Source organism: Enterococcus sp. HMSC072F02, assembly GCF_001837725.1.
Lineage (GTDB): Bacteria > Bacillota > Bacilli > Lactobacillales > Enterococcaceae > Enterococcus_B > Enterococcus_B lactis.
Window position 1 is genome coordinate 131,712 of sequence record NZ_KV833976.1, and the last position, 51,399, is coordinate 183,110.

56 protein-coding genes, 1 tRNA gene, 1 riboswitch and 1 other annotated feature are annotated in these 51,399 nt (G+C 39.1%); of the genes, 9 read left to right on the forward strand and 48 right to left on the reverse strand.

Going from position 1 to position 51,399, the window contains the following annotated elements:
- Positions 1 to 119: 119 nt before the first annotated feature.
- The 21 genes from HMPREF2731_RS12910 to HMPREF2731_RS13010 form a co-directional block, all read right to left on the reverse strand.
- Entirely contained in the window at positions 120 to 356 is a 237-nt protein-coding gene (locus HMPREF2731_RS12910; protein WP_002316425.1) for a DUF2969 domain-containing protein, read from the reverse strand.
- Between the two features lie 110 nt (positions 357 to 466).
- Complete coding sequence (locus tag HMPREF2731_RS12915) at positions 467 to 1,351, reverse strand: ROK family protein (protein WP_002308583.1); 885 nt, start codon at positions 1,349 to 1,351, stop codon at positions 467 to 469.
- A gap of 81 nt (positions 1,352 to 1,432) precedes the next feature.
- Positions 1,433 to 1,903 carry a GNAT family N-acetyltransferase gene (locus HMPREF2731_RS12920; RefSeq protein WP_070873132.1) on the reverse strand — a complete coding sequence of 157 codons (471 nt, stop codon included), beginning with the start codon at positions 1,901 to 1,903 and terminating at the stop codon, positions 1,433 to 1,435.
- 179 nt (positions 1,904 to 2,082) lie between these two features.
- Positions 2,083 to 2,379, reverse strand: a complete 297-nt coding sequence (gene yidD / locus HMPREF2731_RS12925) for a membrane protein insertion efficiency factor YidD (protein ID WP_002308581.1) — start codon at positions 2,377 to 2,379, stop codon at positions 2,083 to 2,085.
- A gap of 131 nt (positions 2,380 to 2,510) precedes the next feature.
- Entirely contained in the window at positions 2,511 to 2,687 is a 177-nt protein-coding gene (locus HMPREF2731_RS12930) for a DNA-directed RNA polymerase subunit beta (RefSeq protein ID WP_002292789.1), read from the reverse strand.
- A gap of 12 nt (positions 2,688 to 2,699) precedes the next feature.
- Entirely contained in the window at positions 2,700 to 4,001 is a 1,302-nt protein-coding gene (murA, locus tag HMPREF2731_RS12935; RefSeq protein WP_070704330.1) for a UDP-N-acetylglucosamine 1-carboxyvinyltransferase, read from the reverse strand.
- 99 nt (positions 4,002 to 4,100) lie between these two features.
- Positions 4,101 to 4,331 (reverse strand): DUF1146 family protein, encoded by a 231-nt coding sequence (locus HMPREF2731_RS14680; protein WP_002300479.1) that lies wholly within the window; start codon positions 4,329 to 4,331, stop codon positions 4,101 to 4,103.
- Between the two features lie 336 nt (positions 4,332 to 4,667).
- Complete coding sequence (locus HMPREF2731_RS12945) at positions 4,668 to 5,090, reverse strand: F0F1 ATP synthase subunit epsilon (protein WP_002289005.1); 423 nt, start codon at positions 5,088 to 5,090, stop codon at positions 4,668 to 4,670.
- Between the two features lie 13 nt (positions 5,091 to 5,103).
- Entirely contained in the window at positions 5,104 to 6,510 is a 1,407-nt protein-coding gene (gene atpD, locus HMPREF2731_RS12950; protein WP_002289006.1) for a F0F1 ATP synthase subunit beta, read from the reverse strand.
- Between the two features lie 22 nt (positions 6,511 to 6,532).
- A complete protein-coding gene (locus tag HMPREF2731_RS12955; protein WP_002292792.1) occupies positions 6,533 to 7,435 on the reverse strand; it encodes a F0F1 ATP synthase subunit gamma in 903 nt (300 codons plus the stop codon).
- A gap of 13 nt (positions 7,436 to 7,448) precedes the next feature.
- A complete protein-coding gene (gene atpA / locus HMPREF2731_RS12960) occupies positions 7,449 to 9,005 on the reverse strand; it encodes a F0F1 ATP synthase subunit alpha (protein WP_002292793.1) in 1,557 nt (518 codons plus the stop codon).
- A 22-nt stretch (positions 9,006 to 9,027) separates the two neighbouring features.
- Complete coding sequence (locus tag HMPREF2731_RS12965) at positions 9,028 to 9,570, reverse strand: F0F1 ATP synthase subunit delta (RefSeq protein ID WP_002292794.1); 543 nt, start codon at positions 9,568 to 9,570, stop codon at positions 9,028 to 9,030.
- Positions 9,557 to 10,081, reverse strand: coding sequence for a F0F1 ATP synthase subunit B (gene atpF / locus HMPREF2731_RS12970; RefSeq protein ID WP_002292796.1), 525 nt, complete (start codon positions 10,079 to 10,081; stop codon positions 9,557 to 9,559). Before atpF ends, HMPREF2731_RS12965 begins: the two co-directional genes overlap by 14 nt.
- A 90-nt stretch (positions 10,082 to 10,171) precedes the next feature.
- Positions 10,172 to 10,387, reverse strand: a complete 216-nt coding sequence (gene atpE / locus HMPREF2731_RS12975; RefSeq protein WP_002292797.1) for an ATP synthase F0 subunit C — start codon at positions 10,385 to 10,387, stop codon at positions 10,172 to 10,174.
- Positions 10,388 to 10,439: 52 nt separating this feature from the next.
- Positions 10,440 to 11,159, reverse strand: coding sequence for a F0F1 ATP synthase subunit A (gene atpB, locus HMPREF2731_RS12980; RefSeq protein ID WP_002300474.1), 720 nt, complete (start codon positions 11,157 to 11,159; stop codon positions 10,440 to 10,442).
- Between the two features lie 301 nt (positions 11,160 to 11,460).
- Positions 11,461 to 11,925 carry an SsrA-binding protein SmpB gene (gene smpB, locus HMPREF2731_RS14940; protein ID WP_002292799.1) on the reverse strand — a complete coding sequence of 155 codons (465 nt, stop codon included), beginning with the start codon at positions 11,923 to 11,925 and terminating at the stop codon, positions 11,461 to 11,463.
- A gap of 21 nt (positions 11,926 to 11,946) precedes the next feature.
- On the reverse strand, positions 11,947 to 14,304 hold the full coding sequence (gene rnr, locus HMPREF2731_RS12990; protein WP_002342838.1) for a ribonuclease R: 2,358 nt from the start codon (positions 14,302 to 14,304) through the stop codon (positions 11,947 to 11,949).
- Positions 14,305 to 14,306: 2 nt separating this feature from the next.
- Positions 14,307 to 15,062: an alpha/beta hydrolase gene (locus HMPREF2731_RS12995; protein ID WP_176747863.1), complete on the reverse strand. Its 756-nt coding sequence runs from the start codon at positions 15,060 to 15,062 to the stop codon at positions 14,307 to 14,309.
- A gap of 102 nt (positions 15,063 to 15,164) precedes the next feature.
- Positions 15,165 to 15,401, reverse strand: a complete 237-nt coding sequence (secG, locus tag HMPREF2731_RS13000; protein ID WP_002292802.1) for a preprotein translocase subunit SecG — start codon at positions 15,399 to 15,401, stop codon at positions 15,165 to 15,167.
- Positions 15,402 to 15,518: 117 nt separating this feature from the next.
- Positions 15,519 to 15,797, reverse strand: a complete 279-nt coding sequence (locus HMPREF2731_RS13005) for a GNAT family N-acetyltransferase (RefSeq protein ID WP_002300467.1) — start codon at positions 15,795 to 15,797, stop codon at positions 15,519 to 15,521.
- 112 nt (positions 15,798 to 15,909) lie between these two features.
- Entirely contained in the window at positions 15,910 to 16,878 is a 969-nt protein-coding gene (locus HMPREF2731_RS13010) for an alpha/beta hydrolase (RefSeq protein WP_002292805.1), read from the reverse strand.
- A gap of 214 nt (positions 16,879 to 17,092) precedes the next feature.
- Positions 17,093 to 17,137, forward strand: a riboswitch (PreQ1 riboswitch).
- A gap of 23 nt (positions 17,138 to 17,160) precedes the next feature.
- On the opposite strand from HMPREF2731_RS13010, the gene HMPREF2731_RS13015 reads away from it, so the two are divergent.
- A complete protein-coding gene (locus HMPREF2731_RS13015) occupies positions 17,161 to 18,135 on the forward strand; it encodes a nucleoside hydrolase (protein WP_070704333.1) in 975 nt (324 codons plus the stop codon).
- Between the two features lie 4 nt (positions 18,136 to 18,139).
- Positions 18,140 to 18,715, forward strand: coding sequence for an ECF transporter S component (locus tag HMPREF2731_RS13020; RefSeq protein WP_070873136.1), 576 nt, complete (start codon positions 18,140 to 18,142; stop codon positions 18,713 to 18,715).
- A gap of 64 nt (positions 18,716 to 18,779) precedes the next feature.
- Here the strand turns inward: HMPREF2731_RS13020 and HMPREF2731_RS13025 are convergent, their stop codons facing one another.
- The 9 genes from HMPREF2731_RS13025 to rpoN all read right to left on the reverse strand — a co-directional run bounded on the left by HMPREF2731_RS13025 (position 18,780) and on the right by rpoN (position 28,429).
- On the reverse strand, positions 18,780 to 19,919 hold the full coding sequence (locus tag HMPREF2731_RS13025; RefSeq protein ID WP_002313485.1) for an ArgE/DapE family deacylase: 1,140 nt from the start codon (positions 19,917 to 19,919) through the stop codon (positions 18,780 to 18,782).
- A 218-nt stretch (positions 19,920 to 20,137) separates the two neighbouring features.
- Positions 20,138 to 20,500 carry a hypothetical protein gene (locus HMPREF2731_RS13030; RefSeq protein ID WP_002346068.1) on the reverse strand — a complete coding sequence of 121 codons (363 nt, stop codon included), beginning with the start codon at positions 20,498 to 20,500 and terminating at the stop codon, positions 20,138 to 20,140.
- A gap of 2 nt (positions 20,501 to 20,502) precedes the next feature.
- Positions 20,503 to 20,664 (reverse strand): hypothetical protein, encoded by a 162-nt coding sequence (locus HMPREF2731_RS15150; RefSeq protein ID WP_002292811.1) that lies wholly within the window; start codon positions 20,662 to 20,664, stop codon positions 20,503 to 20,505.
- A 577-nt stretch (positions 20,665 to 21,241) separates the two neighbouring features.
- Positions 21,242 to 22,540: a phosphopyruvate hydratase gene (eno, locus tag HMPREF2731_RS13035; protein WP_002292812.1), complete on the reverse strand. Its 1,299-nt coding sequence runs from the start codon at positions 22,538 to 22,540 to the stop codon at positions 21,242 to 21,244.
- Between the two features lie 115 nt (positions 22,541 to 22,655).
- Positions 22,656 to 23,411, reverse strand: a complete 756-nt coding sequence (tpiA, locus tag HMPREF2731_RS13040; protein WP_002292815.1) for a triose-phosphate isomerase — start codon at positions 23,409 to 23,411, stop codon at positions 22,656 to 22,658.
- A gap of 103 nt (positions 23,412 to 23,514) precedes the next feature.
- A complete protein-coding gene (gene pgk / locus HMPREF2731_RS13045) occupies positions 23,515 to 24,705 on the reverse strand; it encodes a phosphoglycerate kinase (protein ID WP_002292817.1) in 1,191 nt (396 codons plus the stop codon).
- 109 nt (positions 24,706 to 24,814) lie between these two features.
- The gene (gap, locus tag HMPREF2731_RS13050; protein ID WP_002292818.1) at positions 24,815 to 25,816 is read right to left on the reverse strand and encodes a type I glyceraldehyde-3-phosphate dehydrogenase; all 1,002 of its coding nucleotides are present in this window, start codon (positions 25,814 to 25,816) and stop codon (positions 24,815 to 24,817) included.
- Between the two features lie 40 nt (positions 25,817 to 25,856).
- Positions 25,857 to 26,948, reverse strand: coding sequence for a sugar-binding transcriptional regulator (locus HMPREF2731_RS13055; protein WP_002316430.1), 1,092 nt, complete (start codon positions 26,946 to 26,948; stop codon positions 25,857 to 25,859).
- Between the two features lie 149 nt (positions 26,949 to 27,097).
- Positions 27,098 to 28,429 carry an RNA polymerase factor sigma-54 gene (rpoN, locus tag HMPREF2731_RS13060; protein ID WP_002346069.1) on the reverse strand — a complete coding sequence of 444 codons (1,332 nt, stop codon included), beginning with the start codon at positions 28,427 to 28,429 and terminating at the stop codon, positions 27,098 to 27,100.
- A 59-nt stretch (positions 28,430 to 28,488) separates the two neighbouring features.
- Here rpoN and HMPREF2731_RS13065 point away from each other — a divergent pair.
- Positions 28,489 to 28,560, forward strand: a tRNA-Arg gene (locus HMPREF2731_RS13065).
- Between the two features lie 115 nt (positions 28,561 to 28,675).
- On the opposite strand, the gene HMPREF2731_RS13070 is transcribed toward HMPREF2731_RS13065, so the two are convergent.
- The 5 genes from HMPREF2731_RS13070 to HMPREF2731_RS13090 all read right to left on the reverse strand — a co-directional run bounded on the left by HMPREF2731_RS13070 (position 28,676) and on the right by HMPREF2731_RS13090 (position 32,478).
- Positions 28,676 to 29,566 carry a polysaccharide deacetylase family protein gene (locus HMPREF2731_RS13070; protein ID WP_070873138.1) on the reverse strand — a complete coding sequence of 297 codons (891 nt, stop codon included), beginning with the start codon at positions 29,564 to 29,566 and terminating at the stop codon, positions 28,676 to 28,678.
- A gap of 90 nt (positions 29,567 to 29,656) precedes the next feature.
- Positions 29,657 to 30,556, reverse strand: coding sequence for an RsiV family protein (locus HMPREF2731_RS13075; RefSeq protein ID WP_002292823.1), 900 nt, complete (start codon positions 30,554 to 30,556; stop codon positions 29,657 to 29,659).
- A gap of 16 nt (positions 30,557 to 30,572) precedes the next feature.
- Positions 30,573 to 31,079 carry an RNA polymerase sigma factor gene (locus HMPREF2731_RS13080; protein ID WP_002292824.1) on the reverse strand — a complete coding sequence of 169 codons (507 nt, stop codon included), beginning with the start codon at positions 31,077 to 31,079 and terminating at the stop codon, positions 30,573 to 30,575.
- Between the two features lie 265 nt (positions 31,080 to 31,344).
- The gene (gene rpoE, locus HMPREF2731_RS13085; protein WP_002292825.1) at positions 31,345 to 31,965 is read right to left on the reverse strand and encodes a DNA-directed RNA polymerase subunit delta; all 621 of its coding nucleotides are present in this window, start codon (positions 31,963 to 31,965) and stop codon (positions 31,345 to 31,347) included.
- 75 nt (positions 31,966 to 32,040) lie between these two features.
- Positions 32,041 to 32,478 carry a YwiB family protein gene (locus HMPREF2731_RS13090; protein WP_002292826.1) on the reverse strand — a complete coding sequence of 146 codons (438 nt, stop codon included), beginning with the start codon at positions 32,476 to 32,478 and terminating at the stop codon, positions 32,041 to 32,043.
- Positions 32,479 to 32,640: 162 nt separating this feature from the next.
- On the opposite strand from HMPREF2731_RS13090, the gene HMPREF2731_RS13095 reads away from it, so the two are divergent.
- The 3 genes from HMPREF2731_RS13095 to yidA are packed head-to-tail and all read left to right on the forward strand — an operon-like array spanning position 32,641 to position 35,650.
- Positions 32,641 to 33,471 (forward strand): lipoate--protein ligase family protein, encoded by an 831-nt coding sequence (locus HMPREF2731_RS13095; protein ID WP_002342855.1) that lies wholly within the window; start codon positions 32,641 to 32,643, stop codon positions 33,469 to 33,471.
- A complete protein-coding gene (locus HMPREF2731_RS13100; RefSeq protein ID WP_002308544.1) occupies positions 33,455 to 34,822 on the forward strand; it encodes an HD domain-containing protein in 1,368 nt (455 codons plus the stop codon). The genes HMPREF2731_RS13095 and HMPREF2731_RS13100 overlap by 17 nt, the downstream gene beginning before the upstream one ends.
- 18 nt (positions 34,823 to 34,840) lie before the next feature.
- Entirely contained in the window at positions 34,841 to 35,650 is an 810-nt protein-coding gene (gene yidA, locus HMPREF2731_RS13105; RefSeq protein WP_002292832.1) for a sugar-phosphatase, read from the forward strand.
- A 48-nt stretch (positions 35,651 to 35,698) separates the two neighbouring features.
- Here yidA and HMPREF2731_RS13110 read toward each other — a convergent pair whose 3' ends face one another.
- A complete protein-coding gene (locus HMPREF2731_RS13110; RefSeq protein WP_002314659.1) occupies positions 35,699 to 36,142 on the reverse strand; it encodes an NUDIX hydrolase in 444 nt (147 codons plus the stop codon).
- A gap of 133 nt (positions 36,143 to 36,275) precedes the next feature.
- On the opposite strand from HMPREF2731_RS13110, the gene HMPREF2731_RS13115 reads away from it, so the two are divergent.
- Positions 36,276 to 36,647 carry a lactoylglutathione lyase gene (locus HMPREF2731_RS13115; RefSeq protein ID WP_002308538.1) on the forward strand — a complete coding sequence of 124 codons (372 nt, stop codon included), beginning with the start codon at positions 36,276 to 36,278 and terminating at the stop codon, positions 36,645 to 36,647.
- A 166-nt stretch (positions 36,648 to 36,813) separates the two neighbouring features.
- Here the strand turns inward: HMPREF2731_RS13115 and HMPREF2731_RS13120 are convergent, their stop codons facing one another.
- Positions 36,814 to 37,596, reverse strand: a complete 783-nt coding sequence (locus HMPREF2731_RS13120) for a PhzF family phenazine biosynthesis protein (protein ID WP_002292837.1) — start codon at positions 37,594 to 37,596, stop codon at positions 36,814 to 36,816.
- Positions 37,593 to 38,564 carry an ornithine cyclodeaminase family protein gene (locus tag HMPREF2731_RS13125; RefSeq protein WP_002314658.1) on the reverse strand — a complete coding sequence of 324 codons (972 nt, stop codon included), beginning with the start codon at positions 38,562 to 38,564 and terminating at the stop codon, positions 37,593 to 37,595. The genes HMPREF2731_RS13120 and HMPREF2731_RS13125 overlap by 4 nt, the downstream gene beginning before the upstream one ends.
- A gap of 91 nt (positions 38,565 to 38,655) precedes the next feature.
- On the opposite strand from HMPREF2731_RS13125, the gene HMPREF2731_RS13130 reads away from it, so the two are divergent.
- A complete protein-coding gene (locus HMPREF2731_RS13130; protein ID WP_002334871.1) occupies positions 38,656 to 40,050 on the forward strand; it encodes an aminotransferase-like domain-containing protein in 1,395 nt (464 codons plus the stop codon).
- A gap of 198 nt (positions 40,051 to 40,248) precedes the next feature.
- On the opposite strand, the gene HMPREF2731_RS13140 is transcribed toward HMPREF2731_RS13130, so the two are convergent.
- From HMPREF2731_RS13140 to HMPREF2731_RS13185, 10 genes are read right to left on the reverse strand one after another with little or no spacing between them, the layout of a single operon-like run.
- Positions 40,249 to 41,604, reverse strand: a complete 1,356-nt coding sequence (locus HMPREF2731_RS13140) for a TrkH family potassium uptake protein (protein ID WP_002334872.1) — start codon at positions 41,602 to 41,604, stop codon at positions 40,249 to 40,251.
- A 29-nt stretch (positions 41,605 to 41,633) separates the two neighbouring features.
- Positions 41,634 to 42,269: a V-type ATP synthase subunit D gene (locus tag HMPREF2731_RS13145; protein WP_002292841.1), complete on the reverse strand. Its 636-nt coding sequence runs from the start codon at positions 42,267 to 42,269 to the stop codon at positions 41,634 to 41,636.
- Between the two features lie 6 nt (positions 42,270 to 42,275).
- Positions 42,276 to 43,652, reverse strand: a complete 1,377-nt coding sequence (locus HMPREF2731_RS13150; RefSeq protein ID WP_002313473.1) for a V-type ATP synthase subunit B — start codon at positions 43,650 to 43,652, stop codon at positions 42,276 to 42,278.
- Complete coding sequence (locus HMPREF2731_RS13155; RefSeq protein ID WP_002292843.1) at positions 43,645 to 45,426, reverse strand: V-type ATP synthase subunit A; 1,782 nt, start codon at positions 45,424 to 45,426, stop codon at positions 43,645 to 43,647. Before HMPREF2731_RS13155 ends, HMPREF2731_RS13150 begins: the two co-directional genes overlap by 8 nt.
- A gap of 21 nt (positions 45,427 to 45,447) precedes the next feature.
- Complete coding sequence (locus HMPREF2731_RS13160; protein ID WP_070704765.1) at positions 45,448 to 45,759, reverse strand: V-type ATP synthase subunit F; 312 nt, start codon at positions 45,757 to 45,759, stop codon at positions 45,448 to 45,450.
- Entirely contained in the window at positions 45,749 to 46,735 is a 987-nt protein-coding gene (locus HMPREF2731_RS13165; protein ID WP_070704768.1) for a V-type ATPase subunit, read from the reverse strand. Before HMPREF2731_RS13165 ends, HMPREF2731_RS13160 begins: the two co-directional genes overlap by 11 nt.
- 14 nt (positions 46,736 to 46,749) lie before the next feature.
- Positions 46,750 to 47,334 (reverse strand): V-type ATP synthase subunit E, encoded by a 585-nt coding sequence (locus HMPREF2731_RS13170; RefSeq protein ID WP_002308528.1) that lies wholly within the window; start codon positions 47,332 to 47,334, stop codon positions 46,750 to 46,752.
- Positions 47,335 to 47,354: 20 nt separating this feature from the next.
- Positions 47,355 to 47,825, reverse strand: a complete 471-nt coding sequence (locus HMPREF2731_RS13175; RefSeq protein WP_002292848.1) for a V-type ATP synthase subunit K — start codon at positions 47,823 to 47,825, stop codon at positions 47,355 to 47,357.
- 18 nt (positions 47,826 to 47,843) lie between these two features.
- On the reverse strand, positions 47,844 to 49,847 hold the full coding sequence (locus HMPREF2731_RS13180) for a V-type ATP synthase subunit I (protein WP_070873139.1): 2,004 nt from the start codon (positions 49,845 to 49,847) through the stop codon (positions 47,844 to 47,846).
- Entirely contained in the window at positions 49,834 to 50,166 is a 333-nt protein-coding gene (locus HMPREF2731_RS13185) for a hypothetical protein (RefSeq protein ID WP_002320976.1), read from the reverse strand. The genes HMPREF2731_RS13180 and HMPREF2731_RS13185 overlap by 14 nt, the downstream gene beginning before the upstream one ends.
- 99 nt (positions 50,167 to 50,265) lie before the next feature.
- Positions 50,266 to 50,313: a sequence feature (sodium ion sensor (DUF1646 type); this cis-regulatory element may regulate processes involved in with the transportation of sodium ions), on the reverse strand.
- 189 nt (positions 50,314 to 50,502) lie between these two features.
- On the opposite strand from HMPREF2731_RS13185, the gene HMPREF2731_RS13190 reads away from it, so the two are divergent.
- Positions 50,503 to 51,222 carry a gamma-glutamyl-gamma-aminobutyrate hydrolase family protein gene (locus HMPREF2731_RS13190; RefSeq protein ID WP_070873141.1) on the forward strand — a complete coding sequence of 240 codons (720 nt, stop codon included), beginning with the start codon at positions 50,503 to 50,505 and terminating at the stop codon, positions 51,220 to 51,222.
- Positions 51,223 to 51,399: the final 177 nt, after the last annotated feature.

Genomic DNA, 51,399 nt, shown 5'->3' on the forward strand with positions numbered 1-51,399 from the left:
TCCGTCGCGTTTAGCCACTTCGCTACTCCTCCGAAAGGTTTGTATCAACCTGACTTAGTTATAATACCTAATTTTCCAGATTTTTGCAACCCTTTATTGAAAGTTTTTTTGATATTTTTTTATTCGTGCAGATTCCAGTGACGAATCACTGTTTCTATCGCGTTTTCAAGACTTTTTTCTTTTCCAAAATCTTCTTCACCAAAGAAAATTTCATATTCTTTTGGTCCATAGGCTAAAATTTCACCAATCATTTTTTTTCCTATAAATAACTGAGTGACTTCATAATTCTTACCTTTGATATCTTTTTTTACTTCTTCGATACGTACTTCAATATCTTTATTTTTTTTTGACATCATTTTCACCTCTCAGACATTTTATCATATTGCAGCCAATAAAACATTCCTTAGGCAAAAATCTCTTGTCCATTTCATCTTCTTTTATGCAAGAAGTGACTTCTCTAAAGCTTTTAATTCTCCCCTTGACCTATAGCGATATAGTTGGCCGCTGCGCCTACAAGGTTAGCATCGTTTCTGTATTCACACAATAGGATCTGTGGCTCGAAATCATGCAGGTCGAATTGATCTGTCAACTTCTTCATTCTACTTTGGATCTCATCGATGAGCCCATCCTTTGCAGAAACGCCACCGCCTAATACGATAACTTCCGGATCGAATGAAAATTGGATACTGAATAAACCTTTTGCAAGGTACGTATAAAAGCTCTCAACTTCTTCTTTTGCTATTTCATCCCCAGTTTCTGCTAATTCAAAGACGTCTTTTCCGGTATAAGTATTCTTATCGACTCCTTTGCGTTCACAATACCGCCAAGCCATCTGTACGGCTGTACCAAGTTTACTAAATGTCTGATCGCCCTCTAAGAACATCAAACCGAACTCTCCACCATAAAGATGTGCACCTTTATTGATTTGGCCTTTCGTGAACATCGCCCCACCAATCCCAGTTCCTACCACGACAAAAGCAACATCTTGATAATCACGAGCAGCTCCTTCATAAAACTCAGCCATTCCGGCACAGTTGGCGTCATTTTCAATCGTTACCGGAAGTTGAAACAAAGTTTCCAAATCTCTAAAAATATTAAAGCCATGAATATAAGGGATCGCACTGATTCCCTCAATTACCTGTTTCTCATTATTCACTACTCCAGGTGAGCTGATCCCAATTCCTTCAATCTCAAAAGAAAGACACATGTCTTTATAGACTTGTAATAATTGCGCTTTCATCTCTTCCCAAGATTCGGGCGTTGCAAATTGGCCCTTGCCTTTGACATCTTTACTATCCCAACAACCATATTTGACAGCCGACCCGCCAAAATCAAAAACTAATATCCCCATAAACATATTCTCCTTTTTGCTTGCTAAAGCTATTGTAATGTATATGTTTAGTATTTGAAAGCATTTTCTCGGATCACAAGTCTATTCGTTAAAGCTGGTTTTGTGTAAGTGAATTGCTAAAATCACTTGATCTCGCAAATGTTCTCCGTTCTCAAAAATCGGTTTAGAATAATGATGGATAAAATAGTCTTTGACTCGACCAACCTCCACATAGCCCATTTTTTGATAGAGATGTAACGCAGCACTGCTAGTACTGCCGGTTCGTATGATGATCTGAGTTTGACTGGAAGCGAGCTGTGAAAGCTCCTGAAAAGCTGTCTCAAGGAGTTTCCCACCAATCCCTTTTCCTTGATGCGAAGGTTCTACAGCTACGTTAACGATTTCGAATTCTTTTTCCCTTACTATATAGATCAGTATACCTATTGTTTTTTCTTTTTCTTTCCATATCCAGCCGTTCCCCTTTGAAACATATACCTGAACTTTTTCTTTATCAGGATCTGCATCTAATAACAAGGACCATGGTAAATCTATCTTATTGAGTTCTTCGATCATTTTTGACCTCCATATATGTAGTCATGAAGTCGTTGCTTTGATAGTCACTCTCTCTTTTCTTTATTGCCCAGTACTCCCCGTATTTTTCACAATCTTTTTTGACGGTGTTCAAAATCCAGCGCTTCGACAATAACTCACAATTTTGCAAAATATGGGAAGCTATTTTCCAAATTATTTCTTTATTGTTCAGTGCTACCCGTATTTTTCACAACCTTTTCATAATCTGGTTCTTTTTTATCTTTCTTATTTCTCGTTAATTGAAAGGTCAAAGGTACATAGTCAATACCGCCTTTGACAAAGGGATGACAGCGTAAGATCCGAGCCGTTCCCATTACCGTCCCTTTTAGCGCACCATGAGTTTGAATTGCTTTTATCATATAATTAGAACAGGTTGGATAATAGCGGCAACTAGGAGGAAATGCAGGCGAAATAAAGCGCTGATATCCTCTAACTAAATAAATCAATATCTTCTTCATCAACTAGATTCCTTCTTTTCTTTTACTAAAAAAAGGGATCGCGACTAAAGTCAACGTTCCCTTCTGTTTTCTTTTATCCTATGCTGCTTCATAGCTCATTTCCTATCGACTAGAACCACCGTAATTAATTATCAATGAAAAAAGTCTCGAATATGAATCCACAAGCTTGGTTGAAATACTTTAAATGGATTGCCACCACCGATGACGCCATATCCAATCATCGTTCCGGCTACAAAAAGAAGGATAAGTAATAAGATCACCACTAAAATCTTTATCAGAGTTAATAAGATATATCGTTGGTTACTCATTCAGCCACTTCCTTATGCAATCGTTTGTGCTGTTTTTTCAGCAGGAGTTTGATCCATGTCTACACGTTCAACATCTGCACCTAATTTTTGTAGTTTGATATGGAAGTTATAATAGCCACGATCTAGATAATTCAAGTTACGGACACGTGTGATTCCATTTGCTTTCAAGCCAGCTAAAACTAATGCTGCTGCTGCACGCAAGTCTGTTGCATACACTTCCGCACCTTGCAATTCATGGTTTCCATCCATGATTGCTACATTTCCATCGATTTTGACGTGGGCGTTCATACGGCGCATTTCTTCTAAATGTTGGAACCGATTTTCAAAAACTGTTTCAGTTACTACGCTTGTACCTTCTGCCACTAATTGGATGGCTGTCATTTGAGCTTGCATATCTGTAGGGAAACCAGGATGAGGCATCGTTTTTACATCTGTAGGTAAGATATGTTTTGGTCCGATGACACGGATTCCGCCTTCTTCTTCAATGATTTCTGCACCCATTTCGATCAATTTAGAAATCAATGGGCGGTTATGTTCAGAGATAGCATCAGCAATCAGTACATTGCCTTCTGTCATTGCAGCAGCGACCATAAAGGTACCAGCTTCGATACGATCTTGTACGATTGAATGGTTGACTGCATGTAAATGATCAACGCCTTCGATACGCATTGTTTCAGTACCCGCTCCATAGACATGAGCACCCATTTTATTTAAAATATTTGCTAAATCAACGATTTCTGGTTCGCGAGCTACGTTTTCAATGATGGTTGTTCCTTTTGCTTTTACGGCAGCCATCATGATATTTTGAGTAGCACCTACACTAGGAAAATCTAAATAAATCGTGTTACCGATCAATTCATCTGCAATTGCTTCAATATAGCCGTTTTTTTGAATAATTTTTGCTCCTAAAGCTTGAAATCCTTTTAAATGTAAATCGATTGGGCGTTTACCAATCGCACATCCACCAGGCATAGCCACTTTTGCATGTCCATTTCTAGCAAGTAGCGGTCCCATCACAACGATTGAAGCACGCATTTGACTAACATATTCATAAGGCGCTTCGATCTCTAATTGTCTTGAAGCGTCGATTGTTACTTGATTCTTTTGTTCATCAAAATCTACATCTACATTTAAGTAACGAATCACTTGATTCATAGTGAAGACATCAGAAAGAATCGGAACGTTGTCTAATGTCGTAATACCTTCTTCTGCTAACAAACTGGCAGCTAAAATAGGCAATACAGCATTTTTAGCTCCTTCAATTCTTACTGTTCCATTTAATTGATTGCCACCTCTTACGATGATCTCTTCCATGTTGTTGTTCCCTCCAAAAAATTCCAATGAGCATACACTTACTCAAAATCTTTTCTATTATAACACCCTTGCTTTTAAAATAGTACCTTTTTTTAAAATTTACAGGCTAACGAAAAGATTTCGGCATAAAGCGATAACTTCTAAGAAAAAATTACTTGCAGTGTACCCTAAAAAAATTGAAAAAAGTACGATTGCCATTCTAATTTGCGTATTATGCATTGGTCTAAAAAAAGTCTCAATGCGTAACGAACGTAAAGACCAGAAGGCTAAGTAGATAAACGCCAAATGACTCACGATTCGAAGTATCGCATCAATTCCGTATACTTGCATAATGACGTCCTTTCTAACAGTTGTTTTTATAATAACTAATAAAATGATAATACCATAAAATGTATAAAAGGAAAAACAAGTATACTTAAAAATAGAGGAATACCCTTACGTTTTTAGGAAATAAGGGAAAAAATATGCAAAAAAAGAGACTGAGACAAAAGTCTTGTCTCAGTCCTTTATTCTAAATAAACGGTGTTCTCCTGCCAACTCCTCGGTCACAAGTCACAATATTCATCAAACATGAGAACCTGTTTTTTTTAATTTGTTCCTTGTGACCTCGGAGCTGAATGGCAGGCTCACGACCTCTGATACACGGATAAACATCCGCTTCTCATTTTATGAGTGCTTAGATACTTTAATACGATTGATTGCTCGATGCAACGCAACAGTTGCCCGCTTCAATTCGTTCGTATCTTGTTTTGCTTTTGCTTCTTCGATCTGGCGTTCTGCACGTTGTTTTGCACGTTCCGCACGAGATACATCGATATCCCGTTCACGTTCCGCACTATCAGCAACGATTGAAACAACATTATCACGCACTTCCATGATTCCGCCATTCACAGCAATCCAATCGACATGGGTATCTGAATCTGTCCGTTTTACACGAACTTCATCAATCGTCAAAGGAACGATGATCGGTGCATGTTTAGGCAAAATCCCAAGCTCACCAGCTGTCGTACGTGCGACGACGATAGCTGCATGGTGATCATAGACCAAACCGGCAGGAGTTACCACATTTACTGTTAAATATTGATCCATGGGGCACCCCTTTCTAGTAGCCTAGTGTTTTCGCTTTTTCTACGACGTCTTCGATTCGGCCAACACTTCGGAAAGCTTCTTCAGGAAGATCATCGTATTTGCCTTCCAAGATTTCGCGGAATCCTTTCACTGTTTCTTCTACAGGAACATAAGAACCTGGAAGACCAGTAAATTGTTCAGCCACGTTAAAGTTTTGTGACAAGAAGAATTGGACTCTGCGGGCACGAGAAACTAACACTTTTTCCTGATCGGATAATTCATCCATACCTAAGATAGCAATAATATCTTGTAATTCGCGATATCGTTGCAATACGTGTTGGACTTCTGTTGCTACTTTATAGTGTTCTTCTCCCACGATTTCAGGTGCTAAAGCACTTGAAGAAGAAGCCAATGGATCTACCGCTGGATAAATCCCTTGTTCTGTTAATTTACGTTCCAAGTTGGTTGTCGCATCCAAATGGGCGAATGCTGTTGCCGGCGCCGGGTCAGTGTAGTCATCGGCTGGCACATAGATGGCTTGGATCGATGTAATCGAACCTTTTTTCGTAGATGTGATACGTTCTTGCAATTGACCCATTTCTGTTGCCAATGTTGGTTGATAACCAACCGCAGAAGGCATCCGTCCTAACAAGGCTGATACTTCAGATCCAGCTTGAGTGAAACGGAAAATATTGTCGATGAACAACAGTACATCTTGGCCTTCTACATCACGGAAATATTCTGCAATCGTCAAACCAGTTAACGCAACACGCATACGTGCACCTGGTGGTTCGTTCATTTGACCGAACACCATGGCTGTCTTTTCGATAACTCCTGAATCTTTCATTTCATAATACAAGTCATTACCTTCACGAGTACGTTCACCAACACCGGTAAATACAGAAATACCACCGTGTTCTTGGGCGATATTATGGATTAGTTCTTGGATCAGTACGGTTTTACCAACACCGGCACCACCAAATAGTCCAACTTTCCCACCTTTTAAATATGGGGCAAGCAAGTCGATAACTTTGATCCCTGTTTCCAAAATTTCTGTACTTGTACTTAATTCGTCAAAGGCTGGTGCTTTTTTATGAATTTCGCTTCTTTCCGCATCTTCTGGGAAAGGTGTTTCTAAATCGATCGTATCTCCTAGTACGTTGAATACGCGACCTAATGTTTCTTTACCTACAGGAACAGAGATTGCTTTGCCTGTATCAATGACTTCCATTCCTCTTTGTAAACCATCTGTTGATTCCATTGCAATGGTTCGGATCACTCCGTCCCCTAATTCTAATGCTGCTTCAAGAACAACTTTTGATTTATTTTCGTCATTTTTATAAACAACTAATGCGTTGTTGATATCTGGTAAGGATTGGTCTAAAGAAAATTCCACGTCGACAACGGGACCGATTACTTGAACAATCTTGCCTGAACTCATCTTTTTTCCTCCAATCTCAATACTATTCTAGTGCCGAAGCTCCGGCAACAATTTCGGTAATTTCTTGGGTAATAGCCCCTTGTCTTGCACGGTTGTAAGAAACCGTCAGCTCATCAATGATATTAGCAGCATTATCAGTTGCTGTTTTCATTGCTGTCATACCAGCAGCATGTTCTGCTGTTTTGGCGTCAACGATCGCACCGTAGATCAAACTTTCAGCATACTGAGGCAATAACTGAGACAAGATTTCTTCTTTTGAAGGTTCAAAAATATATTCTTGTTCGAAAGTCGTTGCTTCTTCTGGATCTAAGTCTGAGATTGGCAGCATTTTTTCTACACGAAACTGACTAGTTAGCGAATTGATATGATGGTTATAACATACGTATAATTCATCGAATACTTCGTTTTGGTACATAGTTGTTGCCATATTTACGATTTTGCGGACTTCATCAAAGCTTGGCTGATCAGATAAATTGCGCAGCTCATATGCTAGGTTGATACCGCGTGCTTTAAAGAAGTCTGCACCAGTTCCGCCAATTGCGATCATCACGTAATCATCGGGTGATTGGTGGTCTTCTTCTAAAATAGACATCGTTTGTTTCAATATCGAACTGTTATATCCACCGACCAGACCGCCATCTGCAGTGATGACGATATAACCGGTTTTCTTCACAGGACGGCTGAGCAACATGCTGTTGTAATTGATATCCCCTCTAGGATTTTCTGAGGCAATATCATTTAACTGAGTAGCAGTCAAATGCGTAACGATTTCTCTTACTTTTGTTGCATAAACCTGAAACTTCTGTGAAGAAGCTTCAGATTTTGTCAACTTAGAAGCAGACACCATCTGCATTGCCCGCGTGATTTGGCTCGTTTTTTTTGTTGAAGCGATACGTGTCTTGATTTCATTTAATGAAGCACCCATTCATCTCACCTCACTATGCATTTTGAATGGATTTCAATTTATCTTCTGTAGAGGAATTATTTCCTTTTGTAGCTAAGAACATGTCTTTATATTCCTGAATCGCACTGTTCAACGTTTCTTCTTCTGGAAGATCTTTTGTTGTACGGATTGTTTCAAAAATATCTGAATGATTGGTATCCAGATATTCGAATAATTCATGTTCGAAGTCTAAAATACTGTCTACAGGGATACTGTCCAAGAATCCATGTGTCAAGGCATACAAAATCACTACTTGTTTTTCAACAGCTAGCGGTGCATGCAGTTTTTGTTTCAAGATTTCTACTGTACGGCGTCCACGATTTAGTTTTGCTTGTGTTGCCGCATCCAAATCAGAACCGAATTGTGTAAATGCTTCTAATTCACGATAACTTGCTAAGTCTAGACGTAAAGTCCCAGCAACTTTTTTCATTGCTTTGATTTGCGCAGAACCCCCTACACGAGAGACAGATAGTCCGGCATCAACCGCTGGACGAGTACCTGCGTAGAACAAGTCGCTTTCTAAGAAGATTTGTCCGTCAGTGATTGAAATAACGTTTGTTGGGATATAAGCAGAGATATCTCCAGCTTGCGTTTCAACAAATGGCAAAGCAGTCATTGAACCGCCGCCTAGATCATCACTTAATTTTGCTGCACGTTCTAATAAACGTGAGTGCAAGTAGAAAACATCCCCAGGATAAGCTTCACGACCTGGTGGACGGCGAAGTAGCAAGGAAAGTTCACGATAAGCAACAGCTTGTTTTGAAAGATCATCAAAAATGATCAATACATGTTTACCATTGTACATGAATTCTTCACCCATTGCAGTACCAGCATATGGTGCGATATAAAGCAATGGTGCTGGTTGAGACGCACCGGCATTCACAACGATTGTGTAATCCATTGCGCCATATTTTTTCAATGTTTCAACTTGTGTACGAACTGTAGAATCTTTTTGTCCGATTGCTACATAGATACAGATCATATCTTGGCCTTTTTGGTTGATGATCGTATCGATCGCAATAGAAGTTTTCCCTGTTTTACGGTCACCGATGACTAATTCACGTTGTCCGCGTCCGATTGGCACAAGGGCGTCGATCGCTTTTAGCCCTGTTTGCATTGGTTCGTTAACAGATTTACGTTGCATAACGCCTGGTGCCATCGCTTCTACTGGACGAGCTTTGTCAGTAACGATTTCACCTAGTCCGTCGATTGGTTGACCTAGCGGATTGACTACCCGACCAATCAAGGCCTCTCCAACTGGAACTTCCATGATCTTACCTGTTCGTTTTACTTTATCTCCTTCACGAATGGACTCGAAATCGCCAAGGATAATGATACCTACATCATTTGACTCTAAGTTTTGCGCCATTCCGTATGAGCCGTTTGAAAATTCAAGCAACTCACCACTCATCGCGTTTTCTAAACCATGTGCACGAGCGATCCCGTCACCTACATAAGTTACGGTACCGATTTCTTCGACTGAAAGCACGTTTTGATAATTTTCAATTTGTTCTTTAATCAAGGCACTAATTTCTTCTGCTTTGATGGCCATTCGATTCACCTACCTCTTTGTACTATCTATTTAATTGATTACGCATTTTTTCTAATTGCGTGCGAATGCTTCCGTCGATTACTCGATGGTTGGCTTCAACAATCGCGCCACCAATAATAGAAGAATCAACGATTTGTTTTAATTCAACTGATTGATAGTCCATTGTTTTTGCAACATTCTTTTCTAATTGTATTCGTTGTTCGTCTGAAAGTGGGACTGCTGTTGTGACACTTCCCAATAGTAACCCTTGATGTTCATCATATCGACGTTCATATTCTTCGATCATGAACAAAAGGTCATCCATTCGGTTATACTCATAAACAACTTCTAAAAAGTTTTTAACGATCCCATCATAACCGCTGACAAGCTTGTCCATGATTTCTCGTTTTTCATGAGGTTCTAGACGAACATCACTTAACATATTTCCTAATCCAGGTACTTGTTCATAGATTTGACGTAAACTTACGAGATCTTGATAGATTTCTTCTGCTTGATTTGAATCGATCGCCAGTTCAAATAAAGCTTTCCCGTAACGTCTTCCTACTGTATATTTATCTAGTTTCATTTGAAGAACCTAGACCTTCAATGTATTGATTGATTAATGATTCATGCATTTCTGGAGATAATTCTTTGTTCAAGATTTTTTCCGCGATTTGAAGAGAGAGTTCTGCAACGTCGTCTTTTACAGAGTTTAGCGCTGAATCACGTTCTACAGTGATATCAGCTTGGGCTTTGCTTTTTAGACGAGCTGCTTCTTCTTGAGCATCCTTCAAAATATTTTGGCGGCTTAATTCTCCACTTTCTTTCGCATTTTTGATGATATCAGCTGCATCAGAACGAGAGGCTAACAATTGTTGTTCGCGTTCTTGTTCCATTTTCGCTGAGTTGATGCGAGATTGTTCTGCAGAATCTAAATCATTGGCGATCTTGTCTTCACGTTTTTTCAAAATATCGCTGATTGGTCCCCAAGCAAAGTGCTTCAAGAGAGCCAGTAGTATCAAAAATGAGCCGCTGACAACGATGATATTACCTAACATCGCATTGCCAACTTCTGCAATTGCCAATTGATTCAGCATAGGCGAGCCTTCCTTTCTTTGGAGTATTTCTAGTTTCCATGTAAAAAAGCAGTAACAAACGATGTTGTTTCTGCCTTAATACTGATTCAATTAAACAGCAAAAACTAGAATCAAGGCGATAACTACCCCTAAGATAGGAACAGCTTCAACTAGAGCTACCCCGATAAACATTGTTGTACGGAATTGACCAGACATTTCAGGTTGGCGAGCCATTGATTCGATTGTTTTAGAGATAACTTGACCGTTACCATAACCGGCTCCGATTGCTGCTCCCATGATTGCGATTGCTGCTGCGATATAATTCATAATTGTTTTCCTCCTAAAATAGATAAATAGTAGTTTGTTTTTTAACCGAGTATTATTCTTCTACTTCAATCTTATGGCTCATATAAACCATTGACAAAGTAACAAAGACAAATGCTTGGATGCTCCCAATAAACAAGGAGAACGCGATCCAGACCATCTCTAATGGAATTGCTAATGGTAATGAGAACCAGCCTAAGCTTGTCATCATTTTTGCAATCAAGGTTAGCAAAACTTCCCCCGCATATATATTCCCATAAAGACGTAAAGCAAGTGTTAATAAGTTTGTAAATTCTTCAATCAGTTTCATCGGAAACATAAAACTATAGGGTTTCAAGAACGAATTTACGAAATATCCTTTGAAGCCTAACTTTTTCACCCCGAATAAGTGAGTAAGTAAGATCATTATAAATGCCAGAGTTAAAGTAACAAACGGGTCTGCTGTCGGGCTTTTCCAAAGTGTTGTTTCGTTAGGTAAGACGATTTTTGTTACTAAACCGATGTTGTTTGCAACAAAAACAAATAAAAACAATGTAAATGCCAACAAATGGAAATTGCTCAATTCTTTTCTAGGCAGATTATCTGTTACGATTCCTCGACTAAAATCAATGACCCATTCTATCGCATTTTGTTTGCCTGTTGGTTTCAACTTAAGATTTCTTGTAAAAAAGTAAGCTAAGAAGAAAACAATCAAACAGGTCAGTAACACCATTATACAAACTGTACCATCAAACCAAATTGGTCCAATGTGGAACGTTAGCGAGCGTTCATCCAATCCATTTCACCTCTTTTCCCCGAAATTCACATAAAATCAATTAATGTGCGTATCTGGTTTTTTCCAATCGGTTTCTAACCACACGGTATCATACCACCATGAAACAGAAAATTCAAAACATTTTCATGAAAATTAGACACTTTTTTATTTCAGTCAAAAACGAAGCGAATTTTTCCCCATGCACGGTGCTCCTGATCTAAGAAAAAACCTGTGATAATCATGTTTTATCAGATTAAATGCTAACAAATTTTATCATTAAGTAAAAGCAAAAGCACCGAATATGCGAAAAAGGATAATGAAATTATCTAGAGAAATTTTTTAATGTTCGATCAATTTGTCGATCGATATCTTTTCGTTTCAAATCTTCCCGTTTATCATACGATTTTTTCCCTTTTGCCAGACCAATCAATACCTTGGCATAGCCGTTACGAATATAGACTTTTAAAGGAACAACAGTGATTCCCGTGTTTTTCAATTCGTTTTCAAGACGAACGATTTGTTTCTTGTGCAATAATAATTTTCTCGTGCGCAACGGATCATGATTAAAAATATTTCCTTGTTCATAAGGACTGATATGAACATTATGCAAGAAAGCTTCCCCGTTGCGGACGCGAATAAATCCATCTTTCAGATTGATCCGGCTGTTTCGTATCGACTTGATCTCCGTTCCTTGCAAGACCATCCCTGCTTCCATCGTGTCGATGATCGAATAATCATGGCGAGCTTTCTTATTTTGTGCAATTAGTTTTCCCTCGCCTTTTGGCATAGCTGTTTCCTCCAACTCATTTTATTTTTTCTTTTTCTTCTTTTTGACACCTTTGTAAAATGGCTTTTTCCCTTTTTTCTTACCGAACGTTTGCTTACTATCACTATATCGTTTGTTCTTCTTGCCATTTTTTTCTGAGCGTTTGCCTGCTTGTTTTCCTTCTCGTTTTCCAGATTTTCCATTGCGTGATTTTGGACGTTCCAACGCAGTGACCTCTTCTGCGGAAACGAGTTCAAAATCCACTGCTCGTTCATCTGGATCAGCTTTGACTACTTTTACGCGCACTTTTTGTCCGATTTTAAAAGTCAGACCGGTTCTTTCACCAACAAGTGCTAAATGATTTTCAATAAAATGGAAGTAGTCTTGTTTCAATTCATTGATATGGATCAATCCTTCTACTGTATTCGGCAGTTCGATAAACAGTCCGAATTTCACAACAGAGCTGATGATCCCGTCGAATTCTTCTCCCACTTTGTCCATCATGAATTCTGCTTTCTTCATCGCATCTACTTCACGTTCTGTTTCTACTGCGCGACGCTCCATCTTAGAACTATGATCTGCGATTTCAGGAAGTTCCTCAGCCCATAAACTTTGAATGCTTTCACTTTTATCTTGGCTATAGGAACGGATCAGCCGATGGACGATCAGATCGGGATATCGTCGAATAGGAGATGTAAAATGTGTGTAGTAATCTGCTGCTAAGCCATAATGTCCAAAATTATCTTCTGAATAGCGTGCTTGTTGCATACTTCTTAGCAACATAGTATTGATAACTGCTGCTTCTGGTTTATCTTCTACTCCTTCGATCACATGCTGTAAATCTTTTGGTGTAATCGTTCCTTTCGTTCCTCGTACCAGAATGCCCAAAGCTGAAGCAAAATCAAAGAAGCGCTGCATTTTTTCTTCTTTTGGCTGTTCATGGATTCGATAAATAAACGGAAGATTTAATTTATTATAATGTTCAGCTACTGTTTCGTTGGCGGCAAGCATAAAGGATTCGATCAAGCGTTCACCTATCCCTCTGCTTCTTAGCTGGATGTCATTTGGATGTCCTTCAGCATCAACAAGGATCTTCGCTTCACGATCCTCAAAAGAAATCGCTCCACGTTTGATTCGCATCGTTTCAAGGATTCGATGCAATTCACCCATTTCTTGGAACATAGGCACGAGCTGAGCATAGCGTTGCATCGTTTCTTCATCTTGATCTTCTAAGATTTGATTGACAGCTGTGTAGGTCATCCGTTCTGTTGTTTGGATCACACTTGGAAAAATCTCATGTGAGACAACTTGTCCATTTGGATCGATCTCCATTTCACAACTCATGGTGAGTCGTGGAACATGGGGATTCAATGAACAGATACCATTGGATAAACGTTGTGGGATCATCGGAATCACTCGATCGGTCAAATAGACACTTGTTCCTCTTTCGTATGCTTCTCTGTCCAGTTGACTGCCTTGCGTCACATAGTAAGATACATCTGCAATGTGTACTCCAAGAAAATAATTACCATTTTCTAATTTTTTTACCGTTACTGCATCATCTAGATCTTTTGCATCTTCTCCATCAATTGTAACAATGAGCTGATTTCTTAAATCTCTGCGTCCAACAATATCCGTTTCGCTGATCTGGTCTGGAACTTCATCTGCCTCAGACAACACATCATCAGGAAATTTTGTAGGAATACCGTTAGCCACGACAATCGAGAGGATATCCATGCCAGGGTCATTCTTATGACCAATCACTTGCTTGATTATCCCTTCTAAACTAGTCGCATACCCTTTTTCAGGGTAATGGGTCAGTTCGATCAGTACAATACTTCCGTCAACTGGACGAACTCCCTCTGCCGCTGCATACACTTTGAATTGGTTAAGCTTTCTATCTTTCGGGATGACCACACCATAAAGATCCGTTTCCTGTATCTCTTCGTCTGAATAAGCAACAAATTCTCCGGCTAACTGAGTAGTCGCTCGGTCTCGAATCTCCACTACTTTTCCCTCTGCTCCGCGATCCATATCTGTATTTGCTCGCTTCATGATATCAATTGCTACGGTATCCCCATCCATTGCAAAGCCAGTCGCTTCTTTTGGGATATAGATATCATCTTCTTCGGGATCAATCGTTACAAATCCAAATCCTCGTTCATTTGCCCGAAATGTCCCTTCGACCAAGATTGGTTTTAAAGGAAGTTTCACTTTTCCTTTTTTATTGAAAACGATACTCTGTTCTCTTTCCATTTGAGCAATCGTTTGTACTAGTAATTTAAAATCATCGCTTTTTTGAAAGCCTAGACCTTCAGCGATTTCTTCCATAGAAAAACTATGTTTGCGACTGCTTTCCATGAAAAAGAGAATTTTCTCTTTTATTGTTTCTTTTGTCATATTTATTCCTCATTCCAAGGTAATTTTTCTAAAAATTCCAACACGTCTTTTTCTAATTCGCGTCTTGCTGTGCCAACTGAAATCACATGACCGCTTTCAGGATACCATTGAAGTGTCACCCGTTGGCGGCTCAATTTGCGTGCCGTTTCAAATACACCATTTGGGTCAATCATTTCATCTTTCCCAGCTTGAGCTAAAAATATCGGCTGTTGGATATCTGATAGTCTACTTTCTGCGATTGCTGCTTGGTCTTGTATATCCATTAATTGATGTTCAGCTAACGAGCGATAAGACACTGCTTTTTCATTGATTTCTTTTTCAGATTTGCCTGCTATCTTCAGCACTTGACGTACATATTTTTCAAAATTTTCAGGCACGTTTGTTTTTACAGGAGACAGGGGCGAACAGAAAAAACCGCCGCCAATTACTGATTCTTCTTCTAGTGCCCGTACAGCAAAGATGCCACCCATCGATAGTCCCAATACGGCAATATCAGAAAACTGTTCAGACTGTAAAAAATGGATGGCTTTTTTAGTATCTGCCCACCAGATTTCTGCTTTTTCTTGCAAGATATCATATGGCTCCATCGTTCCATGTCCTTTAAATAGCGGCGCATAGACTGTATAATCTGCTTTTTCTAAAAACCGTGCGAGCATCCGGACATCATTTGGACTTCCTGAATACGCATGAAGCAGCAAAACTGCTCGTTTTCCATGTTTTGCATAAAGGGGTTTTGGTAATTGTTTCACTCGTTTCACCTCTTTCGCCTCATTTTACCATAGTTTCTTTCATAACTTCTTCTTAAGCGTTCTCTTTGCAATAAAAAAAGCCGCCCGCCGTTGTGCGAGAGGCTTATTCGACTACTTCGAAGATAAAAATGCTAGGACAAATAATAAGATCATCCAGACAGCTCCCATGACTGCAGTTGATCGCTGCATGACAGCTTCAAAGCCGCGAGCTTTTTGTTTGCCGAATAGTTGATCCGCACCGCCGGTAAATGCACTCGCTGCACTATTTTGCTTGCTTGGCTGCATCATAATCGCAATGACCATAACAATTGATAAAACGATCACGATTCCCAAAATTAAATTATACATATAGCAGCCTCCTTCCCAAAAGATATCGTCTCTTTAACTTTATCATAGATAAAACTCCGTGACAACTCTATATAAATGGAAAAACAGCTGAAAGTGCAAAACTTTCAGCTGTTATTATTATGATTGGCGTAAGACGTCATGATATTCTGGTTTCTTCTCAAACTCTTTTTTTGCGTAAGGGCATAAAGGGATGATCTTTTTCCCTTCACGTCTTGCTAGTTCTACTCCAGTATACACTAGCTTTTCAGCTAATTTTTGACCACGATATGCTGGATCGACAAATGTATGGTCAATGATCATGATGTCTGGCCCCGCATCCGACCATGTCATTTCTCCGATTTCTTGTTGCTCATCATTGAATAAAGCAAGACGATTTTTTTCCTCTTTGATTTCCATATGCCGCACTCCTCAAATAACTGATATTTTTTTATTCCTACCTTATTTTAACAGTCTCCTGGTCTATAAACAATTATTTATCCTCGGATTGCTTACAAAAAGGAAGAGGAAATCAATCCATCGTTATTCTTTGTTCAATAAATGAAAAAATCACTGTCCAATAGGTCTTCGGATCTTTCATCGATGCTTCCAAATGTTCTGCTTCTGGAACAAGCAGTAATGCTTTATCCCCTGCCGTAGCGTTTTGAATCGTGTATGCTGCTTCTGTAGGAACAAAATGATCTCTTTCACCATGGATGACTAACAAAGGCAAATGGTTACTACCAAGCTGTCTTGTAGCTGATGCTTGCTTTAAAGAATAACCTGCGTATTTCTGAGCATAGTGATTCGCATATCTCATGATCATTTTTTTAGGAAAGACCGTGATTTTACTTAACATGTACCGAAATTCCGCATAAACAGAAACATATCCGCTGTCTAAGATAAATCCTTTGACTGCAGATGGAAGCTTTTCACCACTTGCCATCATAATTGTAGAAGCGCCCATTGAACCCCCGTGCAAAATAATGGATGCATCTGGTTGTTCATCTAAGATGAGTTGGATCCATGCAATTAAATCTAGCCGGTCTAGCCATCCCATTCCGATGATTTCTCCTTCACTTTCTCCATGCGCACGTAAATCGGGTATAAGAACGTTGAATCCTTTCTCTGCATATCTTTTACCTATATGAGACATATCTCTTTTCCCTGTACTTCGATAATCATGTACACAAATGACCCATTTATTCTGCTGAGTTGGTTGGATGAACATCTGTCCAGCTAGTTTCAACCCGTCATAGCTTTTGATCGTTTTCGGTATTCCTTGTTCCCAGAAGCTTTCACACTCTTCTTCTAATTTTTGTCGCTTTTTTTCTACTGACGTGACTGCAGCAGGATCCATCAAGCGGTGCCCAGTGTCTTCATACCAGTCATAGCCTCTCTGAACTCCCGCTCTTACTAATTTCTTTGCATAAAAATAAGAAAGAAAATGGTAACTGATTCCTATAATTATCAGAATAAGAATGAAATAAAAAATAACCATCGTACACCCGCCGCTTTCTGCCAAACTATAATCTATTTATTATACAATATACCGATCAATAGGATTCTTTTTCTTCGGCACACGTAAATTCCATTTCCTTTTCATTGTATCATTTACTTAAAGTTCTTCTCAATAGATTTACTTGTAAGAGAGCATTTACATTCACAATAAAAGCCAGTATACTAATTTCGTGCATTATAAACAAGACGCTCGTCTTGGACTGGTTCGGAAACTTCCCAGAATAAAAAACTAAGTATCTCTAAAGAAAGGAGATTGGAAATAATGCGAAAAGTAATTATTGATTGCGATCCAGGGATCGACGACACTTTAGCTTTATCACTAGCTGTCAAATCCCCTGATATCGAAGTAGTTGCTATTACCGTTGTTTGCGGGAATGTCCCTGTAGATATCGGTACGCAGAATGTGCTGAAATGTTTGGAACGCTGTGATCGTTTAGATATTCCTGTTTATCAAGGAATGGAAAAACCTTTGAAGCAACCTTTCATTAGTGCGCAAGACACTCATGGGTTGGATGGATTAGGGGACACAAATTTCCCGATGGTCTTAGCAAAACAGGCAGAATCGCTCCATGCAGTTGATTTTCTGGCTGATTATTTCAAAGAAAAAACAGATACATCAGTCATTGCTTTGGGTCCTTTGACCAATATCGCTTCTGCTTTGAAAAACAACCCATCTGTTGGAAAACATATGGATCGTTTTGTCTCAATGGGCGGAACTTACAAAAGCCATGGTAACTGTTCACCAGTTGCTGAATACAATTACTGGTGTGATCCTGAAGCAGCTTCTTATGTATTCGAGAAGCTCAAACAACCGATAGAAATGGTTGGGTTAGATGTGACAAGAGAAATCGTCTTGACACCGACTATCCTTGAATATTGCTGCCAAATGAATCCTGAAGTGGGAGAGTATCTAAAAACGATCACTCGTTTTTATTTTGACTTTCACTGGAAACAAGAAAGAATCTTGGGGTGTGTCATCAATGATCCGTTAGCTGTTGCTTATTTTATCGATGAGTCCATCTGTGAAGGCTTTAAAAGCTTCACTGCTGTAGAAACTGAAGGACTAAGTCGTGGACAAACATTGGTTGACCGTTATGAATTTTGGCAGAAACCTGCTAACAGTAAAATTATGACAAAAGTAGATACTCTTCTTTTTTTCCAAAAGTTTTTAACCGTTCTTTTAAATGCACAAGAAGAAACGATTATGAAAGATTTGGAAAGGTTAAAGATGGGCTGACAAAATGAATAAAAACAAGATGGCAACTCGCGTACTTACAATGATGGCTTTGTGTATTGGGATCAATTATGTTGGAGGAACGATTGCTTTATGGCTTCGTTTGCCAATCTATCTAGACTCTATTGGAACGATTTTTGCTGGCGCGTTACTTGGTCCCATACCAGGAATGTTGACAGGACTATCCAGTGGGGTATTAAGCGGGGTGACTACAGATATTTTTTCACTGTATTATTCACCGATCCAAATCCTCACAGGTTTGTTGGCTGGATTGATTTTACCAAGGTATCTCAACAAAGATAAAAAACGTTTGAAACTCTTATTACTCGCTTTGATTTTGTCTGTACCTGGAACGATTGTCTCTTCGATCATTACCGTTCAGTTATTTGGCGGAATCACTTCCTCAGGATCTAGCATGATCGTCCAATTGTTACATGGGTTAGGTTTCGATCAAACCATCAGTGTGATCTTGGTACAGGCGGGCACAGACTACCTTGACCGTCTGCTATCTATCGTCGTTGTTACATTAGTCATCACTATGTTGCCGCAGCGCTTGATATATTCCAAGAAAAAAATAGGATGAACAAACAGAGCCAAATGAGCAAAAAGTTGCTCATCTGGCTCTATTTTTCATCGATTAAAAAAACTTACGCTAAGTAAGATAAAATAATGGCTTGATATTTTTCGATCATATCTAAATAATTATCGAGCTCGACATACTCATCTACTTGATGAGGCAAAGTAACGACACCAGGCCCAAAGACGACAAAATCGAAGGAGTGGTCAGCTTTTGTAAATTCGGCTGCATCTGTGGTTGCTGCCGCTCCAACTAAAGGTAATGGCTGACTGAATTGTTGCTGAATGCAATGAATCAAAGGAGAATCTGGATCAGCTTTGACAGGTATTTTGTTGTAATCGATCGTCAATTCCAAATGGTAGTCTGTCTCTTGATTCAATTCCTTGACGATTGATTGCAGTAATGTAATGATTTTATCATTTGGATATTCAGGAATCGATCGGATATTCCCTTGAAGCTGCGCGTGGCTCGGAATGCTGTTTACTTGATTGCCACCGCTGATCAACGTGACATTATGGATTGTTTTTCCTAAGACGGGATTCTCGATTGTTTCAGCGAGGTAATTCATTTCAGCATTTGCTTTCGTAATGAATTCATTTAGATGATTGATCGCATTATAGCCTTGGTCTGGCATAGAGCTATGCGCTTCTTTTCCGTGCGAGATGACCGTATAGTTGATTGATCCCATGTGTGTGTACATCAAACTGTAATTAGTTGGCTCTCCGATGATCAAGGCATCTAAGTCATCCACATAGCCTGCTTTCGTGAGCTGTTCCCCACCTAATTCACCCACTTCTTCTCCGACAGTGGCTAATAATTTGACTGTTCCGTTAAATGGTTTTCCTGACTCTTTGAGCTCGATCATGGCAATCACCATCGCCGCCAAGCCACTCTTCATATCTGTAGCACCACGTCCATACAAACGATTCCCATGGATTTCTGCTGCAAAGGGCGCATAGGTCCAAGACGATTCATTCCCCGCCGCCACGACATCCATATGACCAGATAGGCCTAACACTTTTCCTGATTGCCCTTTTTGGAATTGAGCAATCAGATTATCTCTACCATTACTGTAAGAAACGATTTCACCTATTATGCCATGTTTTTCCAAAATCTTATTCAAATAAGCTGCTACTTCGCCTTCGTTCCCATTCACTGATTTTATTCGGATGATCTCTTGTAAAATCGCAATTTTTTCTTCTTTTTTCATCTAATCTTCTCCTTTGCTGTTTCTTTTATTGTATTGGAGTGCACCTAGATTTACAAATAAGAGAGGCCACAGAAAAAAGGGCGTGACAAAAGCAGCGTCACATTCCCCTTTTCCAAGTAAATGGCTTTCCAATTCTTGCCTCTACGCTAGTAAATCCAACCAAGTAAAAAAACAAGAGAAGCTACTTCGTTGAACTGTTCTTCTATAGTCAAATCATTTTATTCCTCATCGTTGAAAATAAGAGTATCACATGATCTATAGCTACTCCTACTTACGTAATAACCACGTAGCCAATTATTTTCTTCAAGAGAGTAGTCATATTCATACACATACACACTATTCCTTACCATGAAAAAAATACTGACACCGCCTCTACCACTTTTCGTATCTTTCACCACTCTTGAAATAAAAATATCATAATCGGTTAATTGGTATTCCTCCTCTAATAATTGATACAGTGCTCGTGTAGCTATATGTTTCTTGATTGGAAATTGATAGAGCCATGTACCCCCTAACAGTAAACCTATCGAAATAAAAATCTTAGAACAGTAATTTCTTTTTTTAGAAATCCTCCTTCTCATCATCAATTCTCCCATGTTAAGATATGGATCGCTCTTTCATCAAAATAATCAGGAAGATCGTATGGCAAAGCAATAAGCGGCTGATACATCCCTCCTACTTGCACGGCAGCCGAAGCATACCAATAAGCTTGCCAGACGATTTTAGAACAGTAAGTCGGATCCATCCCAAAAATATTTGTAGTTATCCCATATTTATAATTTTTATCATTGTAATTATCTAAATTTTTTCATTTTTCTGTCTCCCTGTTCAAATGATTTTTATCGAAAGAGGAAGATTGCCAACCCCTTTTTGAAGAGAATCATCCTATCCGAGCGTAAAAGGATATGAATGAAACGAAGACTGCTTCCTCCTCTCTTATTGTTCTATCCTTAAAAGGTCCTATACGATGTTATCTCTTGATAACTGACTTTTTTCGATACGATTGTCTCGTATCGATATTTGTAAATATTATATACAGAAGCCAGTTACAAAAATAAAATTATGAGTTATTTTTAATAAATACGGATATTTATATAATAGGGTTTATATGATATATATAAATAAACAGTTGTATTATAATAATTTATGTACTCTCCCGATTTTTCTGTTCTTAAAAAAGAGATTTATTCATCAAATGATTTTCACAACAAAAAAACTCTCTACTTGCTGAAATCAGCAGGTAGAGAGTCTGATTACTTAACTAAGTGATCATGCTCGTCTATCTTTCAATCGGTCGATCATGTATCTTCATTAGAAAAGAATTATTTGTTTTTCAAGTTGTAGAAAGATTTCAAACCTTTGTATTCTGCAACTTCACCAAGTTGGTCTTCGATACGTAGTAATTGATTGTATTTAGCAATACGGTCAGTACGTGATAGAGAACCTGTTTTGATTTGACCAGCGTTTGTTGCAACAGCGATATCAGAGATTGTTGAATCTTCTGTTTCACCAGAACGGTGAGATACAACTGCTGTGTAGCCAGCTTCTTTAGCCATTTCGATAGCTTCGAAAGTTTCTGTTAATGTACCGATTTGGTTCACTTTGATAAGGATTGAGTTAGCAATTCCTTTTTCGATACCTTCAGATAATTTTTGAGTGTTTGTTACGAACAAGTCGTCACCAACTAATTGAACTTTGTCGCCTAATACGTCAGTTAATTTCTTGAATCCGTCCCAGTCGTTTTCGTCTAATCCGTCTTCGATTGAGATGATTGGATATTTAGAAACTAATTCTTCGTAGAATTTGATCATTTCGTCAGTTGTTTTTTCGCCTTCGCCTGAGTCAGCTAGTACGTAAACGCCTTTTTCTTTGTCGTAGAATTCTGAAGAAGCAGCATCCATAGCAAGAACAACGTCTTTACCAGGTACATAGCCAGCTTTTTCGATTGCTTCGATGATTACTTCGAAACCTTCTTCGTTTGAACCAAGGTTTGGAGCAAATCCACCTTCGTCACCAACAGAAGTTGCTAATCCGCGAGCTTTCAAGATTGAAGCTAATGCGTGGAATACTTCAGCACCCATACGTAGAGCTTCTTTGAATGTTGGAGCGCCAACAGGCATGATCATGAATTCTTGGAAGTCGATTGAGTTATCAGCATGTGATCCGCCGTTGATGATGTTCATCATTGGTGTTGGCAATACTTTCGTGTTGAATCCGCCTAGGTAGTGGTATAAAGGTACTTCTAGGTAGTCAGCAGCTGCACGTGCAACAGCGATAGAAACACCTAAAATAGCGTTCGCACCTAATTTACCTTTGTTAGGAGTTCCGTCTAAAGCGATCATAGCTTTGTCGATAGCCATTTGGTCACGAACATCGTAGCCAATGATTGCTTCAGCAATGATGTTGTTTACGTTGTCGACAGCTTTAGTTACACCTTTACCGCCATAACGAGCTTTGTCTCCGTCACGTAATTCAACTGCTTCGTATTCACCAGTTGAAGCACCTGAAGGAACCATTCCGCGGCCAAAAGCTCCGCTTTCTGTGTATACTTCTACTTCGATTGTTGGGTTACCACGTGAGTCTAAGATCTCGCGAGCGTAAACATCAGTAATAATTGACATGTTTTGTCTCTCCTTTGAGTTTGTTTTTTCCTAAGGGATTTCCCTCATATACGATTTTAGTTAATTTTGCTCATTAGTGCAAACATTTCTTGCATTTTTCGCAAATTTTCATCAATTATTTTACAGCGTCTAACAATGACAAGAATGAATCTGCTTGCAAGCTTGCGCCGCCGACTAAAGCACCGTCAACATTTTCTTTTGCCATGTATTCAGCAATATTTTCTGGTTTTACAGAACCGCCGTATTGGATACGAACAGCTTCTGATACTTCTTTTCCATAAAGTTTTTCAACTGTTTGACGTACAACACCACAAATTTCGTCAGCGATTTGTGCGTCAGCTGATTTACCAGTACCGATTGCCCAGATTGGTTCATAAGCAATCACCATGTTTGACACTTGCTCAGCTGAAAGATCAGCTAAACCAGCTGTAATTTGTCCTTCGATCCATTCAGCAGTTTTGCCTGCTTCATATGTTTCTAAAGATTCGCCACAGCATAAGATTGGTGTCATACCGTTTGCAAAGATAGCTTTTGCTTTTTTATTGATGTCTTCGTCTGTTTCATGGAAATATTCACGACGTTCTGAATGTCCGATGATCACATAGTGAACACCTAGATCAGCAAGAGCTGCTGGTGAAGTTTCACCAGTGAACGCACCTGAGTTTTCCCAGTAGCAGTTTTGTGCTGAGATTTTTAGTTCTGTACCTTCAGCTGATGTCATTAATTCTTGTAAGAATAATGCAGGAGATCCGATGACTGAATCAACCTTGTCATTTGAAGGGATTTTGTTTTTTACTGCTTCAGCAAATTCTTTTGCTTCGGATGCAGTTTTGTTCATTTTCCAGTTACCTGCGATAATAGGTTTACGCATTGAGGAACACACTCCTTAATTTATTGAAAAATGGCTAGGGAGTCATGAAAACTCCTTTCACCTTTTGATCGATCACTCGTCAGAATAGAGCAAACTTGGCTGTTTATTTATCGTTGATTGCTGCTAGTCCTGGTAATTCTTTACCTTCAAGCAATTCCAAGCTTGCGCCGCCACCTGTTGAGATGTGTGTGAATTTGTCAGCAAAACCTAATTGTTCTGCTGCTGCAGCTGAGTCTCCGCCGCCGATGATTGTTGTTGCGCCTTCTAAGTTAGCGATTGCTTCACAAACACCGATTGTACCTTTAGCAAAGTTACTCATTTCAAATACACCCATAGGTCCGTTCCAAACAACTGTTTTTGCACCTTGTAATGTATCAGCAAATAATTTTACTGATGCTGGGCCGATGTCTAAAGCCATCAAACCGTCAGGAATGTCTCCTTCGATTACTTGTGTTTCTACATCATTTGAAAATTCTGGTGCACAGACATTGTCGATTGGCAAGACAAGTTTGTCGCCTGCTTTTTCGATCAATTCTTTTGCTAGTTCTACTTTGTCAGCTTCTACTAGAGAGTTACCGATCTTGATTCCTTTTGCTTCGTAGAATGTGTAAGTCATTCCGCCACCAATCAAGATTTTGTCTGCTTTAGGAATCAAGTTTTCGATTACGCCGATTTTATCAGAAACTTTTGCGCCACCAAGGATTGCGATCATTGGGCGTTTTGGTTCTTCTACTGCTTCACCGATGAACTTGATTTCTTTTTCCATCAAGAATCCAGCAACTGTTGGGATACCAGTTGAAGCGATACCTACGTTAGAAGCATGCGCACGGTGAGCTGTACCGAAAGCATCGTTAACAAATACATCACCTAATGAAGCCCAGTATTTACCTAGCTCTGTATCGTTTTTGCTTTCTTTTTTACCATCAACATCTTCAAAACGTGTGTTTTCAAATACGACAACGTCGCCATCTTTCATGTTGCGGATTGCTTCTTCTAATTGTTCTCCGCGAGTTTCAGGTACGAATGTTACTTCTTTACCTAATAATTCGCCTAGACGTTTTGCAACTGGAGCTAAAGATTTTCCTTCTTTATCTTCTTCTGTTTTTACACGTCCAAGGTGAGAGAAAAGGATTGCTTTTCCGCCTTGTTCTAAAACGTAGTTGATTGTTGGCAATGCTGCTTTGATACGAGTGTCGTCAGTGATCACGCCGTCTTTCAAAGGAACATTGAAGTCAACACGGACAAGAACTTTTTTGTCTTTTAAATCGATATCTTTCACTGTTTTCTTAGCCATTTTATTTCCTCCTGAATAAACTTATTATCAAAAAAAGCGGAAGAAGCGCGATTGCTTCCCCGCTTTTAAATGTACATGTCTATCATTTACACTTGTACGTTTGTCTATCTTATAAGTTAGCGAAGTATTCTAAAGTACGTACTAATTGTGCAGTGTATGACATTTCGTTGTCGTACCAAGCAACAGTTTTAACTAATTGTTTGTCGCCAACTGTCATTACTTTAGTTTGTGTAGCATCAAATAATGAACCGTAAGTCATACCAACGATATCTGAAGAAACGATTTCGTCTGTGTTGTATCCGTAAGATTCGTTTGAAGCTTCTTTCATTGCTGCGTTGATTTCGTCAACAGTTACTTCTTTTTCAAGAACTGTTACTAATTCTGTTAATGAACCTGTTGGTACAGGAACACGTTGAGCAGCTCCGTCTAATTTACCGTTCAATTCAGGGATTACTAAACCGATAGCTTTAGCAGCACCTGTTGAGTTAGGAACGATGTTTGCAGCAGCAGCGCGTGCACGGCGGAAGTCACCTTTAGGATGAGGTCCGTCTAGAGTCATTTGGTCACCTGTGTAAGCGTGGATAGTTGTCATTAATCCTTCAACAACACCAAATTTGTCGTTCAATGTTTTAGCCATAGGAGCTAAACAGTTAGTTGTACATGAAGCACCTGAGATAACTGTTTCTTTACCAGTTAATGTTTCGTGGTTTGTGTTATAAACGATTGTTGGAACATCGTTTCCGCCAGGAGCAGAGATAACAACGCGTTTAGCACCAGCTGTCAAATGTTTTTCAGCTGCTGATTTAGAAGTGAAGAAACCAGTACATTCTAGAACGATATCTACGCCTAGTTCGCCCCATGGTAATTCTTCTGGGTTGCGGTTAGCTAATACTTTAACTTCTTTTCCGTTTACGTTGAATGAACCTTCATGAACTTCAACTGTTCCGTTGAAACGTCCTTGAGTTGTGTCGTATTTTAACAAGTGTGCCAACATTTTAGCATCTGTCAAGTCGTTAATTGCTACTACTTCGATTCCATCTACATCTTGGATACGACGGAATGCTAGACGTCCAATACGTCCAAAACCATTAATACCTACTTTAACTGTCATTTAAGATTTCCTCCTTATGAAAATCAAAAAAATATTTATTTTAAAGGGTTACCCCTTTTAAAATCTCGTTTGCAGCAGCTTCATCAGTGATGAGCCACGTTTGTTTTGGTGCATTTTTCATATAAGCTCGAATTGCTTTGGCTTTTGATTTTCCGCCCGCTATCGCCATGATGATTGGGACTTTCGCCAAATCTTGCAATTCTATGCCGATCCTAGGGACCTTATAAACAACTTCGCCTTTTTCATTGAAAAAGTAGCCAAAGGATTCCGCTACAGCATTTGCTTGTTTCAGCATGACTAATTCTTTTTCAGTCATCTTTCGACGTGCTGCCATGTGTAATGCACGCCCAATACTATGAATAACACAATTCGCCTCACTAATCAAGTTTAAGACTTCTTGGATAGATGGCTCATTGAGTAAAGAATTGTAAGTTGCCAGACTTAATTGCTCCGGAACATAAAGTGCACGGTGGTTTCCGTTTGCTTTGGCAGCCATTCTTGCACTGACAGAATTTGCCTGTACAGTTATCGCTTCACCGATCCCGCCTCTTGCAGGGACAAATAGGTTATGCCGTTTTTTATTTTCCAGATTAGACAACTGTTCTGCTACAACTGCCATGGTGGTTCCTCCCATCACAGCGATGATATTCTCGCCTTCCGGAAGCAGTCGGTCTAAGGCTTCACTCAGCGCTTCGCCGAATGCATCAGCCACTTTGGTTTGCTCTTCGCTGTTTCCTGAAACAACGATACAGCGCTGATTACCAAAATATTCTGCCAACTGTTGTTCGGTTTGATGCGTACCTAAAAGCTGATCCATGAAGTTTTCAAGACTTTGATAAACTTCTTCACCCTTAGTTGTCAGCGTCATACCGCTTTTTGAGGTATCGATCAAATTCAGATTTTTCAAAAGGTCTGTTTCTGTTCGCAATACTCGTTCTGTTATCCCCATACTTTCTGATAAACTTCGACGTCCAATCGGCTGCATCCAATAGATATTTCGTAAAATTTTATAGCGTTCTTGCAACACTTCGATAATATCTGGTGCAACAGATTCAATCATTTTTATTTCATCTAGCATAGCGATCTCCTTAGTTGGACACTTTGCGTCCAATGTAGACTTAAAACGACCCATATACGATAAAAAAAAGAAATTAACTTTTCGAATTTCACATCAATAAAGGGAAATCTCAACCTCACGACTGTTAGTCTAACAGTTTTGCTTTCGTTTTTCAACTAAAAAGATCAGAAAAAGTAAAATACTTTTTCTGATCTTTTGGATGATTAATTATCATAACGTTTTCTTTTTGATGAACTCGGGATTCCTAATAAATCACGGTATTTTGCTACTGTCCGTCTTGAAATCGCTATCTCATCTTTTTTCAGCAATTCAACCAATTTCTGGTCCGACAACGGCTTGCTTTTGTCTTCTTGATCAACTAATTCCTGCAACTTTTTCTTCGCAGTATCTGCCGAAAGATCTTCTGTCTGTTCTGCACCGTTAGTAGGGATTCTTGCAGTGAAAAATTTCTTTAACTCAAATACACCGAAATCTGTTTCCAAATATTTCCCGTTGACTGCTCGACTGACCGTAGATTCATGCACATTTATCTCGGTCGCAACTTCCTTTAACGTAAGAGGTTTGATGGGCCGCTCCTTGTCGATAAAGAAAGCTTTTTGCCGAGAAACAATGACTTGAGCAACCCGCAAAATTGTATCCCCGCGTTGGAGGATCGTTTTCTTCAACCATTCGAATTCCTGTTTCCGTTCTTTTAAATAATTTTCAGTTTCTTTATCTGCTTGTTGTGACATTTGCTTGAAGTAGGTCTCTTGGAATCGGATATTCGGTTGGTTTTTTCGGTTTGAGATGACTTGTACATTTCCATCGTCCACTAATACCCGGACATCAGGAATAATGTACAATTCGCTACTACGGTCGAAAATTCGTCCTGGACTTGGGCTCAATGTTTGCAAATAGTCGAATATTTGCTGAACAGCGTGTAAATCAACAGAAAAACGCTGCGCAATCTCTTTCCATTTTCGCTCCACCAATTGCTCAAAACATTCTTCTAGCACGATGTAGGCTAGTTCCGGCGCATAATCATCCCGTTCCGTTTGAAGCATGAGACATTCTTGCAAACTACGTGCACCTACTCCAGCTGGTTCTAATTGCTGGATCAGTGTCAATGCATCGAGCATTTGAATAGGCGTCGCTCCGATCTCTTTTCCAGCTTCCTCTAAACTAATCGTCAAAAATCCGTTCAAATCGATGTATTCTACAAGATAAAGAACGATTTTCCTTAAAAAAGTATCTCGATAATTCAAATGGACTTGTTCGATCAATGAATCAAATAAAGACCCTTTTGTATCAGGAATCTGATTTAGGTAATTTGTCTCTTCTCCTTCATAAGAAGATGAAGAAGCTTTTATGTAATCTGGCTGCCATTCCGGCTCAACAACTTCCACCAATGGATTTTCCATTGCTTGGTTCTCAACGAATGCCAACAGCTCTTCACTGTTATATTGTAAAACTTGGATGGACTGCTGCAACTGTTGCGTCATGGCTAGTTTCTGTGTCTGCTGCTGTTTTTGTGAAAAATTTTGCTCAAATTTCATTTTTTTGTCCAATCCCCTTGTAATTTTTTATCTGTTTAGTTACAATTATCCCAGTGCTTGCGTCCTTAGTGTAGTGGATATCACGTAAGATTCCGGTTCTTGAGACGGGGGTTCGATTCCCTCAGGACGCGTTCTATTGCCATTTTAGCATAACTTCCGAATGTTTGCTTCTTTATTTTTCAAGTGAAAACTGTCCACCAAAAAAATTGGCGGACAGTTTTTTATTATAAGTATACTTGTTTTCACTTACTGGACTGGCCGATGATCGTTTCTGCCATAATAGTTCTCGACAGTCGTTGGATGTCCTAATAAATCCCCCACTGTCGTAATGCGGTACCCTTGCTCTTGCAGATAATCGATCACTTGAGGAACGGCACGAATCGTTTCAGGATAAATATCATGGAATAAAATAATTGCACCATCGTATACTGTTGCTTGGATCTTCTGTAAAATCAAATCAGGATTTCTTGTCTTCCAATCTTCTGAATCGACCGACCATTCGATGATTGGCCGCTGGATAACACTTGCTCCTACACTTGTGATCGAACCATAGGGCGGACGAACGAAAGGGGAGGTTTTGCCAGTGGCTTTTTTGATCTCAGTGTCTGTTTTTGTCACTTCCTCCGTAATCGACTGGGCAGAAAGCGTCGCCAGATCCTGATGATCATACGTGTGATTGCCGATCTCGTGTCCTGCTTCAGCTGTCTGCTTCACAATTTCAGGATGTTGCGCCGTATTTTCTCCTAAAACAAAAAAAGTAGCATGCACGTTTTTTTCTTTAAGTATTTGCAAAAGCTGTGGTGTCGTAGTCGCTCCTGGTCCATCATCAAAACTGATGGCAATACTTTTGACAGTCGGATCTTGGACAGCTTCTGTACTTTCTTGTGTTGGTTCTGGTTCAGTTGATTGACTTTGTGTTGATTTCACTGATTCTTGAGTGGATTCGTTGACGCTAGCTGTTTCAGTCGACTTGTTTTTATTCGTTGATTGTTCTGATTGTTTGAAAGCTTGTGACGAACGCTCCGAAGAAGTTACTTGTCCTTTCTCTTCGCTGATCAAGGAGGCAACCGAAGTGACTTCGAAAAATAAAAGCACGGATAAAGCAATGATACTGATAACTAAATAATTTCTTTTCACTATATCTCTTCTTTCTCTTTTTCTCTTCTTAATTACTTACTTGAAAATAACTGTAAAGAATTGAAACTGCTAGTCGCAACTACTTCTCGCCTAATGATCCAGATAATCTTCCGATGCCAAAATCGTTTTTGTCACGGACTTGGGAATGACAAATTCTGGTGTTCCCATATAACCAGGAGCAATTTCATATTGAGAAAAAGTTAGAACTAATTGATGTTCTTTATTCAAATAAAAACTTCGTGTTGGTGTAACAAGTGTTGGTTTTTCTATCGTTCCTTCTTGAATATCTTGTTCAGTCCAATAGTACTTAGACGGATCTTCCTTGACTTGTTCGGCCATTTGCCGCTTGACTTCTTTTGTCAAAACAGATAAATAGGTGTCATCTTTGAATAACAGCGGAAGTGAGAGCTGGACACTGTTTTTCTTGTCGATCGTGTCGTATCTTTTTTCAACGTGGCTATCCGCTGCTGTTTGGGTAATCTGTCTTTCGATCACAAGAAACCGGTCATCGTCTACGATTTTCTGATAATCACCCAGAACTTGGTAATGATCCGTTTCAAGATTTCCGTATTCTTTTTCAGCTTTTTTAAAATCTGCTTGTCCTTCGTGAAAGTATTTTTGGTTTAATCCATGAATCGTTTTGTTTTCTTTCTCATTTTGAGTATGGATCTTCGGTACTTGAATATCTATTTTTTCAGATTGATCAGTAAAACGTTCACCTAAGATCAATTCAATGACTGATCCTAAAATTGGCAAGTCTTCTGCAAAGCTTCGAACTTGACTATTAAAAAGGAGACTACTTGTTGTAATCATCACGATAGCCAAAGATACTCCGAACCCTTGGAGGCGTCTCTTTCTCCGTCTTGCTTTTATGAATGATTGCTCTTCGATAAGAAAACGCTGGCGGATCTCCTCTTGAAGCCCTCTTGGAATTTCTTGTTCTTTATAAGTTTTCTTTAGTTTTTTTAACTTTTCTTTTTGAGAATACATAGCGGTCTTCTCTCCTTCATTCTAGGATTTGACGTAAAACATTCAGTGAACGATACATTTTTGTTTTAACTGTGTTTTCGTTCATATCTAAGATAGTCGCAATTTCTTTCAAACGAAATCCTTCAAAAAAGTAAAGGATCAGAATCTCTTTTTCCGGACTGTCTATTTTATCTAAAATCATATGAAGTTCTGCAACGGAAGTTTCTAAAGGTAATTGCTGCGGGATATCTTGAATTTCAAATAAGTCAACAGGTGTCCTTTTTTGTCTGCGCCAACTATCTAATGCCGTGCGGATCAATATCCGGTAAAACCATGCACTAAAATGCTCGATTTCTTTTTCTTTTTCAAAATACTTCAGTGCTTTATGGAAACTATCTTGCATCACATCTAAGGCCTCTTCTTTATCATGTACGTAATTCATCGTGATACGGAACATTTTTTGATAATCAGTTTCGATGAGTCCATTCAGCAGGTGACGGTATTTTTCAATCTGCCGTTTTTTCTTATATCCAGTAAAAATCATTCTCCACTCCTTTCCGCCTCACTTAATATGACGTACAAGGTACGCTAAAAGTTTCAATTATTTTATTTTTTATGTATTTACTTTGAATTTTTATATACAAAAAAGAAGGTGTGACAAAAATCATGTCACACCTTCTTATTCTGATAGCTTCAACGTCTCTGTTGCAACCTCTGATACACGGTGTTCTAGAAGTAGCTTCTTCGGAAATAAGTGGAAATTTCTTGAAGTTGACCACTTCCGTCACAGCCTCTACAGTAAATGATGTTTATTCTTTTTCAGAGTCAGAAAATTCTTCCTCTTCATAGTCTTCATCATCATCGTCTTCGTCTATGATACTTAAATCTTCTTCGATATTCCCAGGCAAGTCTTCTTCATCATCTGTTGGGTCATCTGCTCCAATTTCTTGCAAGTCAGAATTATAAGCAGCGATTTCTTCATCTTCATCATCATCGTCATCAAACAGATCATCGTCGTCTTCTTCTGTCAGATCTGTATCTTCTGGGTCATCGTCATTGTAATCGATCGCGTCTTCATCATCATTGATAAAGGCGTTGACTTTCTTGCGTTTACGGCGACGCGGAGTATCTTCATCCTCTTCGTCCATTCCATGGTTTACTTCTTCATCGATCGAATCGATAGCATACCATGAACGCAAGCCCCAACGATTATCCCCTAATGAGATAAAGCTGCCGTCAATATTCAAGTCAGTATAAAATTGTGCGAGTGAATCACGAATTTCACTGTCTGATTTACCAAGATAGTTTTGGATTTGGTTGGCTAAATCAGAAAAATCCATGACATCGCCACGTTGTTCTAAGATCGCGTGTGCTACTTCGATCATTGATAATTCGCTTTTGTTTGCACCTTCAAATACACTAATTTCCAATCAGGACACGTCCTTTCACAGTCTACTCCTTATCATACAAAATCAGACACAAAAAATCAAACTTTTCTTTTATATTTACGCTGTAAAATCCAATGTCAAATAATATTCGCCGATTTTTTCTAGTCCCATGAACAAATCATAATCGATCCGAACCTTTCCTGCTGTGGGACGGTCTTTCAAACTTACATGCAGTTCTTTCGTAAAGGTAGCAATCTGAATCATACCGTATGGTGTTCGGTAGGCTGTTTCTAACCGTTCTTTATAACCAAATTTCAAACGCATTCGCATTTCTCCTGCACGAATCAGCTGTACATGACCATCTGGAACTAATTTGATCGTTACAGGGATTTCATCGCCTGTTTCCTCCTGCATCTCTTTATACCGTATGTACAGCGTATCGCCAATCGTTACCATTTGCCCTTTCAAATCAAAATAAAAATCTTGCACTTCCCCTTGTTGTTTCACTTTTGTACGCAATTTGATCGAAATCGGTGTTCCTTGTGATAATTCCATTCTTCATTCTCCTTTACTTCTCATAGCTACATTGTTCCTAGTTTCTTTTGTTTTGTCAACCAACTTGTCCATTTTTACAGAAAACCTTTTTTCCAAAACAACTCCTTGAATTTAGAGTATAATATTGTAGAAAATATGAATTTATAAAAAGGAGCCGGTTGAATGAACCCTGCGATTCGACTAGATCAGCACATTTATCAAAAAAACGACTTTTCCCCTTTCGCATTAACAGATATATTAACGGAATATTCCAAAGAACACCAGCAGATCTTTTTGCATTTCTGGCAATATGACTGCACCGTCATCTTAGGTATGAAAGATGTTCGGACACCTTTTCTTAGAGACGGGATCCAAACACTGAAAGATGCAGGTTATGCTCCGGTAATCAGAAACTCAGGTGGATTAGGAATCGTATCAGACGAAGGGATTTTGAATATTTCTTTGATTTTCCCCCAGAATGACCAAAAAAAAATAACCATCGATGGAGCTTACGAGCAAATGCTCCGATTGACTAAATACGCCTTTCCGAAGGCACCGATTCAAGCATTCGAAATCACCCATTCTTATTGTCCTGGAACTTATGATTTAAGCATCCATGGCAAAAAATTTGCCGGCATCGCTCAGCGTCGCATCAAAAATGGGATTTCTGTTATGATGTACTTAAGTGTCAACGGTAATCAGGAAAAGCGTGGGCAAGTCATGAAACGATTTTATCAATCTGCTTTAAAAGAAAGCTTTGGTACAAATGGCTATCCTGCAGTCGATCCCGCCACAATGGCAACACTTGAAGAACTGCTTGACTATCCCCTTCTCGTAGAAGAAGTCAAAGAAGCATTTGCAAAAGCTTTTGAAAAGCTGTATTCTGCAAGTGATTTACTGGATTCTACCGACTGGCTAAAAAAAGAAATCCAGCTGGAGCAATGGAACAACCAAATCCAGAGAATGGAACAACGCAATAACATAAAGGAGCTACAATATGACAACCCCTTATAAATATCAAATGCTGCCTATGGAGAAAGTTTTTCGTGACCCAGTCCATAACTATATCCATGTCCAGCATCAAGTAATCTTAGATTTGATCAACTCGAAAGAAGTCCAACGTCTGCGACGAATCAAACAATTAGGCACTGCTTCTTTCACTTTTCACGGAGCAGAACATAGCCGTTTTACCCATTCATTAGGTGTTTATGAGATTTCAAGACGAATTTGCGATATCTTTTCTCGAAATTTTCCAAAAGAAAAGATAGGCAACGGAGGCTGGGATGATCAGGAACGGCTAGTAACTTTATGTGCGGCACTATTGCATGATGTCGGTCACGGTCCTTACTCTCATACATTCGAGCACATCTTCCATACGAATCACGAGGCTATCACTGTAGAGATCATCACTTCTCCAGAAACAGAGGTGTATCAGATCCTTAACCGAGTAGAAGAAGGTTTTCCTGAAAAAGTAGCGAGCGTGATCCAAAAAACCTACTCTAATCCGCAAGTTGTCCAAATGATTTCCAGCCAGATCGATGCAGATCGAATGGACTATTTGCTTCGGGATGCTTATTTCACCGGAACGGAGTATGGAACATTTGACCTTACCCGAATATTACGTGTGATTCGTCCATATGAAGGCGGGATCGCCTTTTCCATGAGCGGCATGCATGCAGTGGAAGATTATATCGTTAGCCGATATCAAATGTATGTGCAAGTGTACTTCCATCCTGTTTCCCGTGGTATGGAAGTGATCTTGGAGCATCTGCTTCATCGCGCGCACGAGTTGTATCAAGAAGATGCCAGCAGTTTTGAACTACACTCTCAACTACTCTTGCCATTTCTTGACGGAAGCTTTACTTTAGAAGAATACCTCAAACTTGATGATGGGGTCTTGGGTACTTACTTTACTCAATGGTCTGAATCTGCTGATCCTATTTTAAATGATTTAGCTAAACGTTTTTTGAATCGTAAACCACTGAAATCCGCCACTTTTTCTGGCAACCGAGATTCAAATTTGATTCAAAAACTCACTTTGTTAGTAGAAAAGGTTGGCTATAACCCTGTTTATTACACTGCTGTCAACTCTAGCTACGATCTGCCTTATGATTTTTATCGCCCAGAACAAGGCAGACATCGTACGCAAATCGAGATTTTGCGAAATGACGGAACTTTGATAGAATTATCACAGGTTAGTCAGCTTGTTGCCGCTTTAGCGGGACAAGAACAAGGAGATGAGCGATTTTTCTTTCCAAAAGAAATGGTTGACCCATCCTTGCGTGATCATTATGATTTATTTGATGAAACTTATCAAGAATTTGCCAGCCATATCCGTAATGGCGCATTGATTGAAATAAACTGAAATATATTGGAGGAAATTATGGCTATCAAACTAGTCGCTATCGACATCGATGGTACTTTATTAAATGAGAAAAGAGAAGTAACAAAAGAAGTAAAAGAAGCGATTGCCGCTGCTGTTGCAAAAGGGGTCTCAATCGTTTTATGTACTGGTCGCCCCTTACCAGGTGTCCAAGAACAGTTAAATGAGCTGGACCTTTTTCAAGATAATGATTACGTTATTACTTATAATGGGGCACTCGTACAACAAACAAAATCAGGTAAAATCATTGCCCGTCACGGTCTGACTCATGAAGATTTTCTAGAGATCGAAGTGATGGCACGCCGTGTTGGCAGTCATCTCCATTCGATTGATGACAAAGCGATCTACACACCTAATCGAGATATCAGCGCTTATACGATCCACGAAGCAAGCTTAGTCAAGATGCCGCTAAAATATCGAACACCTGAAGAAATGACACCAGACATGAACATCGTCAAAATGATGATGATCGACGAACCAGAAATTTTAGACGCAGCAATTGCACGTTTACCACAAACTTTCCGTGATAAATACACAACGGTCAAAAGTGCACCCTATTACTTTGAAGTACTAAATAAAGAAGCAAGTAAAGGTGCGGCAGTTGCGAATCTCGGACAGCATCTTGGTATTGATCAAGATGAAATCATGGCTATCGGAGATAACGAGAACGACTTATCCATGATTGAATATGCTGGTCTAGGAGTAGCTATGGGAAATGCCGTTTCTCTTGTCAAAGAAGCAGCAAATGTCATCACTTCATCGAACGACGAACACGGCGTAGCTGAAGCAATCAAAAAATACGTTCTGTAATAAATAAAAAACTGAGAGAAAGCTGGTCTACTCGCTTTCTTTCAGTTTTTATTTTTTATTTTTTTCGACCCATCTCTCGACTGCCCATCGATGGCTGCCACGTTTCAATTTTTCAAGTGCTTCTTGGGGGCTGACCCACCAGATTTTATTGGTCTTTTCTGTGGGTTCTCCTATACGCTTCCAAGAATCAGCAGCAAAGAAATATCCTGGATTATAGTAATAAGTTGCACGATAATTCGAGTAAAAGTACTCATCTGCTTCTCCCAGATAGAAAGCAATTTCTGCCGCAATCCCCATTTCTTCTACTAGCTCACGAACGATTGCTTGTTCTTTCGTCTCATCTCCTTCAATTTCCCCGCCAGGAAGAAAAAAAGCACCATTTGGAGCCTCGATTACTGCAATCTGCTGATCTCTTTCTATGACGATATATGCTGCATAACGGGTTTGATAATCAGCAAATTGCTTTTTTTCACCAAAAATTGGTTTATCCATGAATAGTTTCCACCTTAACAGTTTTATTTTCTATCCATTTTACATGAGAAATTTCTCATGAACAAGCACAAATCAACTATTTCCTTACTTCTTTTTGTTATGATTAAATAAAAGGAAAGGGAGAGATGAATCTATGAAAATGGCTCACACATGTGTTCGAGTGAAAGATCTTGAAGCATCAATCGAATTTTATCAAAAGGCATTTGGTTTTGAAGAAAGCCGCCGCCGTGATTTTCCAGAAAACAAATTTACACTTGTTTATTTGACACTTCCTGGGGATGACTATGAATTGGAGTTGACTTATAACTACGATCATGGTGCCTATGATTTAGGAAATGGTTATGGTCATATCGCTATTGCAGCTGATGATTTAGAAAAATTACATGAACAGCATAAAGCTGCAGGTCTTGAAATTACTGACTTAAAAGGATTACCTGGCACTGCGCCTTCTTACTACTTTGTCATTGACCCTGATGGTTATAAAATCGAAGTCATCCGAGGCTAGTTAGTAGGGGCATTTTGCTCTTGATTGAACAAAAAACAAACGCCAATAATTAAAATGAGACGCAAACTTTCTTTAAATTGAAAAAGTTTGCGTCTTTTTTTAACAACTATTGTAGCTATAAGGCTGCCACTCTACACTTATTTATTTTTAGTTCATTTGAAAGAAATCAAATAAACGAGGTTCCCTTAGAAAACAAAACTGCTTTTCCTCCTATTATCACACGATCTTCTTTTAATTCACACTCTAGATACCCGCCCCTTGATGACATTTGGTAAGCTGACAATTTTGTTTTACTCATTCTTTTTGCCCAATAAGGAATAAGATTAGAATGTGCTGATCCACATACTGGATCTTCATTGATTGTTAATTTTGGAAAGAAGGTTCTAGAAACAAAGTCTTCTTGTACACTTTCTGCTGTCACGATGACCCCTATTCCTAAATCAAAATTTTTGATACTTGTGAAATCTGGCTGCAATTTAGCCACCGCTTTTTCATCTTCTAATACGAAAAATAAATCACGTGCTAAGTAGGCTTCTTTAATCTTAGCCCCTATCGCTTCTTCATATTCAGACAATATTGGTACTTTTTTTGGCATAATACTAGGAAAATCCATGCAATAATAATCTTCAATTCTTGTCACAAATAGATTACCGCTTTGAGTAGAAAATTTAATCGTTTCATCAAGTATTTTGTAATAGTTAAATAAAACAAATGCTGTTGCTAATGTCGCGTGACCACAAAGATCGATTTCTCGATCTGGCGTAAACCATCTAAGCTCAAATCCTTGATTTTTCTTCACTGTAAATGCTGTTTCAGATAAATTGTTTTCAATGGCAATTTTTTGCATCGTACCTTCTGGCAGCCATTCTTCTAGAACATACACTGCTGCTGGATTTCCTTTGAACACCTCATCTGCAAATGCATCAACTACGTAATAATCTAAGTTCATTTTAAAGATCCTCTCTCTAATTTGTTATAAATATATTCTGCACAGCAAAGATCTTCAACAGCTAGACCAACTGCGTCGAAAATCGTCGGACTCGATTCTCCTTTGTAAAATGTTTTTTTCCCAGAAACTAATTCGCCTAATGTACCAACAATACAAGATTCCTCTAAATCTCCTTCTGACATGGCTATAAGTAGGTCTCCGCTTTCTGTTAAGGCAGCTGAGTAATCATCTACATAGATTTGAGAAGTTTCCATCAATGGTGTACTTATCTCTCTTGTATTAGGAGTAAACGTGCCCACAGCATTGATATGTGCGTCTTCCCTTACCCACTCTTTTTGAAGAAATGCCTCTTTACTAGGGGTCAACGTACAAATGATTTCCGCTGAGCGTACTGCATCTTCTACTGATATTGCATTTATAAACGTCATTTTAGGATACTGATTTTTAGCATTAGCGATAAAAGCATTTCGTCTTTCTTCTAAAATATCGTAAACAAACACTGTAGTGATGCGACGAATGGTAGAAATCGCAGCCAAATGCGACAATGCTTGTTGACCAGCTCCAATTAAAGCAAGTGTTTCTGCATGCTGATCTGCTAAGTAATCTGTTGCTAGCGCAGATACAGCAGCTGTTCGAATCCAAGTGACTGCATTTGCGTTTATCAATGCTCTGGGTAGTCCGTTTTGAGCATCAAACAAGAAAATCTCTCCTAAATGAGAAGGTAAATGATACTGATGATTATCCGAGAAAGCGGTAATGACTTTTGTTCCAAAATATCTATTCTCTCCCAAATAGGCAGGCATCATCGCAAACACATTTTTGTCTTTTCCGTCCGGTAAAATTTCCACCAATCGAGGATTTTGGCTGATTTTACCACTTTCATAATCAAAGAAACATTTTTTCATTACTTGGATCGCTTCTTCAAAACTAAAAGAAGCTACTACTTCCTCAAAATTAATAATTTTCATAGACAATTCCCTCCTCACAAAAGATTAACTTCTAAAATCAATACAATCAATGGTAAAATTGTATGGTATACAATTTTAAGGAGTGGAGAAAATGCCTATTAATTCTTATGACAACTACCCGTTAACTTGGCGGCCAGACAAACAAAAATTGAAGCGTCCTTATTATCGATCGTTGATTCAACAATTAGAACAAGATATTTTAAAGAATAAATTACAGAAAAACACTCAGTTACCCTCCCAAAGAGAGCTAGCTGATTATTTAGATTTAAATTTTACTACCGTTGGCAAGGCTTATAAATACGGAATTGAGAAAGGTTTGCTGTATACGAATATTGGAAGTGGCACTTTTATTTCTCCCAATGTCTTTGAATCCATTACCATCTCTACCAATGAAGTAACCGAACATATCATTGATTTTGGTCTGGTTAGTTCTTTTGAAGAATGTAATAAATTCGTTGTCCCGTTTATTCAATCAACTGGTAATAACCCAAATCTTGTTGGTTTGCTTAATTACCAAGATCCCAAAGGCACAAATTTTCAATTGACTACTGCAGCAAATTGGTTAAAAACTCAAGGAGTCATTCCGTCTTTAGAATCTCTGTCTATTGTTTCCGGTGTTCAAAATGGATTGGCTATCACACTTTCTGCACTTTTCTCTCCAGGTGATAGAATAGCAACAGACCGATATACGTACGCTAATTTCATTGAATTGGCTCAATTATATCATTTAGAGATCGTTCCAATTGATTTTGACGAGCAAGGAATGCGACCTGATATATTGATTCAGGAATGTAGAAAAAAGAAGATCCATGGTGTCTTTCTTATGCCTTCTTGCAATAATCCTATAGGGTTTCAAATCTCTCACCAAAGACGAGAGCAATTAGCCGAAGTAATTGAAAAAGAAGGTCTATGGGTTATCGAAGATGATATCCATTCTTTTTTAACAACTTATTATCAACATAAGATTATTCCTCCTTTCCAAAAATTGTTACCTAACCAAACAATCTACTTAGCTGGAATGACAAAATTTATTTGTTCTGGATTGCGAGTTGCTTATCTTGTAGCTCCAGTACATGTCCAAAGCAAGATAGAACAAGCAATTTTTAATATAAATGTGAAAACTTCTGGATTAGATGTGGAGGTCATCACTCAAATCCTCCATTCAAATGAAGCAAATAGAATCTTAGAAACTAAATTAAATCTTACGAAAAGAGCTAATCAGCTTTTTGATTCTCTTTTCAAAGTAGAAAAACCAACGAATCGTGTTCCTTATTATCGAATTCTTCCAGTTGATCCTGAGATTGATCCTAAGAGGATTGAGAATGACTTTCTGTCTAACGGCATCCGACTCTATCATTCCCGACGCTTTACTACGCGAGCACAACCGGATGCATACGTTCGTATTTCCCTATCTTCAAACAACCTTGAGATTTTAGCTTCTGGACTAAGTATCGTAAAAGAAAAAATAAAAAAATATGAATTATAATCTATTGATAAATAAAGGAATCATAGCTGATTGATTCCTTTCGATAAAAAAGAGGCACTACCCGAAGTTCAACAACGGATAGTGCCTCAAAAAGCAAATGAACATTTTGCACTTAAAGTAACCAAACAGCAAAAAAATTTGTCTTATATTTTATTTTCTTATTTTGCTAGATCACTAGATTTCTGTCAGAAGATGAAATTATCCAATCATGACACTTTCTTCTGGATATTTGTATTTTGATTGAGTTCTTTGTGCTTTTGTCATCAGAGAGAAGACCACAGTCAATACCCCAACTCGTCCAATGTACATAAGCGCTATAATAATCAATTTCCCTATTGCAGTCAAGTCTGGCGTCAATCCCATCGTAAGTCCTACTGTTCCAAATGCAGAGAAGACCTCAAAAGCAATATATTCGATGCCAGAAGTTTTAGGTATCGTTTCAGTCACTGATAAAATCATGATGGCGACTACACACAGTGTCAACGTGATAAAAAACAACGTGAGTGCTCGCAACACTGCGCCTTGACGGATTGTACGGCCAAATGCTTCCGCTCTCGTACGTCCTTTCAACATCGAACGCATCTGGATCAGCAACACACCTAACGTAGTTGTTTTCAATCCGCCGGCAGTCGACCCAGATGTTCCGCCAATGTACATCAAAAACATCGTTAAGATCAGACCGGCATGACTCATATGGAGATAATCAACTGAATAATATCCAGCCGTTCTAGGTGTTACACTCATAAAAAAAGTATTTGCCAATCGTTGAAACATATTCCCTTCCACTAATGTTGCCCCATTGTGTTCTGTGAAAAAGAACACAACGAAACCGCCTAATAAAAGGGTACCTGTAACGGTTAATGCGATTTTTGAATGAATCGTCATCTTCTTTTTCTGATGATATTCTAATAAGTCACGCCAAACGATAAAGCCTAATCCGCCAGAAATAATCAAAGCAGATACCACCATGATCAAATAAACATTTTGCTGGTGATTGGCTAAACTGTCTCCTAACAAATCAAACCCTGCATTACAAAAACTAGAGATTGCGTGGAACAAACTGTACCAGATCCCTTTCAACCAGCCAAATTCAGGCACGAATACAAAAGATAAAGCAATCGTACCAATCAATTGGATCACAAAGGCCAATTTCAGGATGTAAAGCATGAGCTTCATCACACCTGATACTTCTTCTAGATTTAGCGCTTCTTTTAATATGATACGTGTGCTGAGACTGACTTTTTTCTTTATCAATGCAAAGCATAGAATCGGAACCATCATAAAACCAAGACCGCCAATCTCAATCAAAAGCATGATCAAAAACTGACCAGCACTGTTCCAATGTTCTGCTGTATTCAATGTCGTCAATCCCGTCACGCAGACGGCAGAAGTTGCAGTGAAAAGCGCATCGATAAAATTTGTCCCATGCCCACTATTACTAAAAAATGGCAGGGTAAGTAGACCACCGCCAACTAAAATCAGGAGAAAAAATCCTAATGCGAGAAGCTGAACGGCCGGCAAGCGTTTCTTTATTTGTTTGTTTTGTTTAATCATCGTTTTCCTCTTTTAAAAAAGGATACCACTTAGTCAGTGGTACCCATATTTTTTACTTTGATCAACCTTGTTACTTCTGCGCGCTCGTTTTCTTCTAGCTTCATACGAATATAATAGATTGTTTCTTCTAATTGAGGGATCGTCATATATTCTAATGCATTGACTCGCCGACGTGTCTTTTCGATCTCACTTGCCATTAGCTGACAAGTTTTTTCGATTTCTGTCAGTTCCAAAAGTTTTGGAAGCAAGGTAGTAAACCGATCGATTGACCGATCCAGTTCGGCACTGGAATTCAAATACCCGTATTCCAAAGGGGTGTCTGTCAGCTGTTCATCATATTCAAAATTCATCACAGGTACTTTTACACTCATGATATTTTTGTCTACGATAGATAAATCAACGTTTTCCGCCGGCAAAGCAAACAATTCTTCGATGAAAGGTTCCGTGATTGAAGCATTTGCCAATACAAAATCAGACATTGCTTCTGTCATGGACTCTTCCATTTCTTGACGCAGTTGGTTGTTCTTTCGAATCAACAGAATGAATTGACGCATCAGTTCATCTTGCTTATCTTTTAATAATTTATGCCCTCTTGTGGCAGTTGTCAACTGTTTTTTCAATCGGGTCAATTCCATGCGGGTCGGATTCACATTCAATCGTGCCATCAGAACTCACTTCCCTTCTGGCAGATATTTGTCCAGCATGTCGTCTTTGATTCGTTTTAATTCGGTTCTTGGCAACATCGATAGCAGTTCCCACCCTAGATCAAGTGTTTCAGTAATCGAACGGTTCGTGTAGAATCCTTGATTGACATATTCTTTTTCAAACCGCTCAGCAAACTTCGCATAGATCTTGTCTACATCAGATAAAGCAGATTCTCCTAAAACTACGGCTAATTCTTTTGCCTGTTTTCCTTGTGCATAGGCTGCAAAAAGCTGATTCATCGTAGCCGCATGGTCTTCTCTTGTCTTTCCGGGTCCAGTTCCTTTATCTTTTAACCGCGAAAGAGACGGAAGTACATCAATTGGTGGTTGTATCCCACTCTTATAAAGCTCTCTAGTCAAGATGATCTGGCCTTCTGTAATATAACCGGTCAAGTCAGGGATCGGATGTGTCTTATCGTCTTCTGGCATTGTTAAAATCGGAATTTGAGTAACTGATCCTTTTAGTCCGCGGATCCTTCCTGCTCGTTCGAACAAAGTAGCTAAGTTCGTGTAAAGATACCCAGGATAGCCTCTTCTTCCTGGAACTTCTCGCCGTGCTGCAGAAATCTCTCGCAATGCCTCTGCATAGTTGGTCATGTCTGTCATGATAACCAATACATGCATTCCTTTTTCATAAGCAAGATATTCTGCAGCAGTCAAAGCCATACGAGGAGTAGCAATACGTTCGATTGCAGGGTCGTTTGCTAAATTCATGAACATGACAGAACGGTCGATTGCACCAGTTTGTCGAAAATCTTCCATGAAAAATTCTGCTTCTTCAAAAGTGATTCCAATAGCAGCAAAGACTACGGCGAAATCATCTGATGAATCAAGTACCGTTGCTTGTCGCGCAATCTGAGCAGCTAATTCTTTGTGAGGAAGACCAGAACCAGAAAATACTGGTAATTTTTGTCCACGAACTAATGTGTTCAAATGATCGATTGCAGAGATACCTGTTTGGATAAACTCATCTGGGTAATCCCGAGCTACTGGATTGATTACTTCTCCGTTAATATCCAAATACTTTTCAGGCAGGATTTCTGGTCCATTATCTTTTGGACGTCCCAAGCCATCGAATACTCGACCGATCATGTCTTCCGATACACCTAGTTCTAAAGGATGTCCTAAAAATCGTACAGAAGAGTCACGTAAATTGATCCCACTTGTTCCTTCAAATATTTGGACCATTGCTTTATCTTCTTGGACTTCCAATACTTGTCCACGACGAATCTCGCCATTTTGCATACGGACTTCGATTAATTCTTCATATTTGACACCAGCAACTTTTTCAACCGCCATCAATGGACCGACGACTTCACCGATCGTACGATATTCTTTAATCATTGCTCATGCCTCCTTCTGAAACGATTGTTTGCATCGTTTGTTTGATTTCACCGATAATTTGATCTAGTTTTTCTAATTCTGTTTCCGGGATATATTTGCTTCGTCCGATCCTTTCACGAATCGACACGGTACCGTCCATGATCTCACTTAAATAAGCACCTAACGACAACGCACGGCGTCCTTCTTCACCAAAGGTCAAGATCATCTTCAACATTTTGAATTGTTTCTCTCTTGAAGTGAATGTATCAACATCATCAAAAGCATTTTGCTGCAAATAATCTTCACGAATGGATTTTGCCACTTCTAATGTCAGACGGTCATTATCTGAAAGGGAATCAATCCCTACCAAACGCACGATTTCATTCAGCTGCTGTTCTTCCTGCAAAATACGCATGCCCTCAGTGACCATGGATGCCCAGTCAGCTTGAAGGATATGATCCATGTACTTCCCTACTTCTGTTGAATAAAGAGAATAACTTTGGATCCAATCGATTGAAGGAAAATGTCTTTTTTGGGCTAAAGTCGAATCAAGTCCCCAGAATACTTTTACGACCCGCAATGTATTTTGTGTGACTGGTTCCGAAATATCCCCTCCAGAAGGCGATACAGCACTGATTGCGGTTATACTTCCTTCGCGACCTTCTGATCCTAAAGCAATGACTCTTCCAGATCGTTCATAGTATTCCGCAAGACGGGAACCAAGATAAGCTGGATAACCTTCATCACCAGGCATTTCTTCCAAACGTCCGCTCATCTCACGAAGTGCTTCTGCCCATCGTGAAGTGGAGTCAGCCATGATAGCAACGTCATAACCCATGTCACGGAAATATTCCGCAATCGTGATTCCCGTATAGATAGAAGCTTCTCGAGCCGCTACCGGCATGTTAGATGTATTGGCAATCAATACCGTACGTTCCATCAATGATTCTCCTGTATTAGGGTCAATCAATTCAGGAAATTCATTTAAAACATCCGTCATCTCATTTCCACGTTCACCGCATCCCACATAAACGACCATGTCCACATCGGCCCATTTTGCGATTTGATGCTGAACGACTGTTTTTCCTGCACCAAATGGACCAGGAACAGCTGCTGCTCCCCCCTTTGTCACTGGGAAGAACGTATCGATCACTCGCTGTCCGGTGATCATCGGTGCATCAGGGTTTAATTTTTCTTTGATTGGCCGACTACGTCTGACTGGCCATTTTTGGAGCATCGTCAAGTTTTTGTCACCATTTTCAGTTTCAACGACACATACGGTTTCATCAATAGTGAACGATCCTTTTTCGATTGTTTTGATCGTACCTTTTATCCCATTTGGCACCATGATTTTGTGTTTGATAACTTTTGTTTCTTCTACGATTCCAATCACATCGCCAGCACTAACCGTTTCTCCGGCTTCTAATGTGGGTTCGAACCACCATTTTTTCTCATGATCCAATGCAGGCAATTGGACTCCCCGTCCTAAGAAATTACTTTGTGTGATTTCCATAAAGGTATCTAATGGCCGTTGGATTCCGTCAAACATTTGTGAAATGATCCCTGGTCCTAATTCAACAGATAAAGCTTCACCAGTAGAACGAACCGGTTCGCCTGGACCAATTCCTGAGGTCTCTTCATATACTTGAATAGACGCCACATCGCCACGCATCTCGATAATTTCTCCGATAACTCCTAGATCTCCCACTAAACACATGTCCTGGATACTGGCATCAGACATGTTCTCAGCCATTACAAGAGGTCCGGAGACTTTTATGATTTTTCCAATTTGCAAAATTTCTATCTCCTTTTCATACTATAAGATATTTTGACCTACTGCTTTTTCTACGTTTTTTTGAATTTCTTCCAGCCCAATCCCTAATGATCCTTGATGGTTGGGAATCAATACGATAGCAGGTATCATTTGTTCTTTGTAACGTTCGATCGTTTCTGGGCTCAGTGCTGCACATTGCTCCGTGACATAAATCACGCCATACTCATTCTTTGCCATTTCTTCAATTGCCTGACGAACGGTCTGCTTGGTTGTACCATAACGAACATCAAAGCCAAACAATTTGAATGGCAAAACAGAATCTTTGTCGCCAACTACACCGATCTTATACGTCATAGACTTGTCTCACCCGCTTTCTGATTGTTTCTGGTTCAAAATGGCTTCTTTTGCCGATAACCAGTAAACGAAGGTTTTTACTTTCTACCTCTTTTGCGTTCAAAAAGGCTAGTAGTGGCAGTGGTCCGAAAGCCTGGGTTTGTGCTTCTTGATACAATGAACTTAGATAATCATCTTTCAACTGTTCAAGCTTTACGAGATCAAGATTTCCCTCACGGATGACAGGACGCAGAAACTCAGCATAATCTGTCTCTAATAGAAAGTTCGTGTAAGCTTCCATATCTTTATCTACAAAGTTCAAAAATACTTCTTTTTCGATACTTCCCGAACTGGAAAGCACCGTCGTCATGAACCCATATGTTCTTTTCTGCAATATTCCTCGAGCCATCGTTGTGATATTGGTCAAGTCAATAAAAGCAATGACTTCTTTCAGCAATTCTTGATATCCTAGCTTATCGGCAAGCCGTCGCTGCTCTGTCAAAAACTGCCGATCATAGATCACATCGATTCCCTGAAGAATGGTAGACTCTTCAAAATAATCGCGGACTTCTCGTATACTATCCATAATACTTTCAGGGAGTTCATTTGAAACTTGCGTATGAATGGCATCCTTCAAGGTTTCTAATGAATAAAATCCATCGTCGATATACAAATGGTCCAGATTTTGATTTGTCATCTCGGCTTTTGTCAAAACCTTCAGATTATGGAAAGTATAACGCATCGTATAGATCCAAACGATTTCAGGCTCCGGTGCTGATTCCTTTAACCAGCGAAATAGACGGCTCTGCTCCTTTAAAAGATTCTGTTCAAAGTCATATTCATACCCGTCATAGATATATGGACTGTAAATCGTGGATTTCAATATCTCACCAAGTGCTTCGACAGAATTGGTTTGAATCATCCGTTCAAATGTCTCATTGGACAAAAGTTCAAGCTCTCTTCCGCGAATCAAGGGATTTAGTTCGTGGTATTCCATACACTGATCCCTCCTTATTCGAATAATTGATTGGCAATCTCAAAACTCATCGTTCCTTGGATATCTTGTACAAGGCTGCTGAAAAGAAAGTTATACTGAACTCCTTGATCGTTTATCAGAAAACCAGCTTGACCAGCAACAGATTCATCGCTTAAAACCATCGTAAAGGGAAGTTCATTGTTCCATTCATCCAGCAATGTCTGAGAAAGATAAGCTGCTGATTTTTCTCCAGCAATGAATGTTACTTTGCCTGTCAAAGGTAATGAATACAATGAATTTTTGATAAACTGGATTTGTTCAGATTCATCCCAATTCTCCATTTCAGCTATTGCATCTGCAAACAATCGTCGTAAAAATTCCTGCTTCGCGTTCAAATTTTCTTGTCGTACTTCTACTTGTTGGCGATTCCTAAGCTGACGGTATTTTTTTTCAAGTAATTCGATTTGTTTTTCTTTTTGTTTTTGATGTTCTGTTTCGATTTGCGTACGTTTTTGTTCAAAGTTTTGATCGATCTTCATTCGCTCTTCTTGCTCTAACGCCGCTCTTTCTTGCTCTGCTGCTTCATTCATCTGAGAGATGATTTTTTCAATGGCGTTCATCTGCTTTTCCTCCTTTATGCTTAGGCATTCAATACTAATAGGAAGGAAATAACGAAACCTAAAATCGCATATGTTTCAACCATCGCAGCAAAAATGATTCCTTTTGTAGCATGTTCAGGTTTTTTCGCTAAAATTTGGATACCTGCTGCTGCAACTTTCCCTTGGGCAATACCTGAAAACAAGCCTGTAAAAGCAATCGGCAGAGAAGCGCCTAAAAAGTTCAAACCTTGTACAACTGACATATCATTTCCTAAGTTGATAAAAATCAAAAAGGCGATAACGAATCCATACAACCCTTGCGTACCTGGAAGCAATTGCAGAATCAGAGCCTGTCCGAATTTTTCGGGTTGACTTGTTGTTAACGCTGCTGCTGCCTCACCTGTCATTCCAACACCTTTAGCTGAACCGATCCCTGAAAAAATCGTCGCTGTTGCCATCGCTAATACTGCAAATACCATTCCACCATTTTGACTAATTAAGTAATCCATCATTGTATAAAAATCCTCCAATTATTTATTGTTTTTTTTCTTATGATTGATGTTGACGTATTTTTCCGCCGTTTTCAGCGGGTCAAAGGCACGTCCGCCTCCTGTATAAAATTTTCCAAAAAATTCGACATACTGCAATCGTGCACCATGGACATAGGCACTCAACAGTGTCAAAAACATATTCAGTGCGTGTAAAGCGATGATCAAAAGGATCCCTACACTGAATCGAGCGGCTGGCGGCATGAAAGTAACCAGCATATTGAATGCCGCGCCAATACTTCCGCCTGAAATACCTAATGCCATCAAACGTGTATAACTGACTAAATCACCGATATAACCCGTCAATCCGTAAAGATTATACGCTCCTTTGGCAGCACCCTTGACTTTAGACGGCGATTGGATAATCGGCACGATTAAGATACATAAAGCAGCAATGATCGATAGCCCCGCGCCAAGATAAACAAATGCTGTATTTTTTATCAACATGGCACCAATCAATGCAATAACGATCCCAATCAGGATCCCTTGCCAGGCAAATCCATCACTGACAGCACTCAAGTAATCTTTTCTCCTGATATTTTCCTTTGCTGCCACAAATAATCCAACCAAGATCTGTATCAGACCGAAAATCACGGATAAAATCAAAATCGTATTGACGTCATCCGTTGTAGATAGGATTGGGAAAGGCAAGCGGATGCCAAATAGTTCTTTTGGTAATGCCTGTCCGAAAAATGAACTGTAGATCAATCCCCAGATGATCGATGGTACCGAGAGAATCTCAAAGAATTTTACGAAACGTTTCATCCCACGTGGTAAAACAAGTAGTTTTTGAGCTAGTATTGTCCCAATGAGCATCAGCAATCCGTAACCAACATCTGCGACCATCATCCCGAAGAAGACAAGATAAAATGGTGTCATCCAAGGCGTTGGATCTACTTCTTCATATTTTGGCAGACTGTACATTTCAGTCAGCAATTCAAAAGGTTCGATAAGCGGATGGTTTTTCAATTTAGTAGGGACTTCCTGCTGAATCTCTTCTGAGTTTGGTGTTTCGAAACTAATATATATATCTTCTTCTGATACAGTTTCGGTTAACACATGCATCAAATTCTGTTTTTCTTCTGCATCTACCCAACCTTGCAAAACGATCAGATAAGTCGCATGGATAAACCGTTCTTTTACTTTTTCTCGTTCTGCAACGGCAAGTGTGACTTCTTCTACCCATTCAAATTCTTGGATATAGCCGCTGCACTGACCTAACGCTGTCGTTATCTTCTTTTGGTGCTCGTGAACAACGGACAATTGCTGTTTGGTTTCTTGCAGTTTTTCTTTAGGATTTTGTTCATAAGGATACGTTTCTTTATTGAACCCGTATTTCCCAGCAATTTCTTCTATAGCAGCAGCTGATTTTTTTAAAGCAACATACGAAAGATAAACTTGTTTTGGCGTATAATCTATTTCTTCCATATAAACGTCATCAAGCTTACTTAGTTCTTCCTTGAAACTTTCAAAATTTGCTGCACTCACAGTCCCCATCTCAAAAATGGTCGTCTTACTTGCATACATACTTGGAGCAATATCCAGCTGTTGCCAATGAAGAAGCCATTCTTCCTCTCCTTCTAAACGATCACGTTTTTCAGTTAGCTGTTCCCACTTTTCTTTTAAATCAAGGACTTCTTCTAATTTATTCATGAAATTTTCTTCGGAATAATTTGCTTCCAAGTCTTGTAAGGAAAGTTCTTGACGTTTCAAATGGAGTTTCTTTTGACGGCTATCGCCGTGGTGTTGTATGAATTGGATAGCTTCTTGGATGTCTTTCAGCCGATTGCCTAAAGCGCTTAATTTTGCTTCTTTATCAATAATCGTGGTATCTGGAAAATATTTTTCTACCCACTGGTTGTTTGTTCTATTTTGATACAGATCCCGGATTTCAACATTTTGGATTCCTTGTACTGCTTGTAAAATCCTCTCCTGATTTCTTTTATCTGAAATGAGGGTCACTTTTTCCATCTTAGTGACGGCCATAAGTTTCTTTCACCCTTTCAATGATTGCACCGATTGCTTGACTCTGATGCTTTTGATATTGGTCTTTCAAAGTTGCTTGCACCTTGTCTGCTTCTGCTTTCAATTTCATTTTTTCTTTTTCTAATTCTTGCTTTTCGAATTGTTCTTTTTCTTCTACCAACTGTTTCAGCTGTTGCCGACTGTTCGTTTGGATTATCTCCAATTCTTGCTCTTTTTCTTCTGCATAGGTCTTCAACTGCTGCCGTAGGGTTCGAGCACGCTTCTCATTTTCTTCTTCTGCTTTTCGGATTTGTTCCAAAGCTTCTAACACTTGCTTCACTTCCTTTCGATTTAAAAAAGAGGTACATGCTTTCTTTTTTCATTGAAAGTATGTACCTCTAAAGATAACTTAGTATAGGCAGGCCCCTTCAATAAAATGTCCTTCTCACCCCTTGAAGAACTAGATCCTTGAAGCTTACGCCCAACCTTTTTATTTCTGCTTACTTTTTATTATAACAAATTAAGCAATATTTTCAACTATCGTCATGAATTTCACACGAAAATTCTCTTTACAGATAGTAACACAGCAAGAACAGATAAGTATAGGGGCAAGTCTTACATAGTTTAAATTTTTTTAAATCCTTGTTACAATTAGTCTACTTTAGGGGGAATAAAAATGAAACCAATCATCGGCATTGCCGGGAATCAACTGATTCGAGCGACAGATACTTTCCAAGGAAATCAAGTAAGCTATACACCGCAGGGATTTGTGGATGCAGTTTTAGATGCTCAAGGATTACCTCTTATTCTGCCAGTCATGTATCCAGATTCAGCGCCTCAACTAATTGAGAAAATCGACAAATTCATTCTTGCAGGCGGTCAGGATGTTAGTCCGCAACTTTACATGGAAGACCCTCATCCCAAACTGACGGAAACAAATATTCAACGAGACCAATTCGAACAGGCATTGATCTTGGAAGCATTGAAACAAAGAAAACCGATTTTTGCAGTCTGCCGAGGACTTCAACTATTGAATGTCGTGTTGGAGGGAACACTTTATCAAGATCTTTCATTATATCCAAAATGGTCTGTAAAACACGAACAACAGCCCACTGCCCCGCAGTTTGCAACTCACGAAGTCAAAATCGTTTCGGACAGTTTATTAAGTGACCTTCTCCCTGATTCATACTTTGTGAATTCCTATCATCATCAGGCAGTCAAAGATCTTTCTCCTTTGTTAAAAGCCATCGCCTTTTCCAACGATGGACTCATTGAAGCAGTCCAAAGTAAAGATAATATGCACAAAATCCTTGGTGTCCAATGGCATCCGAAACTTTCTCATCGTGTAAATTCATCTGAACAGCGTTTATTCGATTTCTTTGTGAATGAATTTTAATCGTTTTTCTGAGGAAGTTGTGAAAAAGCTGTTTAGTTTCGAGTATTAAGAAAAATTTTGTGAAAATGGCTTTCAACATTTTTACATAAATTTGGCTTAATGTAATAAGAATAGCCAAGTAAAAACAGCTCCTTATGTTTTTAAATTGGTTGGACTTATTACCGCAGATGCAAGCTT

What these genes read in the sequence shown, in the direction of transcription:
- HMPREF2731_RS12910 (WP_002316425.1), bottom strand. Translation starts at nt 356, where the DNA reads ATGATGTCAAAAAAAAATAAAGATATTGAAGTACGTATCGAAGAAGTA.
- HMPREF2731_RS12915 (WP_002308583.1), bottom strand. Translation starts at nt 1,351, where the DNA reads ATGGGGATATTAGTTTTTGATTTTGGCGGGTCGGCTGTCAAATATGGT.
- HMPREF2731_RS12920 (WP_070873132.1), bottom strand. Translation starts at nt 1,903, where the DNA reads ATGATCGAAGAACTCAATAAGATAGATTTACCATGGTCCTTGTTATTA.
- yidD (WP_002308581.1), bottom strand. Translation starts at nt 2,379, where the DNA reads ATGAAGAAGATATTGATTTATTTAGTTAGAGGATATCAGCGCTTTATT.
- HMPREF2731_RS12930 (WP_002292789.1), bottom strand. Translation starts at nt 2,687, where the DNA reads ATGAGTAACCAACGATATATCTTATTAACTCTGATAAAGATTTTAGTG.
- murA (WP_070704330.1), bottom strand. Translation starts at nt 4,001, where the DNA reads ATGGAAGAGATCATCGTAAGAGGTGGCAATCAATTAAATGGAACAGTA.
- HMPREF2731_RS14680 (WP_002300479.1), bottom strand. Translation starts at nt 4,331, where the DNA reads ATGCAAGTATACGGAATTGATGCGATACTTCGAATCGTGAGTCATTTG.
- HMPREF2731_RS12945 (WP_002289005.1), bottom strand. Translation starts at nt 5,090, where the DNA reads ATGGATCAATATTTAACAGTAAATGTGGTAACTCCTGCCGGTTTGGTC.
- atpD (WP_002289006.1), bottom strand. Translation starts at nt 6,510, where the DNA reads ATGAGTTCAGGCAAGATTGTTCAAGTAATCGGTCCCGTTGTCGACGTG.
- HMPREF2731_RS12955 (WP_002292792.1), bottom strand. Translation starts at nt 7,435, where the DNA reads ATGGGTGCTTCATTAAATGAAATCAAGACACGTATCGCTTCAACAAAA.
- atpA (WP_002292793.1), bottom strand. Translation starts at nt 9,005, where the DNA reads ATGGCCATCAAAGCAGAAGAAATTAGTGCCTTGATTAAAGAACAAATT.
- HMPREF2731_RS12965 (WP_002292794.1), bottom strand. Translation starts at nt 9,570, where the DNA reads ATGAAACTAGATAAATATACAGTAGGAAGACGTTACGGGAAAGCTTTA.
- atpF (WP_002292796.1), bottom strand. Translation starts at nt 10,081, where the DNA reads ATGCTGAATCAATTGGCAATTGCAGAAGTTGGCAATGCGATGTTAGGT.
- atpE (WP_002292797.1), bottom strand. Translation starts at nt 10,387, where the DNA reads ATGAATTATATCGCAGCAGCAATCGCAATCATGGGAGCAGCAATCGGA.
- smpB (WP_002292799.1), bottom strand. Translation starts at nt 11,925, where the DNA reads ATGCCAAAAGGCGAGGGAAAACTAATTGCACAAAATAAGAAAGCTCGC.
- rnr (WP_002342838.1), bottom strand. Translation starts at nt 14,304, where the DNA reads ATGACAAAAGAAACAATAAAAGAGAAAATTCTCTTTTTCATGGAAAGC.
- secG (WP_002292802.1), bottom strand. Translation starts at nt 15,401, where the DNA reads ATGTATAATTTAATTTTGGGAATCGTGATCGTTTTATCAATTGTTATG.
- HMPREF2731_RS13005 (WP_002300467.1), bottom strand. Translation starts at nt 15,797, where the DNA reads ATGGAAATCAAAGAGGAAAAAAATCGTCTTGCTTTATTCAATGATGAG.
- HMPREF2731_RS13010 (WP_002292805.1), bottom strand. Translation starts at nt 16,878, where the DNA reads ATGGTTATTTTTTATTTCATTCTTATTCTGATAATTATAGGAATCAGT.
- HMPREF2731_RS13015 (WP_070704333.1), top strand. Translation starts at nt 17,161, where the DNA reads ATGCGAAAAGTAATTATTGATTGCGATCCAGGGATCGACGACACTTTA.
- HMPREF2731_RS13020 (WP_070873136.1), top strand. Translation starts at nt 18,140, where the DNA reads ATGAATAAAAACAAGATGGCAACTCGCGTACTTACAATGATGGCTTTG.
- HMPREF2731_RS13025 (WP_002313485.1), bottom strand. Translation starts at nt 19,919, where the DNA reads ATGAAAAAAGAAGAAAAAATTGCGATTTTACAAGAGATCATCCGAATA.
- HMPREF2731_RS13030 (WP_002346068.1), bottom strand. Translation starts at nt 20,500, where the DNA reads ATGAGAAGGAGGATTTCTAAAAAAAGAAATTACTGTTCTAAGATTTTT.
- HMPREF2731_RS15150 (WP_002292811.1), bottom strand. Translation starts at nt 20,664, where the DNA reads ATGGATCCGACTTACTGTTCTAAAATCGTCTGGCAAGCTTATTGGTAT.
- eno (WP_002292812.1), bottom strand. Translation starts at nt 22,540, where the DNA reads ATGTCAATTATTACTGATGTTTACGCTCGCGAGATCTTAGACTCACGT.
- tpiA (WP_002292815.1), bottom strand. Translation starts at nt 23,411, where the DNA reads ATGCGTAAACCTATTATCGCAGGTAACTGGAAAATGAACAAAACTGCA.
- pgk (WP_002292817.1), bottom strand. Translation starts at nt 24,705, where the DNA reads ATGGCTAAGAAAACAGTGAAAGATATCGATTTAAAAGACAAAAAAGTT.
- gap (WP_002292818.1), bottom strand. Translation starts at nt 25,816, where the DNA reads ATGACAGTTAAAGTAGGTATTAATGGTTTTGGACGTATTGGACGTCTA.
- HMPREF2731_RS13055 (WP_002316430.1), bottom strand. Translation starts at nt 26,948, where the DNA reads ATGGGTCGTTTTAAGTCTACATTGGACGCAAAGTGTCCAACTAAGGAG.
- rpoN (WP_002346069.1), bottom strand. Translation starts at nt 28,429, where the DNA reads ATGAAATTTGAGCAAAATTTTTCACAAAAACAGCAGCAGACACAGAAA.
- HMPREF2731_RS13075 (WP_002292823.1), bottom strand. Translation starts at nt 30,556, where the DNA reads ATGTATTCTCAAAAAGAAAAGTTAAAAAAACTAAAGAAAACTTATAAA.
- HMPREF2731_RS13080 (WP_002292824.1), bottom strand. Translation starts at nt 31,079, where the DNA reads ATGATTTTTACTGGATATAAGAAAAAACGGCAGATTGAAAAATACCGT.
- HMPREF2731_RS13090 (WP_002292826.1), bottom strand. Translation starts at nt 32,478, where the DNA reads ATGGAATTATCACAAGGAACACCGATTTCGATCAAATTGCGTACAAAA.
- HMPREF2731_RS13095 (WP_002342855.1), top strand. Translation starts at nt 32,641, where the DNA reads ATGAACCCTGCGATTCGACTAGATCAGCACATTTATCAAAAAAACGAC.
- HMPREF2731_RS13100 (WP_002308544.1), top strand. Translation starts at nt 33,455, where the DNA reads ATGACAACCCCTTATAAATATCAAATGCTGCCTATGGAGAAAGTTTTT.
- yidA (WP_002292832.1), top strand. Translation starts at nt 34,841, where the DNA reads ATGGCTATCAAACTAGTCGCTATCGACATCGATGGTACTTTATTAAAT.
- HMPREF2731_RS13110 (WP_002314659.1), bottom strand. Translation starts at nt 36,142, where the DNA reads ATGGATAAACCAATTTTTGGTGAAAAAAAGCAATTTGCTGATTATCAA.
- HMPREF2731_RS13115 (WP_002308538.1), top strand. Translation starts at nt 36,276, where the DNA reads ATGAAAATGGCTCACACATGTGTTCGAGTGAAAGATCTTGAAGCATCA.
- HMPREF2731_RS13120 (WP_002292837.1), bottom strand. Translation starts at nt 37,596, where the DNA reads ATGAACTTAGATTATTACGTAGTTGATGCATTTGCAGATGAGGTGTTC.
- HMPREF2731_RS13125 (WP_002314658.1), bottom strand. Translation starts at nt 38,564, where the DNA reads ATGAAAATTATTAATTTTGAGGAAGTAGTAGCTTCTTTTAGTTTTGAA.
- HMPREF2731_RS13130 (WP_002334871.1), top strand. Translation starts at nt 38,656, where the DNA reads ATGCCTATTAATTCTTATGACAACTACCCGTTAACTTGGCGGCCAGAC.
- HMPREF2731_RS13140 (WP_002334872.1), bottom strand. Translation starts at nt 41,604, where the DNA reads ATGATTAAACAAAACAAACAAATAAAGAAACGCTTGCCGGCCGTTCAG.
- HMPREF2731_RS13145 (WP_002292841.1), bottom strand. Translation starts at nt 42,269, where the DNA reads ATGGCACGATTGAATGTGAATCCGACCCGCATGGAATTGACCCGATTG.
- HMPREF2731_RS13150 (WP_002313473.1), bottom strand. Translation starts at nt 43,652, where the DNA reads ATGATTAAAGAATATCGTACGATCGGTGAAGTCGTCGGTCCATTGATG.
- HMPREF2731_RS13160 (WP_070704765.1), bottom strand. Translation starts at nt 45,759, where the DNA reads ATGACGTATAAGATCGGTGTAGTTGGCGACAAAGATTCTGTTTTGCCA.
- HMPREF2731_RS13165 (WP_070704768.1), bottom strand. Translation starts at nt 46,735, where the DNA reads ATGGAATACCACGAACTAAATCCCTTGATTCGCGGAAGAGAGCTTGAA.
- HMPREF2731_RS13170 (WP_002308528.1), bottom strand. Translation starts at nt 47,334, where the DNA reads ATGAACGCCATTGAAAAAATCATCTCTCAGATGAATGAAGCAGCAGAG.
- HMPREF2731_RS13175 (WP_002292848.1), bottom strand. Translation starts at nt 47,825, where the DNA reads ATGATGGATTACTTAATTAGTCAAAATGGTGGAATGGTATTTGCAGTA.
- HMPREF2731_RS13180 (WP_070873139.1), bottom strand. Translation starts at nt 49,847, where the DNA reads ATGGCCGTCACTAAGATGGAAAAAGTGACCCTCATTTCAGATAAAAGA.
- HMPREF2731_RS13190 (WP_070873141.1), top strand. Translation starts at nt 50,503, where the DNA reads ATGAAACCAATCATCGGCATTGCCGGGAATCAACTGATTCGAGCGACA.